Genomic DNA, 57,671 nt, shown 5'->3' with positions numbered 1-57,671 from the left:
GCCGCGGCTCGTTCCCGGCAGTGCGTGGCGGACTTCGTCCATCCGGTGCGTTCGACGGCTCCGCCGACGGCTGTGGTCGGGCTGCGCTGCCTCACCACGCCGCAACGTGGTGCTGCGCCCGTCTGACGTCGTACACCCCGGCCACGTTCCGCATCGCGCGCATCAGGGTGGGCAGGTGGGCGGCGTCGATCAGCTGGAGGGTGTAGGTGTGACGTACGCGCTGCTGCGTGGGGGGTTCGACGGTGGCCGAGACGATCTCGGCGCCTTCCAGGGCGATCGCCTCGGTCAGGTCGGCCAGGAGGTGCGGGCGGCCGAACGATTCAGCGACCAGCGTGACCCGGCACCCCGTGGTCTCTCCCCAGCGCACGCCCACCTCCGCGCGCCCCGTGCTCTTCATCCGCGCCACCGCCGCACACTCGGCACGGTGCACGGTCACGACTCCCCCGCGCACGGCGAAGCCGGTGACCTCGTCGGGCGGTACGGGCGTGCAGCAGCGGGCGAGCCGGACGCTCGCGCCGGGACGGTCGACGGCCACCGCTTCGGGGGCAGTGAACGCTCCCGGGGTTCCGGAGGCTGACGTGGCTGCCGAAACCGCCGTGGCAGCGGCAGTGGCGGAGGCGGCAGCAGTGGCGGAGGTGGCAGCAGTACCGGAAGTGGGACGAGGGGCGTCGGGTCGGCCGTCGGCCGGGGTGGGACGAGAGGCGGGGCCGCCCGGAAGGTCCGTGACCGGCGTGGGACGCGGGCCCGCGCCCCCCGCCGGGCCAGTGCCGCTCGGCTGCGCCACCCCCGCTCCCGCGGTCTCCGCCGGCGCCGGGTGCGCCGCCAGCCGGCGCTGGATGGCGATGCGGGCGGCAGGTGTGTGGGCGTGTTCCAGCCACTCCCGGGAGGGCTCGGAGGCCGGGTCCTGGCCCATGAGGAGCTGAACGGTGTCCCCGTCCCGCAGGACCGTGCTCAGCGTCGCCAGGCGGCCGTTGACGCGGGCGCCGATGCACGCGTGCGCGTCCTCGCCGTACTGCGCGTAAGCGGCGTCCACGCAGGACGCCCCCTCGGGCAGGCCGAGGGTGCCGCCGTCGGGACGGAAGACGGTGATCTCACGGTCCTGGGCGAGGTCCTCACGCAGGGTGGACCAGAAGGTGTCGGGGTCGGGCGCGGCCTGCTGCCATTCGAGGAGGCGGGAGAGCCAGCCGGGACGGGTGGGGTCCGCGCGCTCGCCGTCGGCGAGGTCCTCGGAGGAGGCGGGCGGAGCATAGGGGTTGCCCAGCGCGATGACGCCCGCCTCCGCCACCTTGTGCATCTGGTGGGTACGGATGAGCACCTCGGCGACCTGGCCGTCCACGCGCGCGAGGGCGGTGTGCAGGGACTGGTACAGGTTGAACTTCGGTACCGCGATGAAGTCCTTGAACTCCGAGACGACGGGCTTCATACACGTGTGCAGTTCGCCCAGGACGCCGTAGCAGTCGGCGTCCTCGTTCACGAGCACCAGCAGCCGCCCGAAGTCACAGCCGCGCAGCCGGCCGCGCTTGCGCGACACGCGGTGCAGGGAGACGAAGTGCCGGGGGCGGATGAGGACCTCGGAGGCGATGTCGGCCTCGTTCAGTACGGTGCGCATCTCGGCGGCGATCTCGGCGAGCGGATCGTCGGAGCGGGCCGCGTTCTCGGCGATCAACGCGCGTGTGTGCTCGTACTCCTCGGGGTGGAGGATCGCGAAGACCAGATCCTCTAGTTCGGTCTTCAGGGCCTGGACACCGAGCCGTTCGGCGAGGGGGATGAGGACGTCCCGGGTGACCTTGGCGATGCGGGCCTGTTTCTCGGGGCGCATCACGCCGAGGGTGCGCATGTTGTGCAGCCGGTCGGCCAGTTTGATCGACATCACGCGGACGTCGCTGCCGGTGGCGACGAGCATCTTGCGGAAGGTCTCGGGCTCGGCGGCGGCGCCGTAGTCGACCTTCTCGAGTTTCGTGACGCCGTCGACGAGGTAGCGGACCTCCTCACCGAACTGGTCGCGCACCTGATCGAGCGTCACGTCGGTGTCCTCGACGGTGTCGTGGAGCAGGGATGCCGTCAAAGTGGTGGTCTCGGCACCGAGTTCGGCGAGGATGAGGGTGACGGCGAGCGGATGGGTGATGTACGGCTCGCCGCTCTTGCGCATCTGGCCGCGGTGCGAGGACTCCGCCAGGACGTAGGCGCGGCGCAGGGGTTCGAGGTCGGCGTCGGGGTGGTGGGCACGATGTGCCTCGACGACGTGGCCGATGGCGTCGGGCAGCCGGTCGCGGGTGGCGGGCCCGAGGAGGGCGGCGCGTCCCAGACGGCGCAGGTCGAGCCGTGCAAGCGACCTTCTGCGCGGCGCCGACGAGGGCGCGGGGCCTGGCATCGGGCCCGCTACAGGGCCTGGGCTCGCAGGGTTCGTGGCCTCCGCACTCATGGGCACCTCCGGCTGCGTGGACCGGCGAACGGGGTGCCCCATGGCGGACACGGCTCAGGGGCTGGCGGACATCTCCCCCGTCCGGGCCGGTGCTTGATGCTATCGAGCCGGCCGCGCGCACTTGACCGCCTCTCGCCCAGCGTGAAACGGATCACCCATTCGAGCGACGGTTTGGATGTTTATGGCCGGGCACGGCATGAACTGGGGGGACGGGTGTCGAACGCCCGAGCGGTGGATCCCGCCGTTGTCCTCCGAGGGGCAGCAGCGAATCGCGGGCGGCCCGCCGTCTCCCGCCTGAAAACGGACGCTCCGTCAGCCGGCTGACCCCGTGAGCCACTCCGCGTCGATCTCGCCCTCCGCCACGATCACCGCCGGCCCGGTCATCTCGACCTCGCCGTCCGGGCGTTCGGTGATGACCAGGCGTCCACCCGGGACATCCACGGTGTACGTCGCCGGAGTGCCGGTGACAGCCGGGTCGGCGCCGTCACGGCGGGCGGTGGCCACGGCGACGGCGCACGCGCCCGTGCCGCAGGAGCGGGTCTCGCCGGAGCCACGCTCATGCACACGCATGGCGACGTGCCGGGGGCCGCGGTCGACGACGAACTCGACGTTGACCCCGTCCGGGTAGGCGGCGGCCGGGCTGAACGGCGGTGGGGAGTACAGGTCGCCGGCGTCCGTGAGGTCGTCCACGAACGCCACGGCGTGCGGGTTGCCCATGTTCACGTTCCGCGCGGGCCAGCTGCGCTCTCCGACGCTCACCGTGACGTCTCCCTCGGGCAGCCGCGCCGTGCCCATGCCGACGGTGACGTCACCGTCCTTGGCGAGGTGCACGGTCTTCACGCCCCCGCGCGTGGCTACGGCGACGTCGCCTTCGGCGACGTGTCCGGCGCGCTGGAGGTAGCGCGCGAAGACCCGCACGCCGTTGCCGCACATCTCCGCGATCGAGCCGTCACCGTTGCGGTAGTCCATGAACCACTCCGCCTCGGCCGCCATCTCCTTGGCCTCGGGGTGCGCGGCGGACCTCACGACATGCAGCACACCGTCACCGCCGATGCCCGCCCGGCGGTCGCACAGGGCTGCGACGGCGGCGGGGGACAGGTCGATGACGTTCTCGGGGTCCGGGACGATCACGAAGTCGTTCTCGGTGCCGTGCCCCTTGAGGAAGGCGATCCGCGTGCTCATTCCTCGATCGTACGGGGTGCCTACGACACTGCGTCGCGCACGTGGCGTCGGGTGCCGGTGACTGAGGGCCGACCCCGCAAAGACACGGGCCCATCCCCGGCGCTGAGCGAACCGCACGCCGAGCCGCTCGCGGAAACACGGGGCCCCCCGGCGGTGACCGGCCCGCCCGCCGAGCCCAGGCTCAGCGCAGCCGGGCCACCCGCCACACGGCCAGCACCACCACCGCGGCGACCACGACCATGTACGCGAGCACCACCCGCCAGTCCGGCCGCCGCCCCGAACCGCGCTGCGGCAGCCCCGGCCAGGTGTGGCCGACCCTGCGGGCCGCCATCATGCCCCAGCCGGCAGAGCAGGAGCAGATCAGCAGCCCCAGCATGGCGATCACGGCCCCCGAGTCGCCGAAATCGAAGGCGAGCGGGAACGCGAACATCAGGGAGCCCACCGCGGCCAGGCCCACGATCGGCGCGAGCTGCCACAGGCGCAGCCGGCGCTGCGGACGCAGCTCGACCTCGACCTCGGGCCCGCTCAGAAACATCTCGTCCGGCTCGGGACCGTCGTCGGTCACACCGTCCGGCGCCTCGTCGAGCCCGTCGACGCCGAGAGGGCCCTCCCCGTCGAGGCTGAGCGGAGCCTCACTCTCGGGGCTCGCGGGACCTTCACCATCGGGCCGGGAGGGACCTTCACCGTCGGGGCTGACACGCCCGTCCACGTCGGCGCCGAGACCGGCACCGTCGCCGGCGGGACCCGCACCGTCGGTACCGGGACGGGTTCCTCCGGCCGCGCCCGGCCCGTCCACCCCGGCGTCCGGACGACCGTCGACGCCCCGCTCCGGCGCACCGCTCCCGGTGGCGGTGTACTCGGTGCCTGGTGCCGTGTTGCGAGGGCCGGCCTCCATCGCCACGCGCCCTCCCAACTAGGACTCCACTTGGTCGATCGAAGCTCGATGATGGCACGGCGCCGGAGGCCCGGATGACGGCCGGAGCGTCCCGATGCCATCACGTGATCAGGCTGTAACCGGTCGTTCGAGCAACGCCAGGGCACGCCGCGGAAGTTCCCCGCGCTCCGACGCGGCCCCACTGAGCCAATGCACCCGCGGGTCGCGCCTGAACCATGAATCCTGACGGCGCGCGAAGCGTTTGGTGGCCCGGACGGTCTCGGCCCGGGCCTCCTCCATCGTGCACTCACCGGCCAGTGCCGCGAGCACCTGCTGGTAGCCGAGCGCGCGCGACGCGGTACGCCCCTGGCGCAACCCCCGCGCCTCCAGTGCGCGCACTTCCTCGACGAGCCCGGTCTCCCACATACGGTCGACCCGGAGCGCGATGCGCTCGTCCAGCTCGGGACGCGCCACATCGACGCCGATCTGCACGGTGTCGTACACCGAGTCGTGACCCGGGAGGTTGGCCGTGAAAGGCATCCCGGTGATCTCGATCACTTCCAGCGCCCGAACGATACGGCGGCCGTTGCTGGGCAGGATCGCCCGCCCCGCTTCGGGGTCGGCGACGGCGAGGCGTGCGTGCAGCGCGCCGGGCCCGCGAAGGGCGAGCTCCTCCTCCAGCCGGGCCCTGACCTCGGGGTCGGTGCCGGGGAACTCCAGATTGTCGACGGCGCCACGCACGTACAGGCCGGACCCGCCGACGAGGACCGGCCAGCGCCCGTCGGCGAGCAGGGCGTCGATGCGCTCCCGGGCGAGCCGCTGGTACTCGGCGACGGAGGCCGTGACCGTGACGTCCCAGATGTCCAGGAGGTGATGCGGGATGCCGCCGCGCTCCTCGGGCGTCAGCTTGGCGGTGCCGATGTCCATCCCCTGGTAGAGCTGCATGGAGTCGGCGTTGACGACCTCCCCACCGAGCTGCTGGGCCAGGTGAACACCCAGATCGGACTTTCCGGCCGCTGTCGGTCCGACGACGGCGATGACTCGGGGGGCGGGAAGTGCGCTGCTCACCGCAACAGTCTCGCAAACCTCCCACCCCGCCCTCGAACGAGTTACGTGACGGGGGCAACCCGGAGTCGTTGCCCGTTGCGGGGTTCACGCCGCCGGTTCACGGAGGCGGCGACCCGGGCGATACACGGACGCTTCCCGGCCTCCTCGGCGTCGCCCGGGCAGGGGACCCCGATGGCGACGCGGGATTTCGCCCGCGCGAGTAACGTATGGAGTTGATATGGGCGTTTTTGCGCGACTTTTCCGCAGGTCGAAGACCACGGAGGAGACGTCGACCGCCGAGGCGCGTGCCGACCAGCCGTCGGCCGGGTCCGCGGCGGAAGGGGCTGCGGAAGCCAAGGGCTCCGGCGAGACCGGTGCCGTCGCCGCGACGGAGCCGGCCGCGGCGACAAAGGGTGACAAGGGTGAGGCTTCGGAGGCAGTGGAGATCCCGCAGCAGCAGTCGCCCGACAAGGCGGCCGACAGCGAGGCCGACGAGAGCGCCCGGACGTGACAGCCCGCGAGGGAAGGTGAACCCATGGGTCTTTTCGACAATCTGAAGGCCAAGCTGGGCCCGGCCAAGGGCAAGGTCTCCGACCTCGCGCATCAGCACGGGGGCAAGATCCAGCACGGCATCGACAAGGCCGCGAAGGCCGTCGACGAGCGGACCAAGGGCAAGTACAGCGACAAGATCCATACGGGCACCGACAAGGCCAAGGGCGCCATGGACCGGCTCGCGCACAAGCACGACGGGGGCGCGCGAGGCGGCACCACCACGCCGCCGAGCGGCCCGCCGCCGACCTCCTGAACAGGCGACAGCACAGCTGACTCCGGCCCCGCCGGCAAGGGGGACCAGGACATACGGCACGACGGGCGGCCGCGGAGCACGACGCTCCCGGCCGTCCGCCGTCGGCGGCCACTCGTCCGCCGTCGCCCGTTACCGGTGGCGTCGCCGGCACCGCTGCCCAGACGGTTACCGGCCGTCGCCCGACACCCGGCCCCGCCTCCGGCCCTTGCCCGCCGACCGCGGCACGACCAGCGTTCCCCGCACGCCCCCTGCTGCCGTCGCCCCCGCGCTGCCGTCCCCGCTCTACGACCAGGACGCCACCACGTACCCGACCCCGTACGGCGCGTCCTCGTACAGCAGCTCGGCGCCGAGACCGGCGCCGGCGGCCGCGGCCGCGAGCACCTGCCACGGCGCACGGCCCGAGACCATCAGCTGCCGCGCGAGCTCCACGTCCAGCGCCTCCAGGGCCGCGAGGTCGGCAGAACCCAGCGCACGGCCGGCGGCAGCGTCGAACGGCTCCGCGCGCTCGTCGACATAGCCCGGCGCCTTCAGCGAGCGGCACGCGCTGGCGTCTCCCATCACCAGCAGCGCCACCCGCTCGGCCCGGGCCGCGATGTCCCTGCCGAGCTCGGTACACCGCTCGGGCGCGAGAGGTTCCCCCACGGCGAGCCCCTCGATCGGCGCGCCCGCCCAGCCGGTCCGCTCCAGCAGCCACGCGGCGACCGCGAGCGACGGCGGCAACGCCGCTCGCACGTCCGCGTCGGACGTGCCGGACGCGACGGCCGGCCCCCGCACCTCAGCCGCCTCCGTCACCTCCGCCGCCGTCTCCCCGCCGAGGCGTACGCCCACGTCGACGCCGAAGCCGCGGAACGATCCGCGCGTGCCCTGCGGGTACGCGCCGGTCTCACCCTCTCGGGTGGGCCCGACGACGATCAGCCTGTCCGGCCGGGCGGCGGAGAGCACGCCGAGGGCATCCGTACACGCGGCACGGGCGGCGTCCAGCTCGGGAGCGGCACCCGCGGCGACCTCGGGAACGAGCAGCGGTGGGCACGGGCAGACTGCGGCGGCGACAAGCATGATCGGCAGCGTAGCCCCGCAACCCTCCCGGCCGGCGCCCCGGTGTCAGTCGCAGCCGCAGCCGCTGCCCGAAGCCACCGGCATGGGCTCCGGGACGCCCACCTTCGGCAGACCGAGCAGCACGCCCGCCGGCTTGGCGGCCGCCACGGCGTTGCGCTTCTCCCAGGCGTCACCCGCGCGCGTGCGACGGACCGCGAGGACGGGGCCCTCCGCGAGCAGGTGGTGCGGAGCGGCGTACGTCACCTCGACCGTGACCACGTCCCCGGGGCGCACCTCCTGATCCGGCTTGGTGAAGTGGACCAGGCGGTTGTCGGGGGCGCGGCCGGAGAGGCGGTGGGTGGCGCCGTCCTTGCGGCCCTCGCCCTCGGCGACCATCAGCTCCAGGGTGCGGCCGACCTGCTTCGTGTTCTCGTCCCAGGAGATCTCCTCCTGGAGAGCGACCAGCCGCTCGTAGCGGGCCTGGACGACCTCCTTGGGGATCTGCCCGTCCATCTCGGCGGCCGGGGTGCCGGGCCGCTTGGAGTACTGGAACGTGAACGCCTGCGCGAACCGGGCCTCGCGCACCACATGCAGGGTCTGCTCGAAGTCCTCCTCGGTCTCGCCGGGGAAGCCCACGATGATGTCGGTGGTGATCGCGGCGTGCGGGATGGCGGCGCGGACCTTCTCGATGATGCCCAGGTAGCGATCCTGGCGGTACGAGCGGCGCATCGCCTTCAGAACCGGGTCCGAGCCGGACTGGAGCGGCATGTGCAGCTGCGGCATCACGTTCGGCGTCTCGGCCATGGCGGCGATGACGTCGTCGGTGAAGTCCCGCGGATGGGGGGAGGTGAAGCGGACGCGCTCCAGGCCGTCGATCGTGCCGCAGGCGCGCAGCAGCTTGCTGAAGGCCTCGCGGTCGCCGATGTCGCTGCCGTAGGCGTTGACGTTCTGGCCGAGCAGGGTGATCTCCGATACGCCCTCGGCGACCAGGGCGTCGACCTCGGCGAGGATGTCGCCGGGGCGGCGGTCCTTCTCCTTGCCGCGCAGCGCCGGGACGATGCAGAAGGTGCAGGTGTTGTTGCAGCCGACGGAGATCGACACCCACGCCGCGTAGGCGCTCTCGCGGCGCGTCGGCAGCGTCGAGGGGAACGCCTCCAGCGACTCGGCGATCTCGACCTGGGCCTCTTCCTGCACACGCGCGCGTTCCAGCAGGACGGGCAGCTTGCCGATGTTGTGCGTGCCGAAGACGACGTCCACCCAGGGCGCCCGCTTCACGATGGTGTCGCGGTCCTTCTGTGCGAGGCAGCCGCCCACCGCGATCTGCATGCCGGGCCGCCGGGCCTTCTTCGGCGCGAGGTGACCGAGGTTGCCGTAGAGGCGGTTGTCGGCGTTCTCCCGTACCGCGCAGGTGTTGAAGACGACGACGTCCGCCTCGCCGTCGGCCCCTTCCGGGGCGCGGACGTAGCCGGCGTCCTCCAGCAGCCCGGCCAATCGCTCGGAGTCGTGGACGTTCATCTGGCACCCGTAGGTGCGGATCTCGTAGCTCTTGGGTGCTTGGACGTCCACTGCCGGGCTCCGGTCGCTGCTGCTGGTCATGCGTCAAGGGTAGGCGGTCCCGGCAGGGGCCCGTCTCGGCCCCGGCAGGGGCCCGTCTCGATCCCGGCAGGGACCCGTCTCGGTCCGGGAACCCAGGTCACCCGGCATGCCGGCCAGGCTGCACCGGCGAAGGGACCTGGAGTCGTCCCGGCCTCACGGCGTACGCCCGTCCCCGGGGGGCGGGGTGCGGACGCATGACACGACGACCACGAAAGGCCACACGGACTGAAGCGTCGTCACCAGTCGCTCGACGGCGCCTGCCGGTCCCTGGTGGCCCATCTCCATCAGGAACCAGGCAGCCCCGGCGCACATCGCGGCGGTCGCCGCGGCGCAGGGTCCCGGGCGCAGTGCCCAGGGTGTGGCACCGCCGCGTCCGGCGGCCAGGACCGGCCACACCGCGAGGAGCGTGAAGGCGACCGCGGCGACGGAGCCGTGGCGCAGTGAACCCCCGCTGCTCGGGGCCGGAAGCAGTGCCACCAGCAGCGCCGCCGCGCCACCGGCGGCCAGCGCCACCCGCCCGGCGGGCGCGGCAGCGCGCAGTGCCCAGGCGGTGAGCAGGTGGCAGGTGCCCAGGGCGAGCATGGCTCCGGTCATCACCCAGGACCCCGCTGCCCCGTAGGCAGCCAGGACGCTGATCGTCTGGGTGAAGGGGTCGTAGGCGGGGCCTTCGAGTCGTGCCGCGACCGTCCAGCCCGAGATCAGCAGGACAGGCGCGCATCCCGACGAGACCAAGGCCCACCTGGGCACCGTTCGCATCCGCACACCGTAGAACGCCCACCTGTGGCTTCCCGGGACACACGCGGCTGCCGCGCGCCCCGGCCGCCGTCCGCATCACCGCCCCGTGTCCTCGCGCGTCCACCCCGGCCGGTCCGGCTCTCGCCGCCGGTCGGCATCCGGAGCCGTATGTCCGTGCCCGGCTCGGGTCCTGGCCCCAGCGTCAGCGCTGCCCCGACAAGCAGTGCCAACGCAGTTCCTTCGGCGCCCAGGAGCGGGAACGCCACCGGATCGCGCGAAATCCACGACGAGGTCGGGCAGACCCTCACCGCGGCGCTGCTCCAGCTCAAGCGCGTCGGAGAGCGCCCGGGCCGCACTGGCGGCGCGTTCCGACTCCGGCCGGTCCAGCATCGTGTTGTACGTCCTGGTGAGCGCCGCCGTCCACCGGCCCGGCGACCTCGGCGCGGGCCCCCGGTCGCAGCAGATCGGCGGTGGCCACGGCCCGGCCGGGACGGGCCAGCGGCGCCAGGCCGACGCGCAGGACGGCCGCGTCGACCGCGAGCAGTGCCGCGAGTCCGCAGACGACGACCAGCGCCTCGCCCGGCAGCACCGGGGTCGACACCGTGACCGGACCGAGCAGCAGGGCGGTGGCCACGAGCAGACCAAGGGCGTTCAGGGGGAAGATCCGCCGGAACGGCGATACCCCTCTACCGGCCTCTGTCCCGGTCCTGGCCGAAGGCACAGCCCTGTCCAGCATCTCCCGCTCACCGCGGCCCGCGTCCATCCGTGCTGACACCCATGTCGCCACCGTACGGGCGGATGGCAGCATGGCGGGGCCGGGGCCGGGGGCCGGGACGACCTCCCGGCCCCGGCCAAGGCGCTCCGCGAAACGACGAGCAAGGGGAAGAAACGTGTCCGCTCCACGCCTGAGGTCGACACCGCTGCCAGGCATCGGGGTCCAGTACGACCTCGTCACCCGGGAAAACCGCCATCTGTCGGTGGTGGCCCACCGGGACGGCACCCGGACGGTCAACGTCTACCGGACCGACGACCCCGACTCCTGCGCCCAGTCGCTGCGCCTGACCACCGCCGAGAGCGCCACGCTCATCGACGCGCTCCAGCCCACGCACCACAGCAACAATCTGCTCTCGACCACGGACCTCGGCCTGGTGGCGGAGCGCATCGAGGTGGGCGCGACCTCCCGCTGGAACGGGCGGGTCCTCGGCGACACCCGGCTGCGGACCGAGACCGGCGCGTCCGTCGTGGCCGTGCTGCGACGGGCCGGGGCGATACCGTCCCCCGCGCCGGACTTCCGGCTCGCGGGCGGCGACACGCTGATCGTCATCGGCACCCGCGAGGGCGTCGACGCCGCCGCGGCGATACTCGGGCAGGAGTGAACGGTGCACTCCGCGGTTCTGTTGATCGAGTTCGGTTCCATTCTCCTGGGCCTGGGCCTGCTCGGCCGGATGGCCGGCCGGCTGGGTTTCTCCCCCATCCCGCTCTATCTGCTCGCCGGGCTGGCCTTCGGCGAGGGCGGGCTGCTGCCGCTCGGTGCGAGCGAGGAGTTCGTCGCCATCGGCGCCGAGATCGGCGTCATCCTGCTGCTGCTCATGCTCGGCCTGGAGTACACGGCCAGCGACCTCGTCACCAACCTCAAGTCCCACTACCCCGCGGGTCTGGTCGACTTCGCGCTCAACGCCCTGCCGGGCGCGGCGGCCGCGCTGCTCCTCGGCTGGGGTCCGGTGGCGGCCGTGGTCCTGGCGGGCGTCACCTGGATCTCGTCCTCCGGTGTGATCGCCAAGGTGCTCGGCGAGCTGGGCCGGATCGGCAATCGCGAGACGCCGGTCATCCTCAGCGTGCTGGTCCTGGAGGACCTGGCGATGGCCGTGTACCTGCCCATCATCACCGCGCTGCTCGCCGGGGTCGGACTGGCTGCGGGCAGCGTGACGCTGGCGATCGCGCTGGGCGTGGCAGGGCTGGTCCTGTTCGCGGCGGTGCGCTACGGCCGGGTCATCTCGCGGTTCGTCTCCAGCGACGACCCGGAGAAGCTGCTGCTCGTCGTCCTGGGGCTGACGATCCTGATCGCGGGCATCGCCCAGCAGCTCCAGGTGTCGGCGGCGGTGGGCGCGTTCCTGGTGGGCATCGCGCTGTCCGGGGAGGTCGCGGTGGGCGCGCACACCCTGCTCAGCCCGTTGCGTGACCTGTTCGCCGCGGTGTTCTTCGTCTTCTTCGGCCTGCACACCGACCCGGCGAGCATCCCGCCGGTGCTGCTGCCCGCTCTCGCCCTGGCCGCCGTCACCACCGTCACCAAGATCGCCACCGGCTACTGGGCGGCCCGGCGCGCCGGGATCTCCGTCAAGGGCCGCTGGCGGGCGGGCGGCGCGCTGGTGGCCCGCGGCGAGTTCTCGATCGTGATCGCGGGCCTCGCGGTGACGGCGGGCATCGAGCCGTCGCTGGGCCCCCTGGCCACCGCGTACGTCCTGATCCTGGTCATGCTCGGCCCCCTCACGGCCCGCTACACCGAGCCCCTCGCGATGCGCTGGGCAAACCGCCGCGCCAAGAGCCCGTCCGGGCCGGTGCGGCGTACGGAGGACGCCCGGACGGAGGCGCCGGTCGGGGACTGAGGTGCGCGCCGGGCAGACGGCCGTAGCCTTCAGCGCATGACGGACGAGGGAGAGTTCCGGGTGGGCGACGTACTGAAGGTCGCCTGCCCGTTCACCCGCACCCGGGTCGCGGGCGGCCTGAAGCGGGACCACGTCGCGCTGGAGTGGCCTTGGTGGCGACCTGACCGCGACAGCCGGTTCCTCCACTGGAACGGGGTGGTGGCGCTGGGGATCGACGCGGACACCCGGGTCTGGCACGAGACGGAGTTGTTCCGCACCGACCCGCCGCCCGAGCATCTGCGGCCCGGCCGTGTCTGCCGGGTGGGAGTGCCGCCGACGGTGGTCCACGTCACGGCCGTCGACCGGTTCGATCCCCCGCTGGTGACCGGTTGGCTGCCCCGCCCGCGCCTGGCCGTCCGCGTGCTGCCCCGGGGAGTGTCGTACCGCGTCCCGGCGGACAGCCGTCTCGACGGCACGGACTACGGGATTGACCCGGGCGACGGGACACCGTTCACCTTCGACCTGCTGTTCAGGCCCTACGCGTTCCTGGAACCGGGCGACGAGGTGGCGGACGCCGCGGGGCGGGCCTGGCGCTTCGACGGCGCCTGGGACTGGCACGCCTTCGACGGCGAGGACACCCGCGGGGGCCCCGAGTGGCCGCTGGCGCTACTGACCCGCTCGGGCGCGCCGTGCGGCCCGGACGGGACCGCGGCCGTGTCCGGCGCCACCGCGGCCGGCTCCCACCAGGAGACCCTCCGGCACTGGGCGCTCCTCACCGAAGCCACCCCTGCGCAGCACGGCACCCCCGGCCCCGGATTCTCCTCACCGTGAAGGGAGGCTCGCATGCGGCGACCTGACACTGCGCCAGGCCCGTCGGCCGGGCGCACGTGACACACGGCAAGCGGACCGCCCCCGCCCGGACCCGAGCGGCCGTACAGCCGCCGCACCATGCCCGGCCCGCTGTACGCCCCCTCCTCACTCCCCGTCCGGACTCCACCCCTGCCGGCGCAGCACCGCCGACACGTCCGGCGCCTCGTAGTGCTCCCCCTTGAGAACCTTGCCGTCGGCACGGCGCACCACCTGGCCGTCGGGGCCCAGCTTGGTCATGTTCGAGCGGTGGATCTCGGCTATGACCGCGTCGAGATCGATGCCGTGCACCAGAGCCGTGCCGTACGCCACGTAGACGACGTCGGCCAGTTCGTGCGCGAGCCTGTCGAGGGGGCCGGTCACCGACACCTCGGCGACCTCCGCGGCCTCCTCCGCCAGCAGCTCGCCGCGGTGCCCGGCCAGCTCGGGCGAGACCTCCGTCGGGACGCTGCGGGCGTCGAGACCGAAGGCGAGATGGAATGCACGGACCAGGTCGGCGGGCGAGGAACTCATGCCCGGAACCCTATCGGGCCCCACTGACAGCTCCTGTGATTCCCGTCCTGGTCAGCCGCCTTACGGGCTGGCAGGATCGCGCGCATGTCCACAGCGTTCCCCCGTACCGGCACCCGCAGGGCCCTGCAGGGCGCGGCCGCCGGCGCCGTCGCCCTCGGCCTGCTGCTGTGGTGGCTGCTGCCCCTGGGCGAGGAGCCGCCGAGGGGATCGATCACCTTCAGCACCGGCACGCCGCGCGGTGTCTACCAGGAGTACGGCACCCTGCTGCGCAGCGAGCTGTCGAGGGACATGCCGGACCTCAAGGTGCGGCTGATGACGAGCGACGGCTCGCAGGAGAACGTCGCGCGCGTGGCGACCGGCGAGGCGGACTTCACCATCGCCGCGGCCGACGCGGTGGAGACGTACGAGCTGAACGAGGGACCGGGCGCGGACGGGCTGCGGGGGGTGGCCCGGTTGTACGACGACTACGTGCATCTCGTCGTCCCCCGCGACTCGGGCATCGACTCCGTCGGGGACCTGCGCGGCAGGCGGGTGGCCATAGGGCTGCCGCACTCGGGCGTACGTCTGATCGCCACCCGGGTGCTGAAGGCGGCCGGCATCGACGCGCAGCAGGACATCACCCCGATGTCCGACGGCATAGACACCGGCCCGGCCCGGCTGCGGCGGGGCGAGATCGAGGCGTTCTTCTGGTCCGGCGGGCTGCCGACGGACGGTCTGCTGGGGCTGGCCAAGAAGTTCGAGTTCCGCTTCGTGCCGATCGACGCCGACTTCGTCACCGAGCTGCACCGCCAGGGTCCGGCCACCCACCACTACCGCGCGACCAGCCTTCCCGAGTCGGCGTACGGTGCCCGGGGCGGCGCCACCGTGCCCACGATGGCGGTGTCGAACGTACTGATCACCCGCAAGGACATGGACCCCGAACTCACCGAGTGGGTGACCCGAACGGTGATCAAGAGCCGCGACGGCATCGGGGCGCACGTCCACTCCGCACAGCTGGTCGATCTGCGCACGGCCATCTACACGGACCCGCTGCCCCTGCACGACGGCGCCCGGCGCTACTACCGCTCGGTCAAGCCGTAGGGGAGTTCCGGGGCACGGCCAGCGTCACCGTCAGCCCGTGCGGTTCGTGACGCTCGTAGGCGATGGAGCCACCGGCCGCCGCGAGCAACGCGCGCGTGATGGAGAGCCCCAGCCCGGAGCCCTTCACGTTCTGATGCCGTCCGCTGCGCCAGAAGCGGTCGCCGACGCGGGTGAGTTCCTCCTCGGTCAGACCGGGCCCGCGGTCGGCGACCACGACGGTCGAGGTGTCGCCGTTGGCGGCGACGGTGACCGTGACGCACTCGCCGTCGGGCGTGAACTTCACCGCGTTGTCGATCACCGCGTCCAGCGCGCTGGACAGCGTCACCGGGTCGGCCCACGCCGTCGTCGCCGGGCAGTCCCCCACCAGCCGTACGCCCTTGGCCCGGGCTGCCGGCGCCCAGGCCGCGACCCGCTCGGCGGCCAGCGCACCGATGTCGGTCAGCCGCAGGTCGGCCTCGGCGTGCTCGGCGAGCGCCAGGTCGAGCAGGTCGTCCAGGACCCGCGCCAGGCGCTTGCCCTCGGCCTGGACGGAGGCGATCTCCTCGTTGCCCTCGGGCAGTTCGAGGGCGAGCAGCTCGATGCGCAGCAGCAGCGCGGCGAGCGGGTTGCGCAACTGGTGCGAGGCGTCGGCGACGAAGGCGCGCTGCTGCTCCAGGACGTCCTCGACGTTGTCCACCATCTCGTTGAACGACCGGGCGAGGCGGCGCAGTTCCGGCGGCCCGCTGGCGACCGCGACCCGGGACTTCAGGCGCCCGGTGGCGATCTCGTGCGTGGTGGCGTCCAGAACGCGTACGGGTCTGAGCACCCAGCCGGTCAGCCGCAGCGCGGCGCCGACGGCCAGCAGCATGGCGGCCGTCTCGCCGGCTGCGATGACCAGCCAGCCGTACAGGATCTTCGAACGCATCTGACCGGTGGGCGAGTCGGTGACCACGGCCGCCACCACGTCGCCGTCCCGGATGACCGGCGAGGCCACCACGAGCCGGCCGTCCTGCCAGGGCCACACCTGCGGGGGATCGTCGCTGCGGCGGCTGAGCAGCGCCTCGTCGAAGGCGTCGCGCACCTCGCCCTCACGGGGCAGGCGCCACTCCGCCGGCGCGTGGGCCATGGGGGTGTCATCGGCGTAGAAGACACCGACGCGGATGCCGTAGACCTCGTAGTAGCTGTCGAGTTCGCGGCTGAGCGTCTCCAGGCGCCTGCCCGGGGGTTCGGGCGGGGCGTTGACGAACTGGGCGAGGGCCGCGAAGAACGCCGTGTCGTCGATCCGGTCGACGACCACCTTCTGCTGCTGTGCCGCGGCCACGCTGACGGCGAGCGGGACGCCGAGCGCCAGCAGTACGGCCGCCATCAGGACGATCAGCAGCGGCAGCAGACGTGTGCGCACCCCGCCCCGCTACGTGGCCGGGGCGACGAGCCGGTAGCCGACGCCGCGCACGGTCTCGATCAGGGCGGGCATGCGCAGCTTGGCGCGCAGCGACGCGACATGCACCTCCAGGGTGCGGCCGGTCCCCTCCCAGCTGGTGCGCCACACCTCACTGATGATCTGCTCCCGGCGGAACACCACACCGGGACGCTGTGCCAGCAGGGCGAGCAGATCGAACTCCTTGCGGGTCAGCTGGACGACCGATCCGTCCACGCTGACCTGACGGGTGTGCAGTTCGATGCGTACGGCGCCCAGGAGCAGCGCGGCCTCGCCGCCCGACGCGGGATCCTCGTGGGCGGTGCGCCGGCTGACGGCGTGGATCCGGGCGAGCAGCTCCCCCGTGTCGTAGGGCTTCACGACGTAGTCGTCGGCGCCGAGATTGAGGCCGTGTATCCGGGAGCGCACGTCGGAACGCGCGGTGACCATGATCACCGGGATGCTGGTGCGCTTGCGGATCTTGCCGCACACCTCGTAGCCGTCCTGGTCGGGCAGGCCGAGGTCGAGCAGGACGACACCGAAGCCCGCGCCCTCCGGGACGAGCGCCTGAAGGGCCTCCTCGCCGCTGCGCGCATGCGTCACATCGAACCCGTGCCGCGCGAGGACCGCGGACAGGGCGGCTGCGACATGGTTGTCGTCCTCGACGAGGAGCAGTCTCATCCCGGCCTCCTTCGGTTCATCGGCGGTACGGACTCGGTGGGTACAAAAAGGTGTGCACGCGCGCGCGTGCACCAAGGCAGTCACGCCGATGGAAGAGGACGGCGTCAAGAGGGTTCGTGTTGCGCGGGCCTTCCGTTATCCGGCCGATACGCGCCCCGGCACTCCGTGCTACCACCCGTGTCCAGCTGCTATCGGATCGTGATACTCAAATTCGCCTCAGATGTAATGACGCAGGTCGCATAGGGTAGCTACTGTCCTCCGAAACCGAGGAGGACGGAGCCTGAGAGCGATGACCGAAGTATCGGTGGCCAAGGAAGATGTGGCCGCGACCGGCGAACTGGTCGTCCTGAAGAGCGTCAACAAGCACTTCGGCGCGTTGCACGTACTCCAGGACATCGACCTGACCATCGCCCGCGGCGAGGTCGTCGTGGTCATCGGACCCTCCGGGTCCGGAAAGTCCACCTTGTGCCGCACCATCAACCGGCTGGAGACGGTCGACTCCGGCTCGATCACCATCGACGGCAAGCCGCTGCCCGCGGAGGGCAAGGCCCTCGCCCGGCTGCGCGCCGACGTCGGCATGGTGTTCCAGTCGTTCAATCTCTTCGCGCACAAGACCGTGCTCGAGAACGTGATGCTGGGCCAGCTCAAGGTCCGCAGGACGGAGAAGAAGCAGGCCGAGGCGAAGGCCCGGGCCCTGCTCGACCGGGTCGGCGTGGCCTCGCAGGCGGACAAGTACCCCGCGCAGCTGTCCGGTGGCCAGCAGCAGCGCGTCGCGATCGCGCGGGCGCTGGCCATGGACCCGAAGGTGATGCTCTTCGACGAGCCGACCTCGGCCCTCGACCCGGAGATGATCAACGAGGTGCTGGAGGTCATGCAGCAGCTCGCCCGCGACGGCATGACCATGATCGTCGTGACGCACGAGATGGGCTTCGCCCGATCCGCTGCGAACCGCGTGGTCTTCATGGCAGACGGCCGCATCGTCGAAGAGGCCGTGCCGGACCAGTTCTTCAGCAACCCGCGCAGCGACCGCGCCAAGGACTTCCTGTCGAAGATCCTCCACCACTGACCGTCGCTCGTCGCCCCTCGCGACGAGCCGCGTTCCCGCCCCGCACCGGACGGCTCTCACTTCACCACGCAAAGGATGTTCACATGAAGCTCCGCAAGGCCACCGCCGCGGCGACCACCGCGCTTGTCCTGTCCCTGACCGCGACCGCCTGTGGTGGGGGCGACGGGGACTCGGACTCGGGCTCGGGCTCGGGTGACGGCAAGAAGATCACGATCGGCATCAAGTTCGACCAGCCGGGCATCGGCCAGAAGACCGCGGACGGCGACTACACGGGCTTCGACGTCGATGTGGCGACCTACGTCGCCAAGGAACTCGGCTACACCGAGGACCAGATCGAGTGGAAGGAAGCGAAGAGCGCCGACCGCGAGACGATGCTGGAGCGCGGCGACGTCGACTTCATCGCCGCCTCGTACTCCATCACGGACGAGCGGGACCAGAAGGTCGACTTCGCCGGTCCCTACCTCCTCGCGCACCAGGACCTGCTGGTCCGGGCCGACGACAGCTCGATCACGAAGCCCGAGGACCTCAACAACAAGAACCTCTGCTCGGTCGCGGGTTCGACCTCGGCGCAGAACATCAAGGACACCATCGCGCCGAAGGCCAACCTGCAGACCTACGGCGGCTACTCGGAGTGCCTGACCGGCCTGGAGAACAAGGCCGTCGACGCGCTGACGACCGATGATTCCATCCTCGCCGGGTACGCCTCGCAGGAGCAGTTCAAGGGCAAGTTCAAGCTCGCCGGCCTGAAGCTGAGCAACGAGAACTACGGCATCGGCGTCCAGGAAGGCAGCGACCTCAAGGACAAGATCAACGCCGCGCTGGAGAAGATGGTCGCCGACAAGTCGTGGGACAAGGCCGTGGACGCCAACTTCGGCCCCGCGAACTACCAGAACGAGCCTGCGCCGAAGATCGGCAACATCGTCAAGTAAGGCAGGGGCGCTTCGGCACGCCGTCCGTGAGGGCGGCGTGCCGCGTCCTCCCCCAACGCGGAAGCGCGGGAGACAGTGTTCGACTTTCTTGCAGACTACGACAACCCCAGCCTGCTGGGAGCCTTCTGGGTAACGGTGCAGCTCACCGCCTACTCCGCCATCGGCTCACTGATATGGGGAACCCTGCTCGCCGGAATGCGTGTCAGCCCCGTACCGCTGATGCGCGGCTTCGGCACCGCCTACGTGAACGTGGTGCGGAACATCCCGCTGACGATCATCATCCTCTTCACGTCGCTGGGCCTCTTCCAGACGCTGGGCGTCAAACTCGGCGCCGAGGACTTCACGGTCATCAACTTCCGGCTCGCCGTGCTCGGTCTGATCGTCTACACGTCCGCCTTCGTATGTGAGGCACTGCGCTCCGGCATCAACACAGTGCCCGTCGGCCAGGCCGAGGCCGCCCGAGCCATCGGGCTGAACTTCCGGCAGGTCCTCACACTGATCGTGCTCCCGCAGGCGTTCCGCTCCGTGGTCGGTCCGCTGACCAACGTGCTGATCGCGTTGACCAAGAACACGACGGTCGCCGCCGCCATCGGCGTGGCCGAGGCGGCGTTCCTGATGAGGGAGATGATCGAGAACGAGGCCCAGGTCATGCTCATCGGTGGCATCTTCGCGTTCGGGTTCGTCTGCCTCACCCTCCCGACCGGTCTGATCCTCGGCTGGGTGGGCAAGAAGGTTGCGGTGAAGCGATGAGTTCGGTCCTGTACGACGTTCCGGGCCCTCGGGCCAGGCGGCGCAACCTCATCCTCTCGGTCGCGTTCATCGCCGTCTTCGCCGCCGCGCTGTGGTGGGTGTACCTGAAGCTCGACGAGAAGAACCAGCTCGACTGGGTCAAGTGGGAGCCGTTCTTCACGGATTCCCGTGTGTGGACCACGTACATTTTCCCCGGTCTGCAGAACACCCTGATCGCCGCCGCGCTCGCCATGGTCATCGCGCTGCCGCTCGGCGCCCTCTTCGGTATTTCGAGGCTGTCCGACCACCGGTGGGTCCGGTGGCCCTCGGGCGCCGTGGTGGAGTTCTTCCGGGCCATCCCCGTGCTGATCCTGATGCTCTTCGCGAACGCGGCCTACTCCGAGTTCACGGACATCAGCTCGGAGGACCGCCCGCTCTACGCGGTGGTCACCGGCCTCGTGCTCTACAACGCGTCGGTGCTCGCGGAGATCGTGCGGGCCGGCATCCTGTCGCTGCCGAAGGGGCAGTCCGAGGCCGCGATGGCCGTCGGCCTGCGCAAGGGCCAGACGATGCGGTACGTCCTGCTGCCGCAGTCGGTCACCGCGATGCTCCCGGCCATCGTCAGCCAGCTGGTGGTCATCGTGAAGGACACCGCACTCGGCGGCGCGCTGCTGAACTTCTCCGACCTCATGGCCGCGGTCCGCCCGATGAGCGCCTTCTACGGCGCCAACACCATCGCCAGCTTCACCGTCGTGGCCATCATCTTCATCCTGATCAACTTCGCCCTGACCTCGTTCGCAAGCTGGCTGGAAGCCCGGCTGAGGCGTAGCAAGAAGAGCACGGGGGTCGTGGTCGGCGCAGAGATGATCGAGGACCTCGAGACTGCGGGACATGCTCCGCCGGAAGCCGGTAACGACATCAAGGGATAGACACAGTTCACCAGAATTCAGGGGTGGCGCACATGGTGCGCCACCCCTGAATTCTGGTTGCACGTCAGGTTCCGCGACATCGTCGGCCACCGCGTGGGGCCACCCGGAGGACGCCGCCGGTGGATGACCGGCGACGAGGTGTACGGACAGGATCCGGTGCTGCGCGGCCGGCTCACCGAGCGGCGGCTCAGTCATGTCCTGGCGCCCAGCCATAGGCGCCGGTACGGGCCCCGCGGTCCAAGCGCCCGCACCGTCGCGGCGGTCCAGCCCGAGGAAGCCTGGGAGATCCGCTCGGCCGGGGACGCCGCGGTCACCGGCCGCCATGACCGCCGTGCAGTCCATGAGTACGCATCGCACAGGAAGGGACAGTGCCGATGCGCCCGATTTCGACCCCTTGGAGCTGATTCGCCTTGCGGGCCCCGGGTGAGTCAGCCCGACTGGGGCGCACACACCGCCAACTGCTCGTGGCGGTCAGAAGCCGAGTCCAGCTGCAGCGGTGCGAGGGCTGGGGACGGCACCGTGACGCCTCCACCCGCGATCAGCTCGACGACGAGCCGGACCGCCGGCCACAGCAAGTGCGGCTGCAGTACCAGCCGGGGCCGCGCACACGGGTGAACGGTCTCGAGACCACAGCCTGATCGCCAAGGTCGACGTCACTTGACGCAAGCACCGGCAATGGGTTGCATACGTTCTGTGATCGTGCACCCTGCTCCAACCTCCTGTTCACAAACGTCTCCGAAGGCACCGCTGCGGACAGGGAGCGCCGCGTGGATCCGGTGATCATCGTCGGAGCGGGGCCCGTCGGGCTCACGCTCGCCCTGGCGCTGGCGCGTCAGGAAGTCCCCTCCGTCGTCCTCGACGAGGGCCGGGGCAAGGACGAGCCACGGCTCGCCCGCACCCTCGTCCTGCGCGACGACACCGCCGCGCTCATGGAACGGCTGACCGGGGTGCCCCTCGACGAGGCCGGGACCCGTTGGGCCGGATGGCGGTCCATGCGGCGCAGGCAGGTGGTCCGGGAGATCACCTTCGAGGACTCCGGCGACGCCGACGCCTACGGCGGCCTCATCGGCAAAGCTCCCGGCTCCGGCGACCGCGGCCGACTCCACCAGGAGGACCCGGGGCTCCAGCTCGGCTCGGACTACGCCGTGACCACCGGCGCCGCCCCCGAGCAGCCGCCCGTTCACGTCGCGCAGCACGTCCTGACCGACGCCCTGCGCGCCGCCATCGACCACGAGCCCCTCGTCAAGGTGGCGGTGGACAGCTGGCTCGACACCATCGAGCAGGAGGCCTCCGGCGTCACCGCGCGCACCCGGGGTCCCCACGGCACTTGGTGGCGAGGCAGCTATCTGGTCGGCTGCGACGGCCCCCGCTCGACCGTGCGCAAGCTCCAGGACGTCCGCTTCCCCGGCCGTACGGCGGTGGAACGATACGCCGTCGCCGCCCTGCGCACGGAACTGCCCTGGCCCCGCCGGGCGTTGCTCCACCGCACGCCGCCATGGCGGACGTCGGGTCCCTCCGCCGGCGAGATCACCGCCCGCCCGCTCCCCGACGGCGTCTGGCGGCTCGACTGGCTCCTGCCTCCCGGCAAGGACCTGGTCACGCCCGAACTTCTGGTGACCCGCATCCGGGAGACCCTCGCGGGCTGGACCGGCGGCTCGACACCGCCGTACGAACTTCTCGACACCGGCGTCCACACCGTCCACCACCGGCTTGCCCGCCGCTGGCGGGTGGGCCGCGTCTTCCTCGCCGGGGACGCCGCGCACCTGCTCGGAGCGCTCGGCACGCAGGGACTGGAGGAGGGACTCAAGGACGCCGACAACCTCGCATGGAAGCTGGCGCTGGCCTGGCACCACGGGTCGCGTGAATCGCTGCTCGACAGCTACCAGGCCGAGCGCCGCGCGGTCGTCGCCGCCCGGCTGCGCGCCGCCGACCATGTGCTGCCGCTGCTCCGCGGTGGCAGTGCCCTTCGCTCCTACGTACCCGGCGCGAGCCGCGGACACGACGCGCTGCTCACCGACGGCCACCTGGGGCGCGGACCGCTGGGCGAGACGTCCACCTACGCCGACTCACCCCTCGCGGCCGCGCGTATCGAGGCGGAGGTCCCCGTCGACACGCTCCCCGGTGCGCCGGTGACGGATGTGCGCGTCACGGCGGAGGATGGTTCCTTCGTACGGCTGCGCGACCGGCTCGGGCGTGGCGCGCTACTCGTCGTACTGATCGCCCCGGGCACCGGCGTCTGGGAACGCAAGCACTGGGTGACCGCCGGGATCATGCCCCGGCTCGCGGCCGCGGTCACGGCGCTGCCGCACCCGGCCGAGCTGCTCGTCGCCGAGCGCTACCCGGGTGCGTCCGCCCACACCGTGCTCCTCATCCGTCCCGACGGTCACCTGGTCACTGCCCTCAACGGCGTCCGCCCGGCCGGCCTGTACGCGGCCGCCGAGGCTGCGCTGGGCGGCCCGGCGAAGGCCACGGCGGAGGCCACCGCGGGCTCACGCTGACGTCGGTCCTCCGGGGCTCCGGGTGCGCCTCGTCCTCACCGTCGCCCTGTGTCCGTCCGCAGGGTGGCGGTGAGTTGACCGGTCCGTACCGGCGTGGTGTACTCCGGATCGTGACCGACACCTGTGTGCGCCTGTGGCGGAGGGTCCATATGGACCTCGTCCGCTATGCGGGCTGCGTGTGTCGCCCCTCCTGCTGATCTCGCCTCTCTCCTCCCGCGCGCGCCGCTGAGGCCTCGTCGCACGCGCTCACGCGAACGCTCATCAGGACGGTGCACCGTGTCTGTCTCTCCCTCCGCCTCCGTCTCCCCTTCCGCCTCCGGGTCCGCCGCTGCCGCCCCGACACAGGCCGACCTTCTCGACTTCGTGCGGAGTACGGCCGCCGACGGCGTGTTGATCGACTCGCTTCCGCTCGACCCGCAGGGCCGCACCTGGGTACGGCTGGAGGGGCCGGGCGGCAGCGAGGCCTGGCTCATCGGCTGGCCGCCCGGCACGGGCACCGGCTGGCACGACCACGCCGACTCGGTCGGCGCCTTTCTCACCGCCCGCGGCGAACTCACGGAGAACTCCCTCGCCGCCAGGCTGCCCACCGACGGCTGGAAGAGCCTGGAACTCACCGGGGACGTCGACCGGCGGCGCCGCCTGCCTGCCGGCCGGGGCCGCGCCTTCGGCCACCACCACGTCCACGAAGTACTCAACGAGTCCCCCGACCGGCACGCCGTCTCCGTGCACGCCTACTACCCGCCACTGCCGCGGATCCGCCGGTACAGCCGTGCGCACAACGTGCTGCGGCTGGAGCAGGTCGAGCGACCGGAGGACTGGCAGTGAGGCGGCGCATGACGAGAGGTGCCGCCGGACAGGCGGACTGCGCAAGGAGGTTGAGGAGGAACGATGAGCGTGAGGCCTGAGGTGCCGGTGGGCATCGACGAGTTGCTGGAACGGGTACGCGAGGGGTACGTCCGGATCGGCCCGCAGGAGGCCTACGAGGTCGCCCGGTCCGGCGAGGCCCTCCTCGTGGACATCCGGTACGAGGCCCTTCGCGAACGGGACGGACTGATCCCCGGCGCCCTGGTGGTGGAGCGCAACGAACTGGAGTGGCGCCTCGACCCCCTCGGAAGTCACCGCCTCCCCCAGGCCGTCGGCCACGACCTGCGGGTTGTGGTGATCTGCAACGAGGGTTACGCGTCCAGCCTCGCGGCGGAGTCCCTGCACCGCCTGGGGTTGCAGCGGGCCACCGATATGACGGGCGGCTTCCAGGCTTGGCGACATGCGGGGCTGCCCGTGACGGCGAGCCTGTGACAGAGGCCTTCGAACCCGGCGCGGCTAGAACCCCTCTTCGCCCAGAAGCTCCGCATCTTCCCCCTCTTCCTCCAAAGCCCGCCTGACCACCCGCAGAGCCATCCCCTCGGGATAGCCCTTGCGCGCGAGCATCCCCGCCAGCCGCCTGAGACGCTTGTCGCGGTCGAGACCGCGGGTGGAGCGCAGTTTCCGGGCGACGAGTTCACGCGCGGTCGCCTCCTCCTGCTCGGTGTCGAGCTGGGCGACGGCCTCCTCGATCAGCGTGGAATCGACGCCCTTGGTCCGCAGCTCCTGTGCCAGCGCCCGCCGTGCCAGCCCCCGGCCGTGGTGCCGGGACTCCACCCAGGCGTCCGCGAAGGCACTGTCGTTGATCAGGCCGACCTCCTCGAACCGGGACAGCACCTCCTCGGCCACGTCGTCCGGGATCTCCCGCTTGCGAAGGGCGTCCGCGAGCTGCTTCCGCGTGCGCGGGGTCCCGGTGAGCAGGCGCAGGCAGATCGCCCGTGCCCGCTCAGCCGGGTCCCCTGGGGACTCCTCCTGCTCGGCCCTCGACAAGGAGGAGGTGCCCCCGTCCTCGGCGGACGGCTCCGAGGCGGACGGCTGCGGGAAGCCACGCCGGCGACGCCCGCGCCCCCGCCGTACGCCGGTCTCGCCGCGCCCCCCGCGGCCGCCGCGAGACCGGCCGCCATCGCCCGCACCGGGGTGCGAGGCCCCGTCGTAGCGATCCTCACCATGCCCGGTCCCGGCAAAGCGCCCCTCGTCCGCGCTCCCCGGGTCCGGCTCCCGCGGGATGCCGGCGTCGGGGTATGCGTACTCGGCCCAGTCGGTTCGCCGTGTCACGGGTCAGCTCTTGGCAGCCGCGGCCTTGGTCTTCGCGGTCTTGGCCGCCGCCGGGGCCGATACCGCCTTGGCCGGGTCGTCCGCGGGAGCGGAGACCGCGGCGTCCGTGCCCGGCTCCGCCGCGGGCTCCTCCGGACGCACCCCCACGCCCAGCTTCTCCTTGATCTTCTTCTCGATCTCGTTGGCCAGGTCGGGGTTGTCCTTGAGGAAGTTGCGGGCGTTCTCCTTGCCCTGGCCGAGCTGATCGCCTTCGTAGGTGTACCAGGCGCCGGCCTTGCGGACGAAGCCGTGCTCCACACCCATGTCGATCAGGCCGCCCTCGCGGCTGATGCCCTGGCCGTAGAGGATGTCGAACTCGGCCTGCTTGAAGGGCGGCGCGACCTTGTTCTTGACGACCTTGCAACGGGTGCGGTTGCCGACCGCCTCCGTGCCGTCCTTCAGGGTCTCGATGCGGCGGATGTCGATGCGCACCGAGGCGTAGAACTTCAGCGCCCGGCCACCGGTCGTGGTCTCCGGCGAGCCGAACATCACGCCGATCTTCTCGCGGAGCTGGTTGATGAAGATCGCGGTGGTCTTGGACTGGTTGAGCGCGCTGGTGATCTTCCGCAGGGCCTGGCTCATCAGGCGGGCCTGCAGACCCACGTGGCTGTCGCCCATCTCGCCCTCGATCTCCGCACGCGGGACGAGCGCGGCGACGGAGTCGATGACGATGAGGTCGAGGGCGCCGGAGCGGACCAGCATGTCCACGATCTCCAGGGCCTGCTCGCCGTTGTCGGGCTGGGACAGGATGAGGTTGTCGATGTCGACGCCGAGCTTCTTCGCGTACTCGGGGTCGAGGGCGTGCTCCGCGTCCACGAAGGCGACCTGTCCACCGGCCTTCTGAGCGTTCGCCACCGCGTGCAGGGTCAGGGTCGTCTTACCGGAGGACTCCGGGCCGTAGATCTCCACGACACGGCCGCGCGGCAGACCGCCGACGCCGAGGGCCACGTCGAGCGCGGTCGACCCGGTCGGGATGACCTCGATGGGCTCCTTCGCCCGCTCGCCCATGCGCATGACCGCGCCCTTGCCGAATTGCCGTTCAATCTGTGCGAGGGCGGCGTCGAGTGCCTTCTCGCGGTCGGTACCTGCCATGGGTTCCACCCGGTTTGCTTGAGTCGATCGCTTCACGTCAAAGACGCTAACGCCTGCCACTGACAATGCGCCCCGACGCCGGTCCAGCCTGTGGATAACTCGGGCACTTCTCCATCAAATCCCTGTGGAAATCCCCGCCGAGAGCCTCACCGGAGCCTCCATAAGAATGGATGTTCGATTTTTATGTCAAGCTCACCACGCGGCACTTCCGAGACTACGACCGCGCACCGACACCGGTCCCCGGCACCACCCCACAGCCCCGGAACCCGCCCGGCCTCCCTGTGTACTGGGCCGCCGTTGCCGAGGACGCGGTGCGGACGGTCCTCAGCACAGGCCTACTCGGACGTCAGTCGGACGTCAGTCGGACGTCAGTCGGACGTCAGTACGTACTCAGGCCGCGCCGCCCGTCACGACCGTTCGTCCGCGGCGCCTTCCCTCTGCTCGCCCGAAACCCCCGAAGCCCCTGCTCCCGAGACCACCCCCGAAGCCCCCGAAGCCCCAGAAGCCCCAGAAGCCCCAGAAGCCCCAGAAGAACGATCCGCACCGCTCCCCGGCCCCCCGGACTCCGCCGTCCGCAGCCCCACCCACACCCGCCGCGCACGCGTGACCAGCCGGGTCCCCGGTGCCTGTCTGCGGTGCCCGTGGACCCGAGGGTCGTCCGTGACGTCGTACCGCTTCACATACGCGCCGAGGAACGCCTGGAGCGTCGCGATCGCCGGGATGGCGATCAACGCACCGACCGCGCCGAGCAGGGCGGTGCCCGCGACGACCGACCCGAAGGCCACCGCGGGGTGGATGTCGACGGTCTTGGAGGTCAGCTTGGGCTGCAGCACGTAGTTCTCGAACTGCTGGTAGATCACGACGAAGATCAGTACCCACAGCGCGTACCAGGGATCGACCGTGAAGGCGATCAGCATGGGCAGGGCGCCCGCGAGATACGTACCGATGGTGGGGATGAACTGCGACACCAGCCCCACCCAGGCGGCCAGCACGGGCGCGTACGGCACGCCCAGGATCTCCAGCAGTAAGAAGTGCGCCACTCCCGAGATGAGCGCCATCAGACCACGCGAGTAGAGATAGCCGCCGGTCTTGTTGACGGCGATCTCCCACGCGCGCAGCACCTCGGCCTGCCGGGCGGGCGGCAGCACGGAGCACAGCGCGCGGCGCAGCCGCGGGCCGTCGGCGGCGAAGTAGAACGCGAACAGGGTGATCGTCAGCAACTGGAACAGGCCCCCGAGCACCTGCGCGGACACGTCGAGGACACCGGTCGCGCTGTTCTGCACGTAGTTGCGCAGCCAGTCGGAGCGGAGCACGCCCTCCTGGATGTCCACGCGTCTCAGCTCGGTCTTGAAGTGCGTGTTGATCCAGTTGATGACGGAGTCGAGGTAACCCGGGAAGCCCTCGACCATCGTGATGATCTGGCCCGCGAGCATGGAGCCGAGCAGTGTGACGAAGCCCGCCGAGAGGATTATCACAGCGAGGAAGACCACGCCCGTGCCCAGCCCCCTGCGCATTCCGCGCGAGGCCATCCAGCTCACGGCGGGCTCGATGGCGAGAGCCAGGAAGAACGCGATCAGGACGTTGATCAGCAGTCCGGTGAGCTGGTGGAAGGCCCAACTGCCCAGCTGGAACACGGCGACCAGGGCGAGCGCCAGGACCATGGCGCGCGGCAGCCAGCGCGGCATGCGCCCGCCGGGAGCCCCGCCACCACCGGCGGTGGGCCGGGGCGGCGGCGCCGTGCCGGAGGGAGATGCGTGCGGGGCTGCCTGCCCTGTCTCGTCTGCCACGATGCAAGTCTCACTCACGCCACCGGCAATCGGGTGACGTCCTGCGATCTTCGTGACAGCTCAGCGCCTTTCCTGCGGCACGTTCATGACCGCGCAGACCACACGCCACACATCCCTGGCCTCCCAGCCGGCGTCGAGTGCCTGGTACACGGTGCGTTCGCCGAGCTCCGACATCACGTGATCGCGCGCGAAGGTGTCGGCGTAGCCCGTACCGAAGTGCTCCGCCATCCGCTCCCAGAAGACCGTCAACCTCATGACACCAGTATCCCGCCCCTGAGAGTGGGCCCGAGCCGGGAGCACCTGCCGAGACCGCTTTGCGTCCTACGGTCTGAGCCATGGCCGAAACAGGAGCTTCACCACTCCCCCCGACGCCCCCGGCGCACTCCCCGCTGTTCCGCGCCGAGCAGTTCGTCTGGCTCACCGCGCGCGTGCTGGAGCAGCGCCTCTTCGCGTACCACTTCCTCCACGGCGGCGCCGACCCGGTCGAGACGGCACTGGACGCCTACCGCAACCAGGACGGCGGATACGGCCACGCCCTGGAACCCGATCTGCGCGGTCCGGTCAGCCAGCCGCTGCACACCGCGCACGCCCTGCACGTGCTGGACGCCGTCGGGCGCTGCGGCGGCCAGCGCGTGGAGCGGGTGTGCCGCTATCTGACGTCCGTCTCCGCCCCGGACGGCGCCCTGCCGACGGTCCATCCCAGCCAGCGCGGCTATCCGGCGGCCCCCTTCGTACCGGTCGTCGACGATCCGCCGAGCGAACTCCTCGCCACCGGGCCGGTGGTGGGCGTCCTGCACCGCAACGAGGTATGGCACGCCTGGCTGTTCCGGGCCACCGACTTCTGCTGGCAGGCCGTCGAGTCCCTGGAACCGTCCCATCCCTACGAGATCCAGGCGGCCGTGACCTTCCTGGACTCCGCGCCCGACCGCCCGCGCGCGGAGGCGGCCGCCGACCGTCTGGGCCGGCTGGTCCGCGAACACCGCCTCGCCGCATTCGATCCCGGGCATCCGGACACCTGCCCCGTCGCTCCGGGGTACGCCCCCGGCGAGCACCACTTCCCGCACGACTACGCCGGGACGCCGCACTCCCTCGCGCGCGCGTGGTTCACGGACGACGAGATGGAACGCTCCCTGGACCTCCTCGCGAGCCAGCAGCAGCAGGACGGTGGCTGGCCCATCCGCCGGCGCCGCTGGGCCCCCGCCCCCGCTCTGGAGGCCCGCCCCCTGGCCACCATCCAGGCCCTGCGCACCCTCAGGTCCTACGCCCGGCCCATCGGCTGACTCCGCACCTCACCCACCGATCGCCCGTACCCCCGCCGTCACCACGACAGCCGCCGCGACGACCAGGAGAAAGGGAGCACGCAGCATCAGCGCCACGGCGGCCGCGGCGACCCCCGCGGCCCGCGCGTCCAGCACCAGCGCCCGCCCGTCGGCGAACGTCTGCTGGGCCGTGAGGGCGGCGAGCAGGGCAACCGGCAGCAGCGCGGCGAGCTGCCTGACGAGGGGCCGCTCCAGCACGCCGGCCGGCACCAGCAGCCCGGCGAGCTTCACGGCGTAACAGCTGACGGCGGTGACACCGATCGCGATCCAGACGTTCAACGAACCTGCTCCCGTCCCGCGCGACGCCCCCGCATCCACAGCACGACCGGTGCCGCCAGCGCGGCCACCAGCACCGGCAGACCGGCGGGCAGCACCGGCAACAGCCCCAGCCCCAGAAGGACGGCGAGCCCGGCGACCACCCGCTCGGTCGCGCTCGTCAGCATCGGCGCCAGCAACGCCAGGAAGACCGCCGGCCCGGCCGCGTCGAGTCCCCATGCGGCCGTGTCGCCGATGGCCTCGGCCCCCAGCGCGCCGAGCAGCGTGGTCAGGTTCCACAGCACGTACAGGCTGAGGCCGGTCACCGTGAAACCGATCCGGACGCTGCGCCGCGTGGGCTGCGCCAGCGCGACCGCGGCCGTCTCGTCGATCACCCACTGCGCGGCGAACGGGCGCACCGCGCGCGGGAGGGCAAGCAACTGCGACAGGCGCAGCCCGTAGAAAGCGTTCCGCACGCCGAGGAAGAAGGCGCCCGCGGCCGCCGTGAACGGATTGCCGCCCGCGGCGAGCGCCCCCACCAGCGCGAACTGGGAGGCCCCGGTGAAAACCAGCAAACTGAGCGCACACGTCTGCCACAGCGTGAGCCCGCTGCCCGCCGAAGTCACCCCGAAGGCGAACCCCGACAGTCCTACGGCGACTCCGACGCCGAGGGCGTCCCGTACGACGGCGGCGTCCGGCCGTCCATCGGTGCGTATGTCTGCGAGAGCTGTCTGATCTGCCACGCGTCGGACGGTAGGCGCACCCGCCCGGTGGCGTCTTGTACGTTCTTGCGCTCCCGCTGGTAGGCCCCCGGTGGCACCCCGACGATCCGGCTGAAGTGCCGGTTCAGGTGAGGCTGGTCCGTGAACCCCACCAGTGCGGCGGCCTCCGCGGGCGCCGTCCCCCTGTCGAGCAGCCGACGCGCCCGCCGCACCCGGGCATCGGTCAGCCAGGTGTGGGGCGGCATCCCGTACGACTCGCGGAACGCACGCAGCAACGCGAACGGGCTGGTCCCGAGCTCCTCCGCAAGCCTCTCCAGGCCTGGCGGCTCGGCCATCCGCGCCTCCAGCACCTCCCGCGCGCGTGCCGCGGTCCGGGCCCCCGCCGTCCGCACCTCCCGCTGCGGCAGCGGCCCCCCGTTCAGCCGCAGCAGCCGCGTCACCGCGACCCGCAGAAGCGTGTCGGCGGCGAGGGCGTTTCCCTCGTCCGCGGCACGCAGGACCTGATGCACCAGTCCCACCGCGTACGGATCCTCGAGTACCGGCCGCACAAATCCGGGGGTGCCCCGGATCACCGTCGTCTCGGCAGCTATCTCCGCCACCAGGTCCGGCGAGGGATAGACAGCCCCGTACCGCCACCCCTGCGGCACCCCGGCCCGTCCGGTGTGCGGCGTGTCGGGATTGACCAGCGCCAGCGCCCCGGCCCCCGCGTACTGATCGCCCCCACCGTGGTGAAAGACCTCCACCCCGTCCGCGATGGCGGCGATCACGAAGTGCTCGTGCGTGTGCCGCACAAAGGTCTTCCGCACGTACCGGGCACGCAGCAGATCCACACCGGGCAGCTCCGGGTACTGCCAGTGCCGCGCGCGCTCACCCGACCCCATGACGTCATTCTCCGTCACCCGGCCGATGACGGCGGGGGCCCCGCCGCCCACGCTCTCGCACGGCGGGCAGGGGACGTGCCGGGGGTGTCCGCCCGCAGCGGTCGGCGCGTCAACCCGCATCCGGCACCCCACACCCCCGCACCCCCGCACCCCCGCACCCCCGCACCCTGAAACGCCACCCGCACCGCCACAGGCACCTCCCCCGCACAAACCTCCAGCTCAACCCCATTGTCAGTGCCGAGGTGCAGGATGGACGCATGGCGAGCTCCACGCACCGAGCCCTGGAGGGCTTCTCCCCCGCGACCCGCGGCTGGTTCACGGGGGCCTTCTCCGCGCCCACCGCAGCCCAGGCGGGCGCGTGGCAGGCCATCGGCGAGGGCTCGGACGTCCTGGTCGTGGCCCCCACCGGCTCGGGCAAGACCCTGGCCGCCTTCCTCGCCGCCCTCGACCAGCTCACCTCGGCCCCCCACCCCGCCGACCCCAGGAAGCGCTGCCGCGTCCTCTACGTCTCCCCGCTCAAAGCCCTCGCCGTCGACGTCGAGCGCAACCTCCGCAGCCCCCTCACCGGCATTCGCCAGGAGTCCGTCCGCCTGGGCCTGGCCGAGCCGGACGTCAAGGTGGGTATCCGCTCCGGCGACACGCCGGCCGCGGAGCGCCGTGCGCTGTCCACCCGCCCCCCGGACATCCTGATCACCACACCCGAGTCCCTGTTCCTGATGCTCACGTCGGCCACCCGCGAGGCCCTGACCGGCGTCGAGACGATCATCCTCGACGAGGTGCACGCCGTGGCCGGCACCAAGCGAGGCGCCCACCTCGCCCTCTCCCTGGAGCGCCTGGACGAGCTCCTGCCGAAGCCGGCCCGCCGCATCGGTCTCTCCGCCACCGTCCGCCCGGTGGACGAGATCGCCCGGTTCCTCTCGCCCCGCCGCAGGGTGGAGATCGTCCAGCCGAAGTCCGGCAAGGAGTTCGACCTCTCGGTCGTGGTGCCGGTCGAGGACATGGGCGAACTGGGCGGCTCCCCGGCGTCCGACAGCGGCCCCGAGGGCGGTGACCGCCCGTCCATCTGGCCGCATGTGGAGGAGCGCATCGCCGACCTGGTCCAGTCCCACCGCTCCACCATCGTCTTCGCCAACTCCCGCCGCCTGGCGGAGCGCCTCTGCAACCGCCTCAACGAGATCGCGTACGAGCGTGCGACCGGCGAGCCCCTCGACGAACACCACTCCCCGGCCGACCTCATGGGCGGTTCCGGCGCCGCCCAGGGCGCCCCGCCCGTCCTTGCCCGCGCCCACCACGGCTCCGTCTCGAAGGAACAGCGCTCCCTGGTCGAGGAGGACCTCAAGGCGGGCCGTCTCCCGGCAGTCGTCGCCACCTCCAGTCTCGAACTCGGCATCGACATGGGCGCCGTGGACCTCGTCGTCCAGGTCGAGTCCCCCCCGTCGGTGGCCTCCGGCCTCCAGCGCGTCGGCCGCGCGGGGCACCAGGTCGGCGCGGTCTCCACCGGCGTGGTCTTCCCGAAGTACCGCGGTGACCTGCTCCAGGCGGCAGTGGTCACCGAGCGGATGCGCACCGGCGAGATCGAATCCCTGAGAGTCCCCGCCAACCCCCTCGACGTCCTGGCCCAGCAGCTCGTCGCCATGACGTCGATGGACACCTGGCAGGTGGACGACCTGCTCGCCCTGGTGCGCCGCGCCGCCCCCTTCGCCTCGCTCCCCGAGTCGGCCTTCACCGCCGTCCTCGACATGCTCGCCGGCCGCTACCCGTCGGACGCGTTCGCGGAGCTGCGCCCGCGCGTGGTGTGGGACCGCGTCACGGGCACGATCACCGGCCGCCCGGGCGCGCAACGCCTCGCGGTCACCTCCGGCGGCACGATCCCGGACCGCGGTCTCTTCGGCGTCTTCCTGGCCGGCGCGGACCCCAAGAAGGGCGGCGGCCGGGTCGGCGAGCTCGACGAGGAGATGGTCTACGAGTCCCGCGTCGGCGATGTCTTCACCCTCGGCACCAGTTCCTGGCGCATCGAGGACATCACGCGCGACCGGGTCCTGGTCTCCCCCGCCCCGGGTGTCCCGGGCCGCCTCCCCTTCTGGAAGGGCGACCAACTCGGCCGACCGCTCGAACTGGGCCGCGCGGTGGGCGCGTTCCTGCGCGAGGTCGGCTCCCTCGGCAAGGAGGACGCCCGCCTGCGCCTGCTCGCCGCGGGCCTCGACGCCTGGGCCGCCGACAACGTGCTGTCCTACCTCGACGAGCAGCGCGAGGCCTGCGGCCACGTCCCCGACGACCGCACCATCGTGGTCGAACGCTTCCGCGACGAGCTCGGCGACTGGCGCGTCGTCGTCCACTCGCCTTTCGGCGCCCAGGTGCACGCGCCGTGGGCACTCGCGCTCGGCGCCCGCCTGTCCGAGCGGTACGGCATGGACGCCCAGGTCATGCACGCCGACGACGGCATCGTGCTGCGCCTGCCGGACGCCGACCTCATGGGGCTGGATCTGCTGGACCAGGAGCCGGTGAAGCCGGGCACGGAGTACGACGCCGAGCAGGCCCCCGTCGGCGCCGCGGACGTCGTCTTCGACAAGGGCGAGGTCGACCAGGTCGTCACCGACCAGGTCGGCGGCTCGGCCCTGTTCGCGTCCCGCTTCCGCGAATGCGCCGCCCGGGCGCTGCTGCTGCCCCGCCGCAACCCGGGCCGGCGCACCCCCCTGTGGCAGCAGCGCCAGCGCGCCTCACAACTGCTCCAGGTGGCGGGCGAGTTCGGTTCGTTCCCGATCGTCCTGGAGGCGGTCCGCGAATGCCTCCAGGACGTCTTCGACGTGCCAGGCCTGGTCGAGCTGATGGGCGACCTGGAGTCGCGCAAGGTCCGCCTGGTCGAGGTCACGACCCCGGAGCCGTCCCCCTTCGCGCGCTCCCTGCTCTTCGGCTACGTCGCCCAGTTCCTGTACGAGGGGGACTCGCCGCTCGCCGAGCGCCGCGCCGCCGCGCTGTCGCTGGACTCGCGCCTGCTCGCCGAGCTGCTCGGCCAGGCGGAGCTGCGCGAACTGCTCGACGCCGAGGTGCTGACCGAGCTGGAGCGGGAGCTGCAGTGGCTCACCGAGGACCGCCGCGTCAAGGACGCCGAAGGCGTCGCCGACCTGCTCCGGATGCTCGGCCCGCTCACCGGCGCCGAGCTTGCCGAGCGGGGCGCCGAGCCGCAGTGGGCCGAGGAGTTGTCCCGGGCCCGCCGTGCGATCCGGGTCCGTATCGCCGGTGCGGAACACTGGGCGGCCATCGAGGACGCGGGCCGCCTGCGTGACGCGCTCGGCACGGCCCTGCCGGTCGGCGTCCCGGAAGCCTTCATGGAACCGGTGAAGGACCCGCTGGGCGACCTCCTCGCGCGCTTCGCCCGCACCCACGGCCCCTTCACGTCGGCCACGGCCGCCGCCCGCTTCGGCCTGGGCGTGGCGGTCACGGAGGGCTCCCTGCAACGGCTCGCGGCGTCGGGCAGGGTCGTACAGGGCGAGTTCCACCCGGCCGGCATCGGCCAGGAGTGGTGCGACGCGACGGTCCTGCGCAGGCTGCGCCGCCGTTCCCTGGCCGCACTGCGGCACGAGCTGGAGCCGGTGCCTCCGGCCGCTCTGGCCCAGTTCCTCCCGCAGTGGCAGCACATCGGCCGGGGGCACGCACTGCGGGGCATCGACGGACTGGTGCGTGCCATCGAGCAGTTGCAGGGTGCCTCGGTGCCCGCCTCCGCCCTGGAGAAGCTCGTCCTGCCGTCCCGCGTCGCCGACTACACCCCGGCGATGCTGGACGAACTCACGGCGGCCGGCGAGGTGGTGTGGGCCGGAGCGGGCGCGCTCCCCGGCAAGGACGGCTGGGTGTCCCTGTACATGGCGGACGCGGCCCCCCTGCTGCTGCCGCCCCCGCACCCGTTGGAGCCGACGGCTCTCCACGAGTCCGTTCTCGCCGCCCTCTCCGGAGGCTACGGACTGTTCTTCCGCCAGATCGCCGACCAGGTCCGCGCCACCACGCATCCCGAGGCCGGCGACCCCCAACTGGCCGACGCCCTCTGGGACCTGGCCTGGTCCGGCCGGCTGACGAACGACACCCTCACCCCGCTGCGCTCCCTGCTCGGCTCGGGCCGCACCGCCGGCGCCACGGCGCATCGCGCCAAGCGAACGGTGCCACGGGGCCGCTACGGCTCGCTGACCGCCGCCGCCCGTACGGCGTCGCGCAGCGGCCCGCCCACCGTCGCCGGCCGCTGGGCCCTGCTTCCGGCCCACGATCCCGACCCCACCGTCCGCGCCCACGCCCTGGCCCGTACCCTGCTCGACCGGCACGGCGTGGTGACCCGGGGCGCCGTCGCCGCGGAAGGCGTCGCGGGCGGCTTCTCGGCGACGTACCGCGTCCTGTCCGCCTTCGAGGAGAGCGGCCAGGCCCGCCGCGGCTACGTGGTGGAAGGCCTCGGCGCCGCGCAGTTCGCGATGGACGGCGCGGTCGACCGCCTCCGCGCCGTGTCCAACGCCCGCGACCGGGGCGAGAGCCCGCCCGACCCGGCCTTCGGCAACGGCGCCGGCTCCCCTCACGGCACCGGCACATACGGCACCGGCCCTCACGGCACCACCGCCTTCGGAGACGGCGCCCCCGGCTCGGCCGACGGCCACCCCTCCCCCGCCGACGCCCTCGGCCCCCTCCCGGACCACGCCTACCAGGACGACGACGCCTACTCCGGCACCGACGGCGAGCCGCCGCTCGCCCACCCCGCACCGGGCGAGTACGTGTCCCCGCGTGACCACGCCGCCCAGGCTCCCGCGTGGCAGAACGGCGGCCCTGCTCCTTACGGCACCGCACGGGGAAACCGCCCGACCCCCGCCTCCCGGGCCGTCGTCCTCGCCGCGGCCGACCCGGCGAACGCTTACGGGGCCGCCCTGCCCTGGCCCGAGCCCCCGACCGGTGCCGGTCACAAGCCGGGCCGCAAGGCGGGCTCACTGATCGTCCTGGTCGACGGCGAACCGGCCCTGTACATGGAGCGCGGCGGCAAGACCCTGCTGGCCTGGCCCGCCGACCCGGACGCCGCTCCTGACGACGACCCGCGTCTCGGCGCCGCCGCCGAGGCCCTCGCGGCAGCCGCCCGCGCCGGTTCACTGGGCACGGTCACCGTGGAACGCATCAACGGCGCCGCCGCCCTCACGTCCCCCGTAGGCACCCTCCTGGAGTCGGCGGGCTTCATCGCGACCCCCCGGGGTCTGCGCCTCCGGGCATGATCGCGGGCCTGGTCGCCCGCGGCGTCCCACAGCTCCGTGGCGGCCGGCAGCGCGACCGACCGTGCCCCCGAACCCGGCGGCGCACAGGCCCCCGCAATCAGCGACAGCTGCCTTCGCACCGATCCGCAGCACCCCTGGAGACCGCCCCCAGCGGCCCACCCTGAGAATCCGCCTCCAGAACATGCCACCCTGAACCCATGCCCGAAGGAGACACGGTCTGGCAATCCGCGAGGCGCCTGCACACCGCCCTCGCGGGCAAGATCCTGACCCGCTCCGACCTGCGCGTCCCGAAAATCGCGACGGCCGACCTCACCGGCCGTACCGTCCTCGATGTCACGCCCCGGGGCAAACACCTCCTCGCCCGCGTCGAAGGCGGACTGACCCTCCACTCGCACCTCAGGATGGACGGCTCCTGGAGGGTGTTCGCGGCCGGCGCACGCTGGACCGGCGGCCCCGCACACCAGATCCGTGCCATCCTCGGCAACCCCGACCACACCGCCGTCGGCTACCGCCTCCCCGTCCTCGAACTCCTGCGCACCACCGACGAGGACCGCGTCGTGGGCCACCTCGGCCCCGACCTCCTGGGCCCGGACTGGGACTCGGACCAGGCCCTGGCCAACCTCCTCGCGGACCCCGCCCGCCCCCTCGGCGAGGCTCTCCTGGACCAGCGCAATCTCGCCGGCATCGGCAACGTGTACAAGAGCGAACTCTGCTTCCTGCTCGGGGCCACCCCCTGGCTGCCGGTCGGCGCCCTCCCCGCCGACCGCACCGCCAAGCTCCCGGACCTCGCGAAGAAGCTCCTGGAGGCCAACCGCGACAGCCCGGTCCGCAGCACGACGGGCCGCCGCGGCCAGGACCTGTTCGTCTACGGCCGCGCACCCCGCCCCTGCCTGCGCTGCAACACCTCCATCCGGGTCGCCGACCAGGGCGACGGTTCCCGCGAACGCCCCACCTACTGGTGCCCGCGCTGTCAGACCGGCCCGGCCCCGGCCCCCGGCGCCGCACGCGCCGGCGGCGGCCGACGGAGCAGGCCCCGCCCGGCCCCGCCCGGCGAGATCCAGCACCGCCCAACCAATTGACGGCCCGTCAGAACTCCTCGTACCGTCCCTGCATGGCCGTACAGGCATACGACCTCACCGGGCGCACCGCCTTCATCACCGGCGCCGCGGGCGGCATCGGACGCGCCTCGGCGATCCTCCTCGCCCAGGCGGGCGCCACCGTGCACTGCGCGGACCGCGACGCCCCGGGCCTGCATGAGACCGCCACGCTCATCAAGGGCCGGGGCGGCGCCGCGCACACCCACCACCTCGATGTCACCGACCGCGCCCAGGTCAGGCAAGCCATCGCGGCCTGCGACCGGCTCGATGTGCCGGCCGCGATCGCCGGTGTCATGCACAGCAGCCCGGTCCTGGAGACCCGCGACGAGGACCTCGACCGGGTGCTGAACGTCAATTTCAAAGGCGTCCTGTACGCCTGCCAGGAGGCCGCCCGCGCGATGCTCGAGACCGGTGTGCGGGGCAGCATCGTCACCATGGCCTCCGGCGCCGGCGACACCGGCGGCCCCGGCCTGCTGTGCTACGGCGCGGCCGAGGCAGCCGTCGTACAGCTGACGAAGTCGCTGGCCACCGAGATGGGCAGGTACGGCATCCGGGTGAACGCGGTCGCGCCGGGCTGGATCCGCACGCCCATGACCGAACGCTACGACAGCGCGGCCCTGGCGCACACGGAGTCGGTGATGGCCCGGATGTCCCCGCTGGGCCGCGTGGGCACGGCGGAGGAGGTCGCACACGCCGGCCTCCACCTGGCCTCGGAGGCGTCGGCCTTCACGACGGGCCAGATCATCCGTCCGAACGGGGGCGTGGCCATGCCCTGGTAGCGGTGCCCCGTACCGCCCGCCATACCGCCGCCCCGAGCGAGCCTGCCGCGCGCCCCCTGGGCACACAGTGCACCGGCAGCAGGCTCAGCCCCCATCCCCCGGCCACGACCGCCGCCTCCAGCGCCCCCGCGTCGGGCGCCGTCGCCAGCCGCAGCACGGCCCACCACCACACCGCGCCGAGTCCCAGTGCGGCCCCCCAGCACACTATTCGCCCCGCCATGGCCGTCACCTCCAGCTCGGCGCCAGAAAGGCCGTCCTCATCTCGGGGACGACGTTAGTGGCGTGCCCTCCTGCCACGGGAGGGCGCACCAGCGGCACAGGGGCGCACCATTCACCAGCACCGACGGAAAAGAGGCACCTGGGGTCGACCGGGCCGTCTCCACGCCCCAGGCCGCCCCGGGGCAGCATTCGTGCGGCAGGCGCCACACGACGGCCGCGCCCTCGGGGCCGAGGCGAGGGACCACTCGTGCCGCAGCGGCGACCTCGTTCGATGCCGACCCGTGGGCGCGAGGCGGTCTTCCACCGGGCCGCTCAGGAAGGGAGCAGGTCAGGCCCACCAGCGACCGGGCCCGGACGCGACCCGCATGGGGACCGGCTCAGCCGTTCTCGGCCTGGAACATCCAGTGGTGCTTCTCCAGATCAGCCGTGACCCCGATCAGGATGTCCTGCGAGACGGGATCCGGCGCCTCGGTGGCCGCCACCCTCTCGCGCATCCGGCCGATCACGGCCCCCAGCGCGTCCACGAGGACACCGACCGCCTCAGCGTCCCTGATCCAGCCGCCGGCCGTCGCCGCGATGCCGCTGCCCACGGCCACCGTGGAGGCACGCCCGTCGGGAGAGACACCCAGCGCCGAGGCCCGCTCGGCGACCGTGTCGGAGTGCGTACGCGCGCTGGTCACCACGTCGTCGAGCTGAAGGTGCACGCTGCGAAAGCGGGGGCCGACCACGTTCCAGTGGACCTGCTTGGCCACGAGGGCGAGGTCGATCAGATCGACGAGGGCGCCCTGAAGCGACTCGGCGACCGTCTTCAGATCGGCGTCGGACAGCGGGCTTTTCACGACGTACATCGCACCTCCGTAGGGCTGGCCCGTCATGTCCCTCCACGATGACCGCGCCACCCCGGACCGGCAAACGCACGCAAAACAGCCCCGAAGGGAGAACCCCGGCGGAGACCCCGAAGACGCGAAAACCCCGACCGCACTCTCCGGACCTCCCGGAGAGGCCCTGGCCGGGGCCTCACACGTTCTCGCAGTCGCTGAGCACGCGCTTCAACGCGAGACTCAGCTCACGCGGCAACCACGTCCACCGCTTCGGCGGGCGCCTTGATGGTCACCCGTTCCGGTGGCACACCGGTCACCGATACGGAACCCAGCATCGCGCGAACCGGCGTGGGAACAGGCTCGCTGGGGGTGGCCGCTGCAGACTGGGCCAGCTCGGCGAGGGCGAGCTCGTCGCTCACTTCCCGCATGAGCTCGGACATCCGTACGTCCAGCGCGTCGCAGATGGCGGAGAGCAGTTCGGAGGAAGCCTCCTTCTGCCCCCGCTCCACCTCGGAGAGATAGCCGAGTGAGACTCGGGCGGACGAGGAGACTTCGCGCAGAGTACGGCCCTGGCGCTGGCGCTGCCGACGCAGCACGTCACCCAGCAGGCGACGGAGCAGAATCATCGGTGGCTCCCTCCTCGGACCGCGTAGCCGCATCCTTCACGCCCCACCGTACCGCCTTGCGCTGCGGCCGTGCGGGGAGCGATGTCGTGTTCACTCAGGGCTGCAAACATCAAAACCCCCCGTTCCGTTCCGTATCCTGTGCCCGCTCATTCCCAGTCTGTTCGCCCGCAAGCTCCCTCAGAAGCAGTGCGAGTACGCTCCGTACACTCTCCATACGAATTTCCGCCCGGTGGCCGTTCAACCTCAGGGCCTCCACTTTTCCGCCACCGGCAGAACCGGGACCCACTGCGAACGGGCCGTCCACGGCGACGAAAACGGTCCCGACGGGCTGTCCGTCCTGTGGGTCCGGACCGGCGACACCGGTGGTCGCGAGGCCCCAGTCGGCGCCCAGCGCCTTCCGCACTCCGGCTGCCATCTGGGCCGCGACCTGCGGATCCACCGCTCCCCGCTGAGCCAGCAGGGTGGCGTCGACCCCCAACAGCTCGTGCTTGAGGTCGGTCGCGTACGCCGTCACGGACCCCCGGAACGCCTTGGAGGCGCCGGGCACCGTGGTCAGCTCCGCCGCGACCAGGCCACCCGTCAGCGACTCGGCGACGGCGACCGTCTCGCCCCTCACCGTGAGTAGTCGCACCACTTCGGCGGCCGGGGAACTCACCCTTCCGTCTCCTCCAACGCGGCCTTGCGCTCGGCGATTCCCCGCCTGCGCAGCACAATGGCCTGTCTCACATAGTCGAGTCCGGTCGCCACGGTCAGGACGACCGCCGCGGCCATCACCCAGAACCGCAGGGTGGCCAGCCAGCCCGTGAGCGCCAGCACATACATCCCGACGGCCACGCCCTGGGTGAGCGTCTTCAGCTTCCCGCCGCGGCTGGCGGGGATGACGCCGTAGCGAATGACCAGAAAACGCAGCAGCGTGATGCCCAGTTCCCGCCCGAGGATCACCGCCGTCACCCACCACGGCAGATCGCCCAGCGCCGAGAGACAGATCAGCGCCGCACCCATGATCGCCTTGTCGGCGATGGGGTCGGCGATCTTCCCGAAGTCGGTGACGAGGTTGTACCTGCGGGCCAGATGGCCGTCGAAGAGGTCCGTGATCATGGCGATGGCGAACGCCGCCCAGGCCAGCGAGCGCCAGGCCGGGTCGTACCCGCCGTCGGCCAGCATCAGCGCGACGAATCCGGGAACCAGCAGCAGCCGGAGCATGGTCAGCAGATTGGCGATGTTCCAGACACTGGCCTGGTTCACCGCCGCGGCCGCGATCTTCCCGCCGCGCGCCGGCCGGGCATCCATCTGCGCGCTGGTGGCGCCGGCGCCGGAGACACCCACGCCACCGGCCCCCGAACCGGACGCTCCCACACCCTGTGCGGAGCCCTGGAGGGAAGCCCGCTGCGAGGAGGGCCCCTTCGAGGCCGCCGCCGTGCCGTTCGTGTGGGCGGAGCCACCCGCGGCGGACGCCGGTACTCCGGTCATCTGCCCGCCTCCCCACTGCCGGCCCGGCCGTCGGCGCCCGCGCCCGCGAAAGCCAGCGGCTCGGCCACGAGATCGACACCCTCCGTGCCGACCACCTTCGCCTCGACCATACGGCCGGCGCTCAGGGCCTCGCCCTGCGCGACTCCGGTCAGCAGCACCTGCCCGTCGGTCTCCGGAGCCTGGTGCGCCGCACGGCCGTAGGTGCCGTCCTCGCCGCCGACCGACTCCACCAGCACCCGCACGGTCTCGCCCACGCGCTCCTCGGCCCGCTGCGAGACGAGCTCCTCGGCGAGGTGCGAGATGTGGGCCAGCCGCTCGGCGACGACGTCCTCGTCGAGCTTGTTGTCGTAGGTCGCGGCCTCGGTGCCCTCCTCGTCGGAGTATCCGAAGACGCCGATCGCGTCCAGCCGTGCCCCGTTCAGGAAGCGCTCCAGCTCGGCCAGGTCGGCCTCGGTCTCGCCGGGGAACCCCACGATGAAGTTGGACCGCACGCCCGCGTCCGGGGCCTTGCTGCGGATGGTGTCGAGCAGCTCCAGGAACCGGTCGGTGTCGCCGAAGCGGCGCATCGCGCGCAGCACGCCGGGCGCGGAGTGCTGGAAGGACAGGTCGAAGTAGGGCGCGACCTTGGGCGTCGAGGTCAGGACGTCGATCAGGCCGGGCCGCATCTCGGCGGGCTGGAGGTAGCTGACGCGCACCCGCTCGATGCCGTCGACGTCCGCCAGCTCGCGCAGCAGCGACTCCAGCAGCCGGATGTCGCCCAGGTCCTTGCCGTAGGAGGTGTTGTTCTCGGAGACCAGCATGACCTCCTTGACGCCCTGCTCGGCCAGCCAGCGCGTCTCGTTCAGCACGTCGCTGGGGCGGCGGGAGATGAAGGAGCCGCGGAAGGACGGGATGGCGCAGAAGGTGCAGCGCCGGTCGCAGCCGGAGGCCAGCTTCACCGAGGCGACGGGGCTGCCGTCCAGGCGGCGCCGCAGCGGCGCGCGCGGGCCCGAGGCCGGGGCGAGGCCCTCCGGGAGGTCGGAGGGGGCGCCGTGGCCGGGCAGCGCCACGTCGGACGCCGACTGCCGCTCGGCCGGGCTGATCGGCAGCAGCTTGCGCCGGTCGCGGGGGGTGTGCGCGGCGTGGATGCCGCCGTTCAGGATGGTCTGGAGCCGGTCGGAGATGTCGCTGTAGTCGTCGAAGCCGAGCACGCCGTCGGCCTCGGGGAGCGCCTCGGCGAGTTCCTTGCCGTACCGCTCGGCCATGCAGCCCACCGCCACGACGGCCTGGGTTCTGCCGTGCCCCTTGAGGTCGTTGGCCTCCAGGAGGGCGTCGACGGAGTCCTTCTTGGCGGCGTCGACGAAGCCGCACGTGTTCACGACGGCGACGTCCGCGTCCTCGGCGGTCTCGACGAGCTCCCAGCCGTCCGCCTCCAAGCGGCCTGCGAGCTCCTCCGAGTCCACCTCGTTACGGGCGCAGCCAAGGGTGACGAGTGCGACGGTACGGCGTTCAGGCATGGGCTCAAGACTACTTCGTCCGACTGACACCCCACGTCGACGGGGTTGGCCGATCTTGGCCAACCCCGTACGCACCTCGCCCCTGCGGGTCCTTCTATCCGGCCTGCGGGTCGCCCTTCGTGTACGTGAGGCGCTCGACGGCGCCGGGCTGGAAGTCGTCCTCGATCTTCTTGCCGTTCACGTAGAGCTGGATGGCGCCGGCGTCGCCGAGCACCAGGTTGACCTTGGAGCTGTCCTGGAAGGTCTTGGACTGGCCCTGCTTGAGGAGGCCGTCGAACAGGAGCCGGCCGTTGTGGTCCTTGGCGGAGATCCAGCTCCGGCCGTCGACGGCGCTGACCTGGACGGTGACCTTGTCGCGGGGCGCGGCCGCGATGGCGCTCTCGGTGGGGTCGGGCTTGGGGTCGGTCGGCTTGGCGGCGTCGGCCGGCGGCGAGGCGGTCTTGCCTGCGGAGGGCTTGGCACCCTCCGCGACCGGCGCCTTGGAGCCGTCCTCGGACTCGCCCTTGAACAGGGTGAACCCGACGAAGCCGACGACGGCGACGATCGCCGCGACCATCGCCGCGGTCCAGTTGGGCCCCCGACGCTCCGGACGGATGCGCTCGGCCTCGAACAACGGCGCCGCCGGCGTGGGCGCCGGGCCCCCGCCGCGCTCGGCGTCGTACTGCTCGAGGAGCGGGGCCGGATCCATGTGGACATACTTGGCCAGTGTCCTGATGTGCCCGCGCGCGTAGACGTCACCGCCGCAGGGCGCGAAGTCGTCCGACTCGATGGCGTGCACGATGGCGATGCGGACCCGGGTGGCGGTACTGACGTCATCGACGGTCAGCCCTGCGGCGATACGCGCCTGCTGCAGGGCACGGCCGATGGAGGGGCGGGCTTCCTCGGAAACGTCTTCGAACGGACGCTCGTCTTCAGGGGAGTTGCCGATGGACACGGGGGCGCCTTTCGAGCGTGTAGCCACCTGTGCTGGAGGTTCAGTCTAGGGGGGGTGCAAAAGGGTGGGGCAACCCGGCGGAGAGACTTTGTACGCCATCCGAATGGCCGGACGTCCCGACGACGGGTTTGGTGCTTGACGAATGGTGGGGCGGGTGTTTGTCGCTTCCCTCAACTTGACGTGCGAAGCGGGGAAACGGTTGCTCAATGATCCCTTACGGGTGAGTCACGATCGAACAACCTTGTGCGGCGAGCCGACGAGCGTGACCCACTTGCCTACCCTTCAGACTCCCCACGGATGACGGCGAGCACGCCATCCAGCTCATCGGGTTTCACAAGAACATCACGTGCCTTGGAGCCCTCGCTCGGCCCGACGATGTTCCGCGACTCCATCAGGTCCATCAGCCGCCCGGCCTTGGCGAAGCCGACGCGCAGTTTGCGCTGCAGCATGGAGGTCGACCCGAACTGCGTGGAGACGACCAGTTCGGCCGCCTGGCACAGCAGATCGAGGTCGTCGCCGATGTCCTCGTCGATCTCCTTCTTCTGCTTGGTGCCGACGGTGACGTCGTCCCGGAAGACCGGCGCCATCTGGTCCTTGCAGTGCTGGACGACGGCCGCGACCTCCTCCTCGGTCACGAACGCGCCCTGCATACGCGTCGGCTTGTTCGCCCCCATCGGCAGGAACAGCCCGTCGCCCTTGCCGATCAGCTTCTCGGCGCCGGGCTGGTCGAGGATGACGCGGGAGTCCGCCAGCGACGACGTGGCGAACGCCAGCCGCGACGGCACGTTCGCCTTGATCAGACCGGTGACCACGTCCACGGACGGCCGCTGCGTCGCCAGCACGAGGTGGATGCCGGCCGCGCGGGCGAGCTGGGTGATGCGCACGATCGCGTCCTCGACGTCCCGCGGCGCCACCATCATCAGGTCGGCGAGCTCGTCGACGATCACCAGCAGGTAGGGGTAGGGCTGGAGCTCGCGCTCACTGCCCTCGGGCGGCTTGACCTTGCCCTCGCGCACGGCACGGTTGAAGTCGTCGATGTGCCGGTAGCCGTACGCCGCCAGGTCGTCGTAGCGCAGATCCATCTCCCGTACGACCCACTGGAGCGCCTCTGCGGCCCGCTTCGGGTTGGTGATGATCGGCGTGATCAGGTGCGGAATGCCTTCGTAGGCGGTCAGCTCGACGCGCTTGGGGTCGACCAGGATCATCCGGACGTCCTCCGGGGTCGCCCGCATCATGATCGAGGTGATCAGGCAGTTGATGCAGGACGACTTGCCGGAACCGGTGGCTCCGGCGACCAGCATGTGCGGCATCTTCGCCAGCGAGTGCATGACGTACCCGCCCTCGACGTCCTTGCCGAACGCCACCAGCATCGGGTCGTCGTCCTCGGCGGACTCCGCGAGCCGCAGCACGTCGCCGAGGTTGACCATCTCCCGGTCGGTGTTCGGGATCTCGATGCCGACCGCGGACTTGCCGGGGATGGGACTGATGATCCGCACGTCGGGGCTGGCGACGGCGTAGGCGATGTTCTTGGTGAGCGCGGTGATCCGCTCGACCTTGACGGCGGGCCCGAGCTCGACCTCGTAGCGCGTCACCGTCGGCCCGCGCGTGAAGCCGGTGACGGCCGCGTCGACCTTGAACTCGGTGAAGACGGTCGTCAGGGAGGCCACCACGGCGTCGTTCGCGGCGCTGCGCGCCTTGCCGGGGCCGCCTCGCGTGAGGAGGTCGAGCGAGGGCAGGGCGTAGGTGATGTCGCCGGACAGCTGGAGCTGCTCGGCGCGCGGCGGCAGGTCGCGCTCCTGCGCGGGCGGCGACTTGGTGAGGTCGGGGACCCCGGTGCCGAGCTTCTCCTGCCGCGGGCGCGCGGCCGGCACCGGCGTCGGGGTCGGCGTGCTCTCCGCGCGGTCGCCCACGCTGACGCCCTGGGTGAGGTCGGCGACGATCGGCGAGGGCGGCATGCCGTGCAGCACGGCGCCGTCGAGTGCGGCGGCGGCGGCCGCGGCGACGTCCACGGCGTCCCGCTGCCGCTCCCCCTCGGGCTGCGGCACGGACGAGCGCCTGGGACGGCCCCGACGTTGCGAGAGGGCCTCCTGCTCGGGACCGTCCGGGTCGTACGCCGGCGGGGCCTGCCCCCGTCTGCGGGGTCGTGCGGCGACGGCCTCACGCCACTGCTCGTCGTAGCGCGCGTCGTCGGCGGTGAACTCGTCCTCGTACTCCTCGGCGTCGCGGACGAGTCCCAGCTTCACGCCGAGCAGCCGCAGCCGCTGCGGGATGGCGTTGACGGGCGTGGCCGTGACGACCAGCAGTCCGAAGACCGTGAGGAGTACCAGCAGGGGTACGGCGAGCACCTCGCCCAGGGCGTACGTCAGCGGGGTCGCCGTGCCCCAACCGATCAGACCGCCGGCGTCCCGTATGGCCTGCATGCCGGCGCTGCGCGCGGGCGAGCCGCAGGCGATGTGGACCTGGCCGAGCACGCCGACGAGCAGCGCGGACAGGCCGATGACGATGCGCCCGTTGGCCTCGGGCTGCTCGGGGTGCCGGATGAAGCGCACGGCGACGACCGCGAGGAGGATCGGCGTGAGCAGGTCGAGCCGGCCGAAGGCTCCGGTGACCAGTATCTCGACGAGGTCGCCGACGGGACCGCGCAGGTTGGACCAGGTGCCCGCGGCGACGATCAGCGCGAGCGAGAGCAGCAGCAGGGCGACGCCGTCCTTGCGGTGGGCGGGGTCGAGGTTCCTCGCGCCCTGCCCTATGCCGCGGAACACGGCGCCGACGGCGTGCGCCAGGCCGAGCCAGACAGCGCGGACCAGCCGGTAGACGCCCCCGGTCGGGCTGGGCGCCGGCTTCGGCGCGGCCTTCTTCGCCGGAGCCTTCCTGGCGGGCGCCTTCTTCGCGGGCGCCTTTTTCGCGGCGGCCTTCTTCGCCGGAGCCTTCGCGGAAGCGGCAGCCTTCTTGGCGGGCTGCTTCTTGGCTGCGGAGGGACGTGAGGCCATAGGTGTGAGGTTACCGGTGGAGACGACAGCGGACACGCGTGCCCACTGCTTCACCCGTTCGTGTCGCCCTTGCCCAGGCGCGAAACTGACGCGAACTCACGAGCAGGCGCCTTGTCCGGGCCCGCCGCAGGACGGCTCCGTGAACTCCGGGCGGACGAGCGGCAACTCGGCCCGATCCGCCGTCAGTTCTGCGACGGCACCGAGGGAGCCCCGCCGGCCCCCGGTTCCAGCGCGTCCAGCGCCCGGCGCAACCCCGTGAGCTTGCGCTCCAGATGGGCCGCCGTGGCCACCGCCGCCGCGTCCGCGGACTCGTCGTCGAGCTGCTTGGACAGCGCCTCGGCCTGCTCCTCGACGGCCGCGAGGCGCGCCGACAGCTCGGCGAGCAGCCCGGCGGACTCCTTGCCGCCGACCGCGCCCTTGCCGCCGCCCTCCAACTGGAGCCTCAGCAGCGCGGCCTGCTCGCGCAGCTGGCAGTTCTTCATGTAGAGCTCGACGAAGACGGAGACCTTCGCGCGCAGCACCCACGGGTCGAACGGCTTGGAGATGTAGTCCACCGCACCGGCCGCGTAGCCCCGGAAGGTGTGATGCGGGCCATGGTTGATGGCGGTGAGGAAGATGATCGGGATGTCCCGGGTCCGTTCCCGCCGCTTGATGTGCGCGGCGGTTTCGAAACCGTCCATTCCCGGCATCTGGACGTCCAGCAGAATGACCGCGAAGTCGTCCGTGAGTAGTGCCTTGAGCGCTTCCTCCCCGGAAGATGCCCGCACCAGCGTCTGATCGAGCGCAGAGAGGATCGCCTCCAGCGCCAGCAGATTCTCCGGCCGGTCATCGACCAGGAGGATCTTGGCCTTCTGCACCATGGCCCGCCCTCCTCGCCCCGGCAGTGCACCGGGCGCCGCCCCGTGGGCCGACTCCGTTGCGCCGCCCATCCTCGTGCCGGTCATCGTAGCCGCACCCCGCTTGTCGCCACACCCTGTCACCGCGATGTCACTGTGCACCTAGCAGAAACGCGGCAGGGGACCAGAAGGTTCCCCGAATCCCGCACTTCTACACGGCTTCGCACACTCTGCGTCAGCAATCCCTCAAAGACACCCACTGTTCATTCGTCCTGCATCCACTGCTCCATCACCGCCAGCAGATGATCAGGATCGACCGGCTTCGTCACATAGTCCGACGCACCCGACTCGATCGCCTTCTCCCGGTCACCCTTCATCGCCTTGGCCGTCAGCGCGATGATCGGCAGCCCGGCGAACTGCGGCATCCGGCGAATCGCCGTGGTCGTCGCATAACCGTCCATCTCGGGCATCATGATGTCCATCAGGACGACCGCCACATCGTCGTGCTGCTCCAGCACCTCGATGCCCTCACGGCCGTTCTCGGCGTACAGGACCGACAGCCCGTGCTGCTCCAGGACGCTGGTGAGCGCGAAGACGTTGCGGATGTCGTCGTCGACGATCAACACCTTCTCACCCCCGAACCGGACACTCACGCGCGGGCGGGTGTCCGCCTCCTCCTCACCGCCCTGCCAGGGCTCCGGCAGGGCCGGCAGCGCCCGCGGCTCGGCGGCGGGGAAGGTCCTGCGCCGGCGCCGGAAGAGCGCGGCAGCCCCGTTCTGCGTCTCGCGGTACGACTTCACCTCGGCCGGCGTCTCGACCGCCGGCTCGGCCGGCTCCGGCCACTCGGCGAGTTCGGCCACGGGGGTCGCGGGCGTGGGCTGCTGGTATCCGTGCGGGGGCAGTTCGGTCGGGTACAGCGGCAGGTACAGCGTGAACGTGGACCCGCGGCCCGGCTCGCTCTGCGCGTGGATCTCACCGCCGAGCAGCTGGGCGATCTCCCGCGAGATGGACAGGCCGAGGCCCGTACCGCCGTACTTGCGGCTGGTCGTGCCGTCCGCCTGCTTGAACGCCTCGAAGATCACCCGCATCTTGCTCGCCGCGATCCCGATGCCGGTGTCGGTCACCGAGAACGCGATCAGCCCGGCCTCGGCGTCGGCCAGCGAACCGGCCTCCAGCAACTGCTCCCGGATCGCCTGCGGCACGTCGTCGCGCGCGGGACGGATGACCAGCTCCACCGAACCCGAGTCGGTGAACTTCACCGCGTTCGACAGCAGGTTGCGCAGCACCTGGAGGAGCCGCTGCTCGTCGGTGTGCAGTGTCGCGGGCAGCTCCGGGGACACCCGCACGGACAGATCCAGGCCCTTCTCCGCGGTCAGCGGCCGGAAGGTGGCCTCCACGTAGTCGACCAGCTGGACGAGCGCGATACGGGTCGGCGAGACGTCCATCTTGCCGGCCTCGACCTTCGACAGGTCCAGGATGTCGTTGATCAGCTGGAGCAGGTCGGAGCCGGCACCGTGGATCGTCTCCGCGAACTCGACCTGCTTCGGCGTCAAATTTCCGTCCGCGTTGTCGGCGAGCAGCTTGGCCAGGATGAGCAGCGAGTTCAGCGGCGTACGCAGCTCGTGCGACATGTTGGCCAGGAACTCGCTCTTGTAGCGCATCGACACCGCGAGCTGCTCGGCACGCTCCTCCAGGACCTGCCGCGCCTCCTCGATCTCGGTGTTCTTCACCTCGATGTCGCGGTTCTGCTGGGCCAGCAGCTCGGCCTTCTCCTCCAGTTCGGCGTTGGACGCCTGAAGGGCCTTCTGCCGGTTCTCCAACTCGGCTGAGCGCTCACGCAGTTGCTCGGTCAGCTCCTGCGACTGCTTCAGCAGCACCTCCGTCTTGGTGTTGACGGAGATGGTGTTGACGCTGGTCGCGATCATCTCGGCGATCTGGTTGAGGAAGTCCTTCTGAATCTGCGTGAACGGCGTGAACGAGGCCAGCTCGATCACGCCGAGCACGATGCCCTCGAACAGCACCGGCAACACGATGACCTGCGCGGGCGGGGCTTCGCCCAGGCCGGAGGAGATCTTCAGATAGCCACTGGGCGCGTTCTCCACGAGGATCGTGCGCTTCTCCTGGGCGGCGGTGCCGACCAGCGCCTCACCGGGCGCGAACGACGTCGGCATGGAGCCCATCGAGTAGCCGTACGAGCCCAGCATCCGCAGCTCGTACTGCTCGTCCTCGCCCGTGGTGTCGGCCGGCTGCATCGCCAGGAAGAACGCCCCGTGCTGCGCGGAGACCACCGGCGTCAGCTCGCTCATGATGAGCGAGGCCACGTCCTCCAGGTCGCGGCGGCCCTGCATCAGCGCGGAGATCCGGGCGAGGTTGCCCTTCAGCCAGTCCTGCTCCTTGTTGGCGATCGTGGTGTCGCGCAGGTTGGCGATCATCTTGTTGATGTAGTCCTGAAGCTCCTGGATCTCGCCGGAGGCGTCCACATCGATCTTCAGGTTCAGGTCGCCGCGGGTCACCGCGGTCGCCACGCGCGCGATGGCACGCACCTGCCGGGTCAGGTTCCCGGCCATCTCGTTCACGGACTCCGTCAGGTCCCGCCAGGTGCCGTCGACGTCCCGCACCCGCGCCTGACCACCCAGCTGGCCCTCCGTGCCCACCTCGCGGGCCACACGCGTGACCTCCTCGGCGAACGAGGACAGCTGGTCCACCATCGTGTTGATGGTGGTCTTGAGTTCGAGGATCTCCCCGCGCGCGTCGATGTCGATCTTCTTCGTCAGGTCACCCTTGGCGATGGCCGTCGTCACCATCGCGATGTTCCGCACCTGACCGGTCAGGTTGGACGCCATCTGGTTCACCGACTCGGTGAGGTCCTTCCAGGTACCGGCCACACCCGGCACATGCGCCTGACCACCGAGGATGCCGTCCGTACCGACCTCACGGGCCACCTTGGTGACCTGCTCCGCGAACGAACTCAGCGTCTTCACCATGGTGTTGAAGGTGTCGGCGAGCTGCGCCACCTCACCGCGGGCCTCGATCGTCACCGTGCGCGTCAGGTCGCCGTTGGCGACGGCCATCGCGACCTGGGAGATGTTCCTCACCTGGACGGTCAGGTTCTTGGCCATCAGGTTGACGTTGTCGCTGAGGTCCTTCCAGATGCCCGTGACGCCCGGCACGTGCGCCTGGCCGCCCAGGATTCCCTCGGTGCCCACCTCGCGGGCCACCCGCGTCACCTGGTCCGCGAAGGACGACAGCTGGTCGACCATCGTGTTCACGGTGGTGACGAGCTCCAGGATCTCGCCCTTGGCGTCGACGGTGATCTTCTTCGACAGGTCGCCCTTGGCGACGGCGGTGGTGACGTGGGCGATGCTGCGCACCTGCACGGTGAGGTTGTTCGCCATGAAGTTGACGGACTGGGTGAGGTCCTTCCAGGTGCCCGAGACGCCCTGCACCTCGGCCTGCCCGCCCAGCTTGCCCTCGGTGCCCACCTCACGGGCCACGCGCGTGACCTCCTCGGCGAACGAGGACAGCTGGTCCACCATCGTGTTGAGCGTGTTCTTCAGCTCCAGAATCTCGCCGCGCGCGTCCACCGTGATCTTCTGCGAGAGGTCGCCCCGCGCCACCGCCGTCGCGACCTGGGCGATCTGCCGCATCTGAGCCGTCAGGTTGCCGGCCATGCCGTTCACGGAGTCCGTCAGGTCCCGCCACACGCCGGCCACGCCGGGCACCTGCGCCTGACCGCCGAGCCGGCCCTCCGTACCCACCTCGCGGGCCACCCGCGTCACCTGGTCGGCGAAGGCCGAGAGCTGGTCCACCATCGTGTTGACGGTGTTCTTCAGCTCCAGGATCTCCCCGCGCACGTCCATGGTGATCTTCTGCGACAGGTCACCGCGCGCCACCGCCGTCGTCACCTGGGCGATCTGCCGCACCTGGGCGGTCAGATTGCCGGTGATGGAGTTGACGGCGTCGGTGAGCTCCTTCCACGTCCCGGAGACGCCCTCCACGCGCGCCTGCCCGCCGAGCCGTCCCTCGGTGCCGACCTCCCGGGCCATCGTCGTGACCTGGTCGGCGAAGGACGACAGCTGGTCGACCATCGTGTTCACGGTGTTCTTCAGCTGGAGCATCTCGCCGGAGACGTCCACGGTGACCTTCTGGGAGAGGTCACCGTTGGCGACCGCCGTCGTCACCTGGGCGATGTTCCTCACCTGTCCGGTGAGGTTTCGGAACGCCGTGTTGACGGAGTCCGTGAGGTCCTTCCACGTCCCCGCGGCTCCGGGCACCTGCGCCTGCCCGCCGAGCTCACCCTCGTCGCCGATCTCCCGCGCCACCCGCGTGACCTCGGAACCGAAGGCGGACAGCTGGTCCACCATGCCGTTGACGGTGTTCTTCAGCTCCAGCATCTCGCCGGCCACGTCCACGGTGACCTTCTGGGAGAGGTCACCGTTGGCGACCGCCGTCGTCACCGCGGCGATGTCCCGCACCTGAGTGGTGAGGTTCCGGAACACCGTGTTGACGGAGTCCGTAAGGTCCTTCCACGTCCCCGCGGCCCCCGGCACGTTCGCCTGACCGCCGAGCCGCCCCTCGGCACCGACCTCGTTGGCCACCCGCGTGACCTCGTCCGCGAAGATCCGCAGCGTCTCGGTCATCTGGTTGATCGTCTCGGCGAGCTGGGCGACCTCGCCGCGCGCCTGCACGGTCACCTTCCGCGACAGATCACCGTTGGCGACCGCGGTCGTCACCTCGGCGATACCGCGCACCTGGGCGGTGAGGTTGCCGGCCATGGTGTTGACGGAGTCGGTGAGCTCCTTCCACACCCCGGCCACCCCGGGCACCTGCGCCTGCCCGCCCAGTTCACCCTCGGTACCCACCTCACGCGCGACGCGGGTCACCTCGGAGGAGAACGCCGAGAGCTGGTCCACCATCGTGTTGACGGTTTCCTTCAGCTCCAGCATCTCACCGGCCACGTGAACCGTGACTTTCCGGGACAGATCACCCTTCGCCACGGCCGTCGTCACCAGCGCGATGTCACGCACCTGAGCGGTCAGCCGGTACGCCATCGTGTTGACGGACTCCGTGAGGTCCTTCCACGAACCCGACATACCGCGCACCTGGGCCTGCCCACCCAGCTTGCCCTCGGTACCCACCTCGCTGGCCACCCTTGTGACCTCGTCGGTGAACGTCGACAACTGGTCGACGAGGTTGTTGACGGTCCGCCCGACCTTCAGGAACTCCCCGCGCAGCGGGTGCCCGCTCCCGTCGGGCGCGTTCGTCCGCAGCTCCATCCGCGGCGCCAGATCACCCTCGGCCACCGCGAACAGCACCCGGCTGACCTCGGACACCGGCCATACGAGATCGTCGACCAGGGCGTTCGAGGCATCGATCGCGGCCGCCCAGGACCCCTCGCAGGCCCCCGCGTCCAGCCGCTCGGTGAGTTTCCCCTCACGCCCGACGACGCGCCGCACCCGCGACAGCTCACCCGTAAGGTGCAGATTTCGGTCGGCGACCTCGTTGAAGACGGCGGCGATCTCCGCCATCACACCGTCCCCGGACACCGTCAGCCGCTTGCGGAAGTTGCCGTCCCGCATCGAGACCAGAGCCGCCTTCAACCGGTTCAGGGCAGCCGTGTCCACCTCCGTGGTCCCGTTCCGGCTGCTCGGGGACTGTCCGCCCTTCGCGCGCGGCTTCGTGCCCCGCGTCGCTGCGCCAGACTCCACTGTGTCCCTCCCGCAGGGGTCGACCATTACTGCTGTGCTCGGCTCTACTGCTCGGCGTATCGATCACTACTGCTGCCTGCACCCGTGGTACCGGCCGTCAATCCCACCAGGAGGTACCGGACCGCACCAGGGGCTGCTGCCCGCCGAACGCGCACCGCACTCGCCCTGCCCGTACCTCCACCACAAGCCTGCCCAGTGTTTCACCCCCGCCGAACCAGGCCATAACAGTTCGGCAGCTTCGCACACCGTCCGCACACCCTCCGGACGGAAACACTGCAGACCGGCATCCGCATGAACCGCGAAGGTAAGTAACCTTGCATGCGGCTGTCCAGCCGCACCGGTTCCGTCCGGCCTGGGCGGTGGCACGACAACGAGCGGGCATCGGAGGGGCGGCCGCACACATGACCACCGGACTGATCCCGGGGGACCAGCCCCCGGACCCCCGGCCGACCAGCGGCCTGCCGTCGCAGACACGGCGCGAGCCGCTCGACGGCACCGCAGCCCAGCACGTCGAGAGCAGATCGAGGAGTTTTGTGATCACCGCGCGCGCGGCCGCCAGCTTCGAGCCCGTCGGGCGCTCGGTCGCCTCCGCGCGCTCCTTCGTCCGCGACACGCTCCAGGGCTGGGGGTACGCCGACATCGTCGACGACGCCGTCGTACTGACCAGCGAACTGGTCACCAACGCCGTCGTGCACGCGGGAACCACCGCCGACGTCCTGTGCCTGCGCCTCGACGGCGGCGTCCGCATCGAGGTCGCCGACCACTACCCGGAGCGTGAAGTCCCCCTCCAGGGCTCTGCCGTCAACATGGGCAGCCCCGACCGTGAGGGCGGCCGCGGCCTCCAGCTGTGCGCGGCCCTCGCCGGCCGCTGGGGCGTCGACTACACGCCCACACACAAACAGGTGTGGTTCCAACTCGACCTGCCCGAACGCGCCGTGGGCACCCGCACCGCCGGACCCTCCCTCCCCGCCGACCTGCTCCCGCCGGCCGACGGCCGCGTCCGCGTCGCCGTGATCCAGATCGACCGCGGCGGCTCCATCACGGCCTGGAACGAGGACGCCGAGGAACTCTTCGGCTACCAGGCCGAGCAGGTCACCGGCAAACCCCTCACCGACCTCGCCGCCTGGCCGCACACCCCGGGCACCAGCACCGGCATCGCCGAGGCCCTGCAACTGTCGCGCTGGGAGGGCAGCTACGGCATCCGCGACGCCGGCGGCCGGGTCGTCCCGGTGTACGCCTCGCACCTCCGCGTCCGCGACACCGCAGGCGAACCCTCCACCGTCTGCCTCCTCGTCCGCGACCACGAACGGGCCGTCCTGCAGACGCCGATGCGCATCACGGCGTCCGACACGACCACCGCCTCCGAGGGCCAGAGCACCGACCCCTTCGAGGTCTTCATCGGCTCCCCCGCCCCGGACGACCTCGACGGCCTCCTCCAGCGCACGGTCGAACGCGCCCGCGACATGCTCGACGGCGACTCCGCGTTCCTCCTCCTCGCCACCGACGACGAGACGGAGTTGGAGGTCCGCGCCTCCACGGGCCTACCCTCCGCCCGCCAGCGCTTCGCCCGCGTCCCCGTCGAGGCGGGCCCCGGCCGCTACGGCTCGGCCCGCATGCCCGCCGTCCACGACGACCTCACGGCCGTCCCGGGCGCCGTCCCACTGCTCAACGGCACCGGCATGCGCTCCGTCGTCACCGTCCCGCTCAAGGTCGAGGGCCGCCTCACCGGCTCCCTCGGCGTCGCCGCGGAGGGAGCGGGCCGATACTCCAACGAGGAGGCGCTGCGCCTCCAGTTCGCCGCCGACCGCATCGCCCTCGCCGTGGAGTCGGCCCGCCTCGGCGAACTCGAACGCCTGCGCCGCGGCTCGCTCAGCTTCCTCGTCGAGGCATCCGACCTCCTCGCCGGCACCCTGGACCGGGACCAGACACTCGCCCTGATGGCACAGATGACGGTCCCGACGCTGGCCACCTGGTGCGCGGTCTACACGATCGCCGACCAGGCCTCCGAGCCGTACCTGTCGTACGTCCTGCACGAGGACGAGGAACTCATCGACGGCATCAAGTCGCTGCTGTCGAAGATCGCCCCGCCCGACCCGGTACCCACCCCCGGCGCCCGCGTCTGGTCGGCCCCGGCGGAAGCCGCCCACCAGGCGGCCCTGCGCACCTCGATGCGCAGCCTGGGCCTCGGCCAACCCGCCACGGTCAGCTCCGGCATCGGTACGACGCTGGCGACGGCGTCCGCGGTCGGCGGCGAGACGGTCGTGCTGCCGCTGGTCGCCCGCAACCGCGTCATCGGCATGCTCACCCTCGGCAAGCCCACCGACGAACACTTCCGCCAGGAGATCCTGGAACTGGCCGAGGACCTGTCCCGTCGAGCCGCCCTGGCCCTGGACAACGCCCGTCTCTACTCCGAGCGCACGGCCATCAGCCAGTCCCTCCAGCGCAGCCTCCTGCCTCCCGAACTCCCCGTGATCGACGGCGTCGAGGTCGAGGTCATCTACCGCGCGGCCGGCGAGGGCAACGAAGTCGGCGGCGACTTCTACGACCTCTTCCCCATCCGCGACGGCGCCTACGGCTTCGCCATCGGCGACGTCTGCGGTACGGGGCCGAACGCCGCGGCCGTCACCGGCCTCGCCCGGCACGCCCTGCGCCTCCTCGCCCGCGAGGGGCTCAGCGGCCCGGCGGTTCTGCAGCGCCTCAACTCCGCCATCCTCGACGAGGGCGCCCGCAGCCGCTTCCTCACCCTCCTCTACGGCGAGATGCGCCCGCTGGAGGACGGCAGCGCCGAGCTGAAGGTGGTCTGCGCCGGCCACCCGCTCCCCCTGCGGCTGCGCCAGGACGGCACGGTGGAAGCCGCCGCCGAACCCCAGCCGCTCCTCGGTGTGCTGGAGGACCTGGACCTCTACGAGCAGACGGTCACCCTCGACCCCGGCGACGTCCTCCTCTGTGTCACGGACGGCGTCACGGAGCGTCGCGAGGGCAACCGCATGCTGGGCGACGACGGCCTCGCCGACGTCCTCACCACCTGCACCGGCCTCACGGCCGGCGCGGTCGCCGCCCGCATCATGCGCGCGGTGGAACGCTTCGCCTCGGACGCGCCGTCCGACGACATGGCCATCCTGGCGATGCGCGTGCCGGGCCTCCACAACGGCCTGACCACCGTCTGAACAGCAGCCCGCACAGCAAGAAGACCCCCACCCGAATGGGTGAGGGTCTTCTTCAGTGCGAGCCCCCAAACGGAATCGAACCGTTGACCTTCTCCTTACCATGGAGACGCTCTGCCGACTGAGCTATAGGGGCCGGTCACCTTGCCGAGGTCTCCCTCGCGGCAACGGAAGAGATCATACCCTGAACAGGCCGGTGGTCCCAACAAAGACCGTCCCGTGCAGGAAGCGATCAGAAGGCAGCCTGCAGCAGTCCGCCCAGCGCATTGCACGCGGATACGACCCTCTGCATGTCCCGCTTCGTCAACGCACCGTCCACGGGCAGCGCGAGTGTCTCTTCCGCGGCCCGCTCGGTCTCCGGCAACGACACACACTGCCGGAACGCGGGCAACCGGTGCACCGGCGTCTTCACCGGCACCCAGCACTCAACTCCCCTTGTGCGCAGTGACCGTGCGAACGCGTCCCGGTCCGGCCGCCCGTTCCCGGGCACCCTCACCACGTACTGCTGATAGGTGTGCCCCACGCCGCCATCAGGCGTGTACAACCCCCTCAACTTCGCATCCAGATAAGCGGCCCGCTGCCGCCGCTGCGCCACCTCGTCGGACGGCGCCTCGGACTCCCCCTGCTCCAGCACCAGAAGCCCGTTCCGCTGCCCCACGCCACGCAGTCCCCGGACATCCGCCGGGCGGCCGAATCGATGTACGACAACGACGGCCGCGGTTCGCGAAGTTACGGCCGCCTCGACCGCGGACGTGTCGAGGCAGTACGACACCGGGTCGATGTCCGCGAACACCGGGCGTGCCCCCGCCAGGCTCACCGCTTCGGAGACCTCGACGTTCCCGAAGGCCGGCACGATGACCTCGTCACCGACTCCTACGCCGGCGGCCCTGAGCATTGCAGCAGTACCCATGCCGCGGATCGTGGTAGCGCAACGTGAACTTCAAGTGACGCCGAACAAAAAAGGGTTGGACCCGGAACCGAAGTTCCGGGTCCAACCCTTCTAATAACTGTTCGGCGGCGTCCTACTCTCCCACAGGGTCCCCCCTGCAGTACCATCGGCGCTGTAAGGCTTAGCTTCCGGGTTCGAAATGTAACCGGGCGTT

The 57,671-nt window shown here is 71.3% G+C and carries 47 protein-coding genes, 1 tRNA gene, 1 rRNA gene and 1 pseudogene; 19 read left to right on the top strand and 31 right to left on the bottom strand.

Annotated features, from left to right (window positions below; genetic code table 11):
- Window positions 1-91 precede the first annotated feature (91 nt).
- From ACGF8A_RS22535 to miaA, 4 genes are all read right to left on the bottom strand, one after another.
- The gene (locus ACGF8A_RS22535) at window positions 92-2,422 is read right to left on the bottom strand and encodes a RelA/SpoT family protein (RefSeq protein ID WP_393110850.1); all 2,331 of its coding nucleotides are present in this window, start codon (window positions 2,420-2,422) and stop codon (window positions 92-94) included.
- A gap of 312 nt (window positions 2,423-2,734) precedes the next feature.
- Window positions 2,735-3,604 carry a diaminopimelate epimerase gene (dapF, locus tag ACGF8A_RS22530; protein ID WP_393110848.1) on the bottom strand — a complete coding sequence of 290 codons (870 nt, stop codon included), beginning with the start codon at window positions 3,602-3,604 and terminating at the stop codon, window positions 2,735-2,737.
- Between the two features lie 181 nt (window positions 3,605-3,785).
- Window positions 3,786-4,313, bottom strand: coding sequence for a hypothetical protein (locus ACGF8A_RS22525; protein ID WP_393111006.1), 528 nt, complete (start codon window positions 4,311-4,313; stop codon window positions 3,786-3,788).
- Between the two features lie 294 nt (window positions 4,314-4,607).
- Complete coding sequence (gene miaA / locus ACGF8A_RS22520; RefSeq protein WP_393110846.1) at window positions 4,608-5,546, bottom strand: tRNA (adenosine(37)-N6)-dimethylallyltransferase MiaA; 939 nt, start codon at window positions 5,544-5,546, stop codon at window positions 4,608-4,610.
- A gap of 217 nt (window positions 5,547-5,763) precedes the next feature.
- Between miaA and ACGF8A_RS22515 the strand changes: the two genes are divergently transcribed.
- Window positions 5,764-6,036, top strand: coding sequence for a hypothetical protein (locus ACGF8A_RS22515; protein WP_393110844.1), 273 nt, complete (start codon window positions 5,764-5,766; stop codon window positions 6,034-6,036).
- A 24-nt stretch (window positions 6,037-6,060) separates the two neighbouring features.
- On the top strand, window positions 6,061-6,330 hold the full coding sequence (locus ACGF8A_RS22510; protein ID WP_393110842.1) for an antitoxin: 270 nt from the start codon (window positions 6,061-6,063) through the stop codon (window positions 6,328-6,330).
- 282 nt (window positions 6,331-6,612) lie between these two features.
- On the opposite strand, the gene ACGF8A_RS22505 is transcribed toward ACGF8A_RS22510, so the two are convergent.
- From ACGF8A_RS22505 to ACGF8A_RS22490, 4 genes and pseudogenes are all read right to left on the bottom strand, one after another.
- A complete protein-coding gene (locus ACGF8A_RS22505) occupies window positions 6,613-7,386 on the bottom strand; it encodes a class III extradiol dioxygenase subunit B-like domain-containing protein (RefSeq protein ID WP_393110840.1) in 774 nt (257 codons plus the stop codon).
- 45 nt (window positions 7,387-7,431) lie between these two features.
- The gene (miaB, locus tag ACGF8A_RS22500) at window positions 7,432-8,961 is read right to left on the bottom strand and encodes a tRNA (N6-isopentenyl adenosine(37)-C2)-methylthiotransferase MiaB (RefSeq protein WP_393110838.1); all 1,530 of its coding nucleotides are present in this window, start codon (window positions 8,959-8,961) and stop codon (window positions 7,432-7,434) included.
- A gap of 153 nt (window positions 8,962-9,114) precedes the next feature.
- The gene (locus ACGF8A_RS22495; RefSeq protein ID WP_393110836.1) at window positions 9,115-9,717 is read right to left on the bottom strand and encodes a DUF998 domain-containing protein; all 603 of its coding nucleotides are present in this window, start codon (window positions 9,715-9,717) and stop codon (window positions 9,115-9,117) included.
- A gap of 288 nt (window positions 9,718-10,005) precedes the next feature.
- Window positions 10,006-10,432 (bottom strand): annotated as a pseudogene (locus tag ACGF8A_RS22490) (sensor histidine kinase); the annotation flags it as partial.
- Window positions 10,433-10,586: 154 nt separating this feature from the next.
- Here ACGF8A_RS22490 and ACGF8A_RS22485 point away from each other — a divergent pair.
- From ACGF8A_RS22485 to ACGF8A_RS22475, 3 genes are read left to right on the top strand one after another with little or no spacing between them, the layout of a single operon-like run.
- Window positions 10,587-11,072, top strand: coding sequence for a cation:proton antiporter regulatory subunit (locus ACGF8A_RS22485; protein ID WP_393110834.1), 486 nt, complete (start codon window positions 10,587-10,589; stop codon window positions 11,070-11,072).
- A 3-nt stretch (window positions 11,073-11,075) separates the two neighbouring features.
- On the top strand, window positions 11,076-12,299 hold the full coding sequence (locus tag ACGF8A_RS22480) for a cation:proton antiporter (RefSeq protein ID WP_393110832.1): 1,224 nt from the start codon (window positions 11,076-11,078) through the stop codon (window positions 12,297-12,299).
- A gap of 36 nt (window positions 12,300-12,335) precedes the next feature.
- Window positions 12,336-13,109 carry a hypothetical protein gene (locus tag ACGF8A_RS22475; RefSeq protein WP_393110830.1) on the top strand — a complete coding sequence of 258 codons (774 nt, stop codon included), beginning with the start codon at window positions 12,336-12,338 and terminating at the stop codon, window positions 13,107-13,109.
- A 144-nt stretch (window positions 13,110-13,253) separates the two neighbouring features.
- On the opposite strand, the gene ACGF8A_RS22470 is transcribed toward ACGF8A_RS22475, so the two are convergent.
- Entirely contained in the window at window positions 13,254-13,658 is a 405-nt protein-coding gene (locus ACGF8A_RS22470) for a MazG nucleotide pyrophosphohydrolase domain-containing protein (RefSeq protein WP_393110828.1), read from the bottom strand.
- A gap of 84 nt (window positions 13,659-13,742) precedes the next feature.
- On the opposite strand from ACGF8A_RS22470, the gene ACGF8A_RS22465 reads away from it, so the two are divergent.
- Window positions 13,743-14,738 (top strand): TAXI family TRAP transporter solute-binding subunit, encoded by a 996-nt coding sequence (locus ACGF8A_RS22465; protein WP_393110826.1) that lies wholly within the window; start codon window positions 13,743-13,745, stop codon window positions 14,736-14,738.
- Here the strand turns inward: ACGF8A_RS22465 and ACGF8A_RS22460 are convergent.
- Window positions 14,728-16,119, bottom strand: coding sequence for an ATP-binding protein (locus tag ACGF8A_RS22460; protein ID WP_393110824.1), 1,392 nt, complete (start codon window positions 16,117-16,119; stop codon window positions 14,728-14,730). The genes ACGF8A_RS22465 and ACGF8A_RS22460 overlap by 11 nt on opposite strands.
- 9 nt (window positions 16,120-16,128) lie before the next feature.
- On the bottom strand, window positions 16,129-16,815 hold the full coding sequence (locus ACGF8A_RS22455) for a response regulator transcription factor (RefSeq protein ID WP_393110822.1): 687 nt from the start codon (window positions 16,813-16,815) through the stop codon (window positions 16,129-16,131).
- A 289-nt stretch (window positions 16,816-17,104) separates the two neighbouring features.
- Here ACGF8A_RS22455 and ACGF8A_RS22450 point away from each other — a divergent pair, with 289 nt between their 5' ends.
- The 8 genes from ACGF8A_RS22450 to ACGF8A_RS22415 all read left to right on the top strand — a co-directional run bounded on the left by ACGF8A_RS22450 (window position 17,105) and on the right by ACGF8A_RS22415 (window position 24,262).
- Window positions 17,105-17,881, top strand: coding sequence for an amino acid ABC transporter ATP-binding protein (locus ACGF8A_RS22450; RefSeq protein WP_393110820.1), 777 nt, complete (start codon window positions 17,105-17,107; stop codon window positions 17,879-17,881).
- A gap of 83 nt (window positions 17,882-17,964) precedes the next feature.
- A complete protein-coding gene (locus tag ACGF8A_RS22445) occupies window positions 17,965-18,810 on the top strand; it encodes a glutamate ABC transporter substrate-binding protein (protein WP_393110818.1) in 846 nt (281 codons plus the stop codon).
- 75 nt (window positions 18,811-18,885) lie between these two features.
- The gene (locus tag ACGF8A_RS22440) at window positions 18,886-19,560 is read left to right on the top strand and encodes an amino acid ABC transporter permease (RefSeq protein WP_393110816.1); all 675 of its coding nucleotides are present in this window, start codon (window positions 18,886-18,888) and stop codon (window positions 19,558-19,560) included.
- Window positions 19,557-20,468, top strand: coding sequence for an amino acid ABC transporter permease (locus tag ACGF8A_RS22435; protein ID WP_393110814.1), 912 nt, complete (start codon window positions 19,557-19,559; stop codon window positions 20,466-20,468). Before ACGF8A_RS22440 ends, ACGF8A_RS22435 begins: the two co-directional genes overlap by 4 nt.
- Before the next feature lie 767 nt (window positions 20,469-21,235).
- Window positions 21,236-22,966, top strand: a complete 1,731-nt coding sequence (locus ACGF8A_RS22430; protein WP_393110812.1) for an FAD-dependent monooxygenase — start codon at window positions 21,236-21,238, stop codon at window positions 22,964-22,966.
- Between the two features lie 110 nt (window positions 22,967-23,076).
- A complete protein-coding gene (locus ACGF8A_RS22425) occupies window positions 23,077-23,163 on the top strand; it encodes a putative leader peptide (protein ID WP_313960178.1) in 87 nt (28 codons plus the stop codon).
- 79 nt (window positions 23,164-23,242) lie between these two features.
- The gene (locus ACGF8A_RS22420; protein WP_393110810.1) at window positions 23,243-23,791 is read left to right on the top strand and encodes a cysteine dioxygenase; all 549 of its coding nucleotides are present in this window, start codon (window positions 23,243-23,245) and stop codon (window positions 23,789-23,791) included.
- A 63-nt stretch (window positions 23,792-23,854) separates the two neighbouring features.
- A complete protein-coding gene (locus tag ACGF8A_RS22415; RefSeq protein ID WP_393110808.1) occupies window positions 23,855-24,262 on the top strand; it encodes a rhodanese-like domain-containing protein in 408 nt (135 codons plus the stop codon).
- A 24-nt stretch (window positions 24,263-24,286) separates the two neighbouring features.
- Here the strand turns inward: ACGF8A_RS22415 and recX are convergent, their stop codons facing one another.
- The 4 genes from recX to ACGF8A_RS22395 form a co-directional block, all read right to left on the bottom strand.
- Complete coding sequence (recX, locus tag ACGF8A_RS22410; protein ID WP_393110806.1) at window positions 24,287-25,102, bottom strand: recombination regulator RecX; 816 nt, start codon at window positions 25,100-25,102, stop codon at window positions 24,287-24,289.
- A gap of 3 nt (window positions 25,103-25,105) precedes the next feature.
- The gene (gene recA / locus ACGF8A_RS22405) at window positions 25,106-26,233 is read right to left on the bottom strand and encodes a recombinase RecA (protein ID WP_393110804.1); all 1,128 of its coding nucleotides are present in this window, start codon (window positions 26,231-26,233) and stop codon (window positions 25,106-25,108) included.
- Window positions 26,234-26,640: 407 nt separating this feature from the next.
- Window positions 26,641-27,918: an AI-2E family transporter gene (locus tag ACGF8A_RS22400; RefSeq protein ID WP_393111004.1), complete on the bottom strand. Its 1,278-nt coding sequence runs from the start codon at window positions 27,916-27,918 to the stop codon at window positions 26,641-26,643.
- A gap of 162 nt (window positions 27,919-28,080) precedes the next feature.
- A complete protein-coding gene (locus tag ACGF8A_RS22395; protein WP_393110802.1) occupies window positions 28,081-28,275 on the bottom strand; it encodes a DUF3046 domain-containing protein in 195 nt (64 codons plus the stop codon).
- A gap of 80 nt (window positions 28,276-28,355) precedes the next feature.
- On the opposite strand from ACGF8A_RS22395, the gene ACGF8A_RS22390 reads away from it, so the two are divergent.
- Entirely contained in the window at window positions 28,356-29,300 is a 945-nt protein-coding gene (locus ACGF8A_RS22390; RefSeq protein WP_393110800.1) for a hypothetical protein, read from the top strand.
- Between the two features lie 9 nt (window positions 29,301-29,309).
- On the opposite strand, the gene ACGF8A_RS22385 is transcribed toward ACGF8A_RS22390, so the two are convergent.
- The 3 genes from ACGF8A_RS22385 to ACGF8A_RS22375 are packed head-to-tail and all read right to left on the bottom strand — an operon-like array spanning window position 29,310 to window position 31,197.
- Entirely contained in the window at window positions 29,310-29,618 is a 309-nt protein-coding gene (locus ACGF8A_RS22385; protein ID WP_393110798.1) for an AzlD domain-containing protein, read from the bottom strand.
- Entirely contained in the window at window positions 29,615-30,337 is a 723-nt protein-coding gene (locus ACGF8A_RS22380) for an AzlC family ABC transporter permease (protein ID WP_393110796.1), read from the bottom strand. Before ACGF8A_RS22380 ends, ACGF8A_RS22385 begins: the two co-directional genes overlap by 4 nt.
- Window positions 30,244-31,197: an AraC family transcriptional regulator gene (locus ACGF8A_RS22375; protein ID WP_393110794.1), complete on the bottom strand. Its 954-nt coding sequence runs from the start codon at window positions 31,195-31,197 to the stop codon at window positions 30,244-30,246. The genes ACGF8A_RS22380 and ACGF8A_RS22375 overlap by 94 nt, the downstream gene beginning before the upstream one ends.
- A gap of 257 nt (window positions 31,198-31,454) precedes the next feature.
- On the opposite strand from ACGF8A_RS22375, the gene ACGF8A_RS22370 reads away from it, so the two are divergent.
- The 3 genes from ACGF8A_RS22370 to ACGF8A_RS22360 all read left to right on the top strand — a co-directional run bounded on the left by ACGF8A_RS22370 (window position 31,455) and on the right by ACGF8A_RS22360 (window position 38,304).
- Window positions 31,455-36,428 (top strand): ATP-dependent helicase, encoded by a 4,974-nt coding sequence (locus ACGF8A_RS22370; RefSeq protein ID WP_393110792.1) that lies wholly within the window; start codon window positions 31,455-31,457, stop codon window positions 36,426-36,428.
- Window positions 36,429-36,625: 197 nt separating this feature from the next.
- Window positions 36,626-37,507, top strand: coding sequence for an Fpg/Nei family DNA glycosylase (locus ACGF8A_RS22365; protein ID WP_393110790.1), 882 nt, complete (start codon window positions 36,626-36,628; stop codon window positions 37,505-37,507).
- 32 nt (window positions 37,508-37,539) lie between these two features.
- Window positions 37,540-38,304 carry an SDR family NAD(P)-dependent oxidoreductase gene (locus ACGF8A_RS22360; protein WP_393110788.1) on the top strand — a complete coding sequence of 255 codons (765 nt, stop codon included), beginning with the start codon at window positions 37,540-37,542 and terminating at the stop codon, window positions 38,302-38,304.
- Here ACGF8A_RS22360 and ACGF8A_RS22355 read toward each other — a convergent pair.
- The 10 genes from ACGF8A_RS22355 to ACGF8A_RS22310 all read right to left on the bottom strand — a co-directional run bounded on the left by ACGF8A_RS22355 (window position 38,267) and on the right by ACGF8A_RS22310 (window position 53,404).
- The gene (locus ACGF8A_RS22355; RefSeq protein ID WP_393110786.1) at window positions 38,267-38,524 is read right to left on the bottom strand and encodes a hypothetical protein; all 258 of its coding nucleotides are present in this window, start codon (window positions 38,522-38,524) and stop codon (window positions 38,267-38,269) included. The two genes, ACGF8A_RS22360 and ACGF8A_RS22355, sit on opposite strands and share 38 nt — an antisense overlap.
- 376 nt (window positions 38,525-38,900) lie before the next feature.
- Window positions 38,901-39,371 (bottom strand): Dps family protein, encoded by a 471-nt coding sequence (locus tag ACGF8A_RS22350; protein ID WP_393110784.1) that lies wholly within the window; start codon window positions 39,369-39,371, stop codon window positions 38,901-38,903.
- A gap of 218 nt (window positions 39,372-39,589) precedes the next feature.
- The gene (locus ACGF8A_RS22345) at window positions 39,590-39,970 is read right to left on the bottom strand and encodes a helix-turn-helix domain-containing protein (RefSeq protein WP_152893338.1); all 381 of its coding nucleotides are present in this window, start codon (window positions 39,968-39,970) and stop codon (window positions 39,590-39,592) included.
- Between the two features lie 109 nt (window positions 39,971-40,079).
- Window positions 40,080-40,625 carry a CinA family protein gene (locus ACGF8A_RS22340; RefSeq protein ID WP_393110782.1) on the bottom strand — a complete coding sequence of 182 codons (546 nt, stop codon included), beginning with the start codon at window positions 40,623-40,625 and terminating at the stop codon, window positions 40,080-40,082.
- The gene (pgsA, locus tag ACGF8A_RS22335; protein ID WP_393110780.1) at window positions 40,622-41,440 is read right to left on the bottom strand and encodes a CDP-diacylglycerol--glycerol-3-phosphate 3-phosphatidyltransferase; all 819 of its coding nucleotides are present in this window, start codon (window positions 41,438-41,440) and stop codon (window positions 40,622-40,624) included. Before pgsA ends, ACGF8A_RS22340 begins: the two co-directional genes overlap by 4 nt.
- On the bottom strand, window positions 41,437-42,936 hold the full coding sequence (gene rimO / locus ACGF8A_RS22330) for a 30S ribosomal protein S12 methylthiotransferase RimO (protein ID WP_393110778.1): 1,500 nt from the start codon (window positions 42,934-42,936) through the stop codon (window positions 41,437-41,439). The genes pgsA and rimO overlap by 4 nt, the downstream gene beginning before the upstream one ends.
- 94 nt (window positions 42,937-43,030) lie before the next feature.
- Window positions 43,031-43,870 (bottom strand): helix-turn-helix domain-containing protein, encoded by an 840-nt coding sequence (locus ACGF8A_RS22325; RefSeq protein WP_393110776.1) that lies wholly within the window; start codon window positions 43,868-43,870, stop codon window positions 43,031-43,033.
- 275 nt (window positions 43,871-44,145) lie between these two features.
- On the bottom strand, window positions 44,146-46,860 hold the full coding sequence (locus tag ACGF8A_RS22320; protein WP_393110774.1) for a DNA translocase FtsK: 2,715 nt from the start codon (window positions 46,858-46,860) through the stop codon (window positions 44,146-44,148).
- 182 nt (window positions 46,861-47,042) lie between these two features.
- The gene (locus ACGF8A_RS22315; RefSeq protein WP_393110771.1) at window positions 47,043-47,720 is read right to left on the bottom strand and encodes a two-component system response regulator; all 678 of its coding nucleotides are present in this window, start codon (window positions 47,718-47,720) and stop codon (window positions 47,043-47,045) included.
- Window positions 47,721-47,959: 239 nt separating this feature from the next.
- Entirely contained in the window at window positions 47,960-53,404 is a 5,445-nt protein-coding gene (locus ACGF8A_RS22310; RefSeq protein ID WP_393110769.1) for a HAMP domain-containing protein, read from the bottom strand.
- A gap of 401 nt (window positions 53,405-53,805) precedes the next feature.
- Between ACGF8A_RS22310 and ACGF8A_RS22305 the strand changes: the two genes are divergently transcribed.
- Window positions 53,806-56,571: a SpoIIE family protein phosphatase gene (locus ACGF8A_RS22305; protein WP_393110767.1), complete on the top strand. Its 2,766-nt coding sequence runs from the start codon at window positions 53,806-53,808 to the stop codon at window positions 56,569-56,571.
- 60 nt (window positions 56,572-56,631) lie between these two features.
- Here ACGF8A_RS22305 and ACGF8A_RS22300 read toward each other — a convergent pair.
- The 3 genes from ACGF8A_RS22300 to rrf form a co-directional block, all read right to left on the bottom strand.
- Window positions 56,632-56,704 (bottom strand) — tRNA-Thr (locus ACGF8A_RS22300).
- 96 nt (window positions 56,705-56,800) lie between these two features.
- On the bottom strand, window positions 56,801-57,463 hold the full coding sequence (locus tag ACGF8A_RS22295; RefSeq protein ID WP_393111002.1) for a DegT/DnrJ/EryC1/StrS family aminotransferase: 663 nt from the start codon (window positions 57,461-57,463) through the stop codon (window positions 56,801-56,803).
- A gap of 114 nt (window positions 57,464-57,577) precedes the next feature.
- Window positions 57,578-57,671 (bottom strand): 5S ribosomal RNA (gene rrf / locus ACGF8A_RS22290); the annotation flags it as partial.

This window comes from Streptomyces sp. NPDC047706, from assembly GCF_043204795.1.
GTDB lineage: Bacteria > Actinomycetota > Actinomycetes > Streptomycetales > Streptomycetaceae > Streptomyces.
The sequence above is the reverse complement of the archived record's forward strand: the minus strand, read 5'-3'. Positions and strand labels throughout refer to the sequence as shown.

Coding starts and splice junctions, on each gene's coding strand:
- ACGF8A_RS22535 (WP_393110850.1), bottom strand. CDS start 2,422: ATGAGTGCGGAGGCCACGAACCCTGCGAGCCCAGGCCCTGTAGCGGGC.
- dapF (WP_393110848.1), bottom strand. CDS start 3,604: ATGAGCACGCGGATCGCCTTCCTCAAGGGGCACGGCACCGAGAACGAC.
- ACGF8A_RS22515 (WP_393110844.1), top strand. CDS start 5,764: ATGGGCGTTTTTGCGCGACTTTTCCGCAGGTCGAAGACCACGGAGGAG.
- ACGF8A_RS22510 (WP_393110842.1), top strand. CDS start 6,061: ATGGGTCTTTTCGACAATCTGAAGGCCAAGCTGGGCCCGGCCAAGGGC.
- ACGF8A_RS22505 (WP_393110840.1), bottom strand. CDS start 7,386: ATGCTTGTCGCCGCCGCAGTCTGCCCGTGCCCACCGCTGCTCGTTCCC.
- miaB (WP_393110838.1), bottom strand. CDS start 8,961: ATGACCAGCAGCAGCGACCGGAGCCCGGCAGTGGACGTCCAAGCACCC.
- ACGF8A_RS22495 (WP_393110836.1), bottom strand. CDS start 9,717: ATGCGAACGGTGCCCAGGTGGGCCTTGGTCTCGTCGGGATGCGCGCCT.
- ACGF8A_RS22475 (WP_393110830.1), top strand. CDS start 12,336: ATGACGGACGAGGGAGAGTTCCGGGTGGGCGACGTACTGAAGGTCGCC.
- ACGF8A_RS22470 (WP_393110828.1), bottom strand. CDS start 13,658: ATGAGTTCCTCGCCCGCCGACCTGGTCCGTGCATTCCATCTCGCCTTC.
- ACGF8A_RS22465 (WP_393110826.1), top strand. CDS start 13,743: ATGTCCACAGCGTTCCCCCGTACCGGCACCCGCAGGGCCCTGCAGGGC.
- ACGF8A_RS22455 (WP_393110822.1), bottom strand. CDS start 16,815: ATGAGACTGCTCCTCGTCGAGGACGACAACCATGTCGCAGCCGCCCTG.
- ACGF8A_RS22450 (WP_393110820.1), top strand. CDS start 17,105: ATGACCGAAGTATCGGTGGCCAAGGAAGATGTGGCCGCGACCGGCGAA.
- ACGF8A_RS22445 (WP_393110818.1), top strand. CDS start 17,965: ATGAAGCTCCGCAAGGCCACCGCCGCGGCGACCACCGCGCTTGTCCTG.
- ACGF8A_RS22435 (WP_393110814.1), top strand. CDS start 19,557: ATGAGTTCGGTCCTGTACGACGTTCCGGGCCCTCGGGCCAGGCGGCGC.
- ACGF8A_RS22415 (WP_393110808.1), top strand. CDS start 23,855: ATGAGCGTGAGGCCTGAGGTGCCGGTGGGCATCGACGAGTTGCTGGAA.
- recA (WP_393110804.1), bottom strand. CDS start 26,233: ATGGCAGGTACCGACCGCGAGAAGGCACTCGACGCCGCCCTCGCACAG.
- ACGF8A_RS22400 (WP_393111004.1), bottom strand. CDS start 27,918: ATGCCGCGCTGGCTGCCGCGCGCCATGGTCCTGGCGCTCGCCCTGGTC.
- ACGF8A_RS22395 (WP_393110802.1), bottom strand. CDS start 28,275: ATGAGGTTGACGGTCTTCTGGGAGCGGATGGCGGAGCACTTCGGTACG.
- ACGF8A_RS22390 (WP_393110800.1), top strand. CDS start 28,356: ATGGCCGAAACAGGAGCTTCACCACTCCCCCCGACGCCCCCGGCGCAC.
- ACGF8A_RS22375 (WP_393110794.1), bottom strand. CDS start 31,197: ATGGGGTCGGGTGAGCGCGCGCGGCACTGGCAGTACCCGGAGCTGCCC.
- ACGF8A_RS22370 (WP_393110792.1), top strand. CDS start 31,455: ATGGCGAGCTCCACGCACCGAGCCCTGGAGGGCTTCTCCCCCGCGACC.
- ACGF8A_RS22365 (WP_393110790.1), top strand. CDS start 36,626: ATGCCCGAAGGAGACACGGTCTGGCAATCCGCGAGGCGCCTGCACACC.
- ACGF8A_RS22360 (WP_393110788.1), top strand. CDS start 37,540: ATGGCCGTACAGGCATACGACCTCACCGGGCGCACCGCCTTCATCACC.
- ACGF8A_RS22355 (WP_393110786.1), bottom strand. CDS start 38,524: ATGGCGGGGCGAATAGTGTGCTGGGGGGCCGCACTGGGACTCGGCGCG.
- ACGF8A_RS22350 (WP_393110784.1), bottom strand. CDS start 39,371: ATGTACGTCGTGAAAAGCCCGCTGTCCGACGCCGATCTGAAGACGGTC.
- ACGF8A_RS22345 (WP_152893338.1), bottom strand. CDS start 39,970: ATGATTCTGCTCCGTCGCCTGCTGGGTGACGTGCTGCGTCGGCAGCGC.
- pgsA (WP_393110780.1), bottom strand. CDS start 41,440: ATGACCGGAGTACCGGCGTCCGCCGCGGGTGGCTCCGCCCACACGAAC.
- rimO (WP_393110778.1), bottom strand. CDS start 42,936: ATGCCTGAACGCCGTACCGTCGCACTCGTCACCCTTGGCTGCGCCCGT.
- ACGF8A_RS22320 (WP_393110774.1), bottom strand. CDS start 46,860: ATGGCCTCACGTCCCTCCGCAGCCAAGAAGCAGCCCGCCAAGAAGGCT.
- ACGF8A_RS22315 (WP_393110771.1), bottom strand. CDS start 47,720: ATGGTGCAGAAGGCCAAGATCCTCCTGGTCGATGACCGGCCGGAGAAT.
- ACGF8A_RS22305 (WP_393110767.1), top strand. CDS start 53,806: ATGACCACCGGACTGATCCCGGGGGACCAGCCCCCGGACCCCCGGCCG.
- ACGF8A_RS22295 (WP_393111002.1), bottom strand. CDS start 57,463: ATGCTCAGGGCCGCCGGCGTAGGAGTCGGTGACGAGGTCATCGTGCCG.